This is a genomic window from Pseudomonas sp. PB101 (assembly GCF_009764265.1).
GTDB lineage: Bacteria > Pseudomonadota > Gammaproteobacteria > Pseudomonadales > Pseudomonadaceae > Aquipseudomonas.
On sequence record NZ_RWIR01000002.1, the window covers coordinates 1 to 50,625 of the forward strand.

At 61.8% G+C, this 50,625-nt stretch carries 45 protein-coding genes and 2 pseudogenes; 17 read left to right on the plus strand and 30 right to left on the minus strand.

Going from position 1 to position 50,625, the window contains the following annotated elements; genetic code table 11:
• Window positions 1–705: 705 nt before the first annotated feature.
• The 11 genes and pseudogenes from EI969_RS00045 to EI969_RS00090 form a co-directional block, all read right to left on the minus strand.
• A complete protein-coding gene (locus EI969_RS00045) occupies window positions 706–2,184 on the minus strand; it encodes an aldehyde dehydrogenase family protein (RefSeq protein ID WP_256678075.1) in 1,479 nt (492 codons plus the stop codon).
• A gap of 306 nt (window positions 2,185–2,490) precedes the next feature.
• Window positions 2,491–2,958: pseudogene (locus tag EI969_RS30370) on the minus strand (NTP transferase domain-containing protein); the annotation flags it as partial.
• A 27-nt stretch (window positions 2,959–2,985) separates the two neighbouring features.
• A complete protein-coding gene (locus EI969_RS00050) occupies window positions 2,986–4,494 on the minus strand; it encodes an aldehyde dehydrogenase (RefSeq protein WP_160385379.1) in 1,509 nt (502 codons plus the stop codon).
• Window positions 4,475–5,548 carry an aminoglycoside phosphotransferase family protein gene (locus tag EI969_RS00055; RefSeq protein WP_160385380.1) on the minus strand — a complete coding sequence of 358 codons (1,074 nt, stop codon included), beginning with the start codon at window positions 5,546–5,548 and terminating at the stop codon, window positions 4,475–4,477. Before EI969_RS00055 ends, EI969_RS00050 begins: the two co-directional genes overlap by 20 nt.
• Before the next feature lie 5 nt (window positions 5,549–5,553).
• Window positions 5,554–5,898 (minus strand): cupin domain-containing protein, encoded by a 345-nt coding sequence (locus EI969_RS00060; RefSeq protein WP_110661547.1) that lies wholly within the window; start codon window positions 5,896–5,898, stop codon window positions 5,554–5,556.
• A gap of 127 nt (window positions 5,899–6,025) precedes the next feature.
• The gene (locus tag EI969_RS00065; protein ID WP_160385381.1) at window positions 6,026–6,394 is read right to left on the minus strand and encodes a cupin domain-containing protein; all 369 of its coding nucleotides are present in this window, start codon (window positions 6,392–6,394) and stop codon (window positions 6,026–6,028) included.
• Window positions 6,387–7,670 carry a glycosyltransferase gene (locus EI969_RS00070; protein ID WP_160385382.1) on the minus strand — a complete coding sequence of 428 codons (1,284 nt, stop codon included), beginning with the start codon at window positions 7,668–7,670 and terminating at the stop codon, window positions 6,387–6,389. Before EI969_RS00070 ends, EI969_RS00065 begins: the two co-directional genes overlap by 8 nt.
• A gap of 32 nt (window positions 7,671–7,702) precedes the next feature.
• Complete coding sequence (locus EI969_RS00075) at window positions 7,703–8,782, minus strand: ABC transporter ATP-binding protein (RefSeq protein WP_160385383.1); 1,080 nt, start codon at window positions 8,780–8,782, stop codon at window positions 7,703–7,705.
• The gene (locus EI969_RS00080; RefSeq protein ID WP_110661264.1) at window positions 8,775–9,581 is read right to left on the minus strand and encodes an ABC transporter permease; all 807 of its coding nucleotides are present in this window, start codon (window positions 9,579–9,581) and stop codon (window positions 8,775–8,777) included. Before EI969_RS00080 ends, EI969_RS00075 begins: the two co-directional genes overlap by 8 nt.
• The gene (locus tag EI969_RS00085) at window positions 9,578–10,438 is read right to left on the minus strand and encodes an ABC transporter permease (RefSeq protein WP_160385384.1); all 861 of its coding nucleotides are present in this window, start codon (window positions 10,436–10,438) and stop codon (window positions 9,578–9,580) included. Before EI969_RS00085 ends, EI969_RS00080 begins: the two co-directional genes overlap by 4 nt.
• Window positions 10,439–10,520: 82 nt before the next feature.
• Window positions 10,521–11,576, minus strand: coding sequence for a spermidine/putrescine ABC transporter substrate-binding protein (locus tag EI969_RS00090; protein ID WP_160385385.1), 1,056 nt, complete (start codon window positions 11,574–11,576; stop codon window positions 10,521–10,523).
• A gap of 199 nt (window positions 11,577–11,775) precedes the next feature.
• Here EI969_RS00090 and EI969_RS00095 point away from each other — a divergent pair, with 199 nt between their 5' ends.
• From EI969_RS00095 to EI969_RS00110, 4 genes are all read left to right on the plus strand, one after another.
• Window positions 11,776–12,708, plus strand: a complete 933-nt coding sequence (locus tag EI969_RS00095; protein WP_103397385.1) for a GntR family transcriptional regulator — start codon at window positions 11,776–11,778, stop codon at window positions 12,706–12,708.
• A 100-nt stretch (window positions 12,709–12,808) separates the two neighbouring features.
• Window positions 12,809–14,083: a glycosyltransferase gene (locus EI969_RS00100; RefSeq protein WP_160385386.1), complete on the plus strand. Its 1,275-nt coding sequence runs from the start codon at window positions 12,809–12,811 to the stop codon at window positions 14,081–14,083.
• Window positions 14,084–14,151: 68 nt separating this feature from the next.
• Window positions 14,152–15,549 (plus strand): FAD-binding oxidoreductase, encoded by a 1,398-nt coding sequence (locus EI969_RS00105; RefSeq protein WP_160385387.1) that lies wholly within the window; start codon window positions 14,152–14,154, stop codon window positions 15,547–15,549.
• A 13-nt stretch (window positions 15,550–15,562) separates the two neighbouring features.
• A complete protein-coding gene (locus EI969_RS00110) occupies window positions 15,563–15,922 on the plus strand; it encodes a cupin domain-containing protein (protein WP_160385388.1) in 360 nt (119 codons plus the stop codon).
• Here EI969_RS00110 and EI969_RS00115 read toward each other — a convergent pair.
• From EI969_RS00115 to EI969_RS00145, 7 genes are all read right to left on the minus strand, one after another.
• Complete coding sequence (locus EI969_RS00115) at window positions 15,919–16,986, minus strand: GGDEF domain-containing protein (protein ID WP_256678055.1); 1,068 nt, start codon at window positions 16,984–16,986, stop codon at window positions 15,919–15,921. The genes EI969_RS00110 and EI969_RS00115 overlap by 4 nt on opposite strands.
• Before the next feature lie 123 nt (window positions 16,987–17,109).
• The gene (locus EI969_RS00120) at window positions 17,110–18,525 is read right to left on the minus strand and encodes a cytosine permease (protein ID WP_160385390.1); all 1,416 of its coding nucleotides are present in this window, start codon (window positions 18,523–18,525) and stop codon (window positions 17,110–17,112) included.
• Window positions 18,526–19,687: 1,162 nt separating this feature from the next.
• Complete coding sequence (locus tag EI969_RS00125) at window positions 19,688–20,728, minus strand: ABC transporter substrate-binding protein (protein ID WP_160385391.1); 1,041 nt, start codon at window positions 20,726–20,728, stop codon at window positions 19,688–19,690.
• A 34-nt stretch (window positions 20,729–20,762) separates the two neighbouring features.
• Window positions 20,763–21,932, minus strand: a complete 1,170-nt coding sequence (gene argE, locus EI969_RS00130) for an acetylornithine deacetylase (protein WP_160385392.1) — start codon at window positions 21,930–21,932, stop codon at window positions 20,763–20,765.
• The gene (locus tag EI969_RS00135) at window positions 21,925–22,599 is read right to left on the minus strand and encodes a DUF1028 domain-containing protein (protein ID WP_160385393.1); all 675 of its coding nucleotides are present in this window, start codon (window positions 22,597–22,599) and stop codon (window positions 21,925–21,927) included. The genes argE and EI969_RS00135 overlap by 8 nt, the downstream gene beginning before the upstream one ends.
• A 10-nt stretch (window positions 22,600–22,609) precedes the next feature.
• Window positions 22,610–23,020: a RidA family protein gene (locus EI969_RS00140; protein WP_046042476.1), complete on the minus strand. Its 411-nt coding sequence runs from the start codon at window positions 23,018–23,020 to the stop codon at window positions 22,610–22,612.
• Window positions 23,020–24,381: an NAD(P)/FAD-dependent oxidoreductase gene (locus EI969_RS00145; RefSeq protein WP_178120484.1), complete on the minus strand. Its 1,362-nt coding sequence runs from the start codon at window positions 24,379–24,381 to the stop codon at window positions 23,020–23,022. Before EI969_RS00145 ends, EI969_RS00140 begins: the two co-directional genes overlap by 1 nt.
• A 276-nt stretch (window positions 24,382–24,657) precedes the next feature.
• On the opposite strand from EI969_RS00145, the gene EI969_RS00150 reads away from it, so the two are divergent.
• The 8 genes from EI969_RS00150 to EI969_RS00185 all read left to right on the plus strand — a co-directional run bounded on the left by EI969_RS00150 (window position 24,658) and on the right by EI969_RS00185 (window position 33,418).
• A complete protein-coding gene (locus tag EI969_RS00150) occupies window positions 24,658–26,034 on the plus strand; it encodes a pyridoxal-phosphate dependent enzyme (RefSeq protein WP_160385395.1) in 1,377 nt (458 codons plus the stop codon).
• Complete coding sequence (locus EI969_RS00155; RefSeq protein ID WP_160385396.1) at window positions 26,031–27,209, plus strand: PLP-dependent aspartate aminotransferase family protein; 1,179 nt, start codon at window positions 26,031–26,033, stop codon at window positions 27,207–27,209. Before EI969_RS00150 ends, EI969_RS00155 begins: the two co-directional genes overlap by 4 nt.
• An 852-nt stretch (window positions 27,210–28,061) precedes the next feature.
• Window positions 28,062–28,913, plus strand: coding sequence for a putative selenate ABC transporter substrate-binding protein (locus EI969_RS00160; protein WP_160385397.1), 852 nt, complete (start codon window positions 28,062–28,064; stop codon window positions 28,911–28,913).
• Complete coding sequence (locus EI969_RS00165; protein ID WP_160385398.1) at window positions 28,910–29,707, plus strand: phosphonate ABC transporter ATP-binding protein; 798 nt, start codon at window positions 28,910–28,912, stop codon at window positions 29,705–29,707. Before EI969_RS00160 ends, EI969_RS00165 begins: the two co-directional genes overlap by 4 nt.
• Window positions 29,701–30,528 (plus strand): ABC transporter permease, encoded by an 828-nt coding sequence (locus EI969_RS00170; protein WP_160385399.1) that lies wholly within the window; start codon window positions 29,701–29,703, stop codon window positions 30,526–30,528. Before EI969_RS00165 ends, EI969_RS00170 begins: the two co-directional genes overlap by 7 nt.
• Window positions 30,525–31,292 carry a phosphonate ABC transporter, permease protein PhnE gene (gene phnE / locus EI969_RS00175; protein ID WP_160385400.1) on the plus strand — a complete coding sequence of 256 codons (768 nt, stop codon included), beginning with the start codon at window positions 30,525–30,527 and terminating at the stop codon, window positions 31,290–31,292. Before EI969_RS00170 ends, phnE begins: the two co-directional genes overlap by 4 nt.
• Before the next feature lie 124 nt (window positions 31,293–31,416).
• Window positions 31,417–31,896, plus strand: a complete 480-nt coding sequence (locus EI969_RS00180; RefSeq protein ID WP_160385401.1) for a DUF6882 domain-containing protein — start codon at window positions 31,417–31,419, stop codon at window positions 31,894–31,896.
• A gap of 520 nt (window positions 31,897–32,416) precedes the next feature.
• Complete coding sequence (locus EI969_RS00185; RefSeq protein WP_160385402.1) at window positions 32,417–33,418, plus strand: SMEK domain-containing protein; 1,002 nt, start codon at window positions 32,417–32,419, stop codon at window positions 33,416–33,418.
• 307 nt (window positions 33,419–33,725) lie between these two features.
• Here the strand turns inward: EI969_RS00185 and EI969_RS00190 are convergent, their stop codons facing one another.
• From EI969_RS00190 to EI969_RS00200, 3 genes are all read right to left on the minus strand, one after another.
• A complete protein-coding gene (locus tag EI969_RS00190) occupies window positions 33,726–34,232 on the minus strand; it encodes an RES family NAD+ phosphorylase (protein ID WP_256678060.1) in 507 nt (168 codons plus the stop codon).
• A complete protein-coding gene (locus tag EI969_RS00195; protein WP_160385403.1) occupies window positions 34,233–34,829 on the minus strand; it encodes an antitoxin Xre/MbcA/ParS toxin-binding domain-containing protein in 597 nt (198 codons plus the stop codon). It lies immediately after the preceding gene.
• Window positions 34,830–35,393: 564 nt separating this feature from the next.
• Window positions 35,394–35,912 carry a hypothetical protein gene (locus EI969_RS00200; protein ID WP_160385404.1) on the minus strand — a complete coding sequence of 173 codons (519 nt, stop codon included), beginning with the start codon at window positions 35,910–35,912 and terminating at the stop codon, window positions 35,394–35,396.
• A gap of 584 nt (window positions 35,913–36,496) precedes the next feature.
• On the opposite strand from EI969_RS00200, the gene EI969_RS00205 reads away from it, so the two are divergent.
• Entirely contained in the window at window positions 36,497–36,850 is a 354-nt protein-coding gene (locus EI969_RS00205; RefSeq protein ID WP_160385405.1) for a DUF6124 family protein, read from the plus strand.
• A gap of 200 nt (window positions 36,851–37,050) precedes the next feature.
• On the opposite strand, the gene EI969_RS00210 is transcribed toward EI969_RS00205, so the two are convergent.
• Entirely contained in the window at window positions 37,051–38,067 is a 1,017-nt protein-coding gene (locus EI969_RS00210) for a succinylglutamate desuccinylase/aspartoacylase family protein (RefSeq protein ID WP_160385406.1), read from the minus strand.
• 171 nt (window positions 38,068–38,238) lie between these two features.
• On the opposite strand from EI969_RS00210, the pseudogene EI969_RS00215 reads away from it, so the two are divergent.
• Window positions 38,239–38,724, plus strand: a pseudogene (locus EI969_RS00215) (TetR family transcriptional regulator C-terminal domain-containing protein); the annotation flags it as partial.
• Here the strand turns inward: EI969_RS00215 and EI969_RS30375 are convergent.
• The 6 genes from EI969_RS30375 to EI969_RS00245 form a co-directional block, all read right to left on the minus strand.
• Window positions 38,680–39,684: a DMT family transporter gene (locus EI969_RS30375; protein ID WP_160385407.1), complete on the minus strand. Its 1,005-nt coding sequence runs from the start codon at window positions 39,682–39,684 to the stop codon at window positions 38,680–38,682. The pseudogene EI969_RS00215 and the gene EI969_RS30375 overlap by 45 nt on opposite strands.
• The gene (locus tag EI969_RS00225) at window positions 39,684–40,382 is read right to left on the minus strand and encodes an ABC transporter permease (RefSeq protein ID WP_110658704.1); all 699 of its coding nucleotides are present in this window, start codon (window positions 40,380–40,382) and stop codon (window positions 39,684–39,686) included. The genes EI969_RS30375 and EI969_RS00225 overlap by 1 nt, the downstream gene beginning before the upstream one ends.
• Window positions 40,383–40,400: 18 nt before the next feature.
• Entirely contained in the window at window positions 40,401–41,114 is a 714-nt protein-coding gene (locus EI969_RS00230) for an ABC transporter permease (protein ID WP_160385408.1), read from the minus strand.
• Between the two features lie 141 nt (window positions 41,115–41,255).
• Window positions 41,256–42,038: a transporter substrate-binding domain-containing protein gene (locus EI969_RS00235; RefSeq protein WP_160385409.1), complete on the minus strand. Its 783-nt coding sequence runs from the start codon at window positions 42,036–42,038 to the stop codon at window positions 41,256–41,258.
• A 27-nt stretch (window positions 42,039–42,065) separates the two neighbouring features.
• A complete protein-coding gene (locus tag EI969_RS30745; RefSeq protein WP_160385410.1) occupies window positions 42,066–44,069 on the minus strand; it encodes an aminotransferase class I/II-fold pyridoxal phosphate-dependent enzyme in 2,004 nt (667 codons plus the stop codon).
• Between the two features lie 157 nt (window positions 44,070–44,226).
• Window positions 44,227–45,624, minus strand: a complete 1,398-nt coding sequence (locus tag EI969_RS00245) for an MFS transporter (protein WP_160385411.1) — start codon at window positions 45,622–45,624, stop codon at window positions 44,227–44,229.
• A 217-nt stretch (window positions 45,625–45,841) separates the two neighbouring features.
• Here EI969_RS00245 and EI969_RS00250 point away from each other — a divergent pair, with 217 nt between their 5' ends.
• Window positions 45,842–46,729, plus strand: a complete 888-nt coding sequence (locus tag EI969_RS00250) for a LysR family transcriptional regulator (protein ID WP_160385412.1) — start codon at window positions 45,842–45,844, stop codon at window positions 46,727–46,729.
• An 11-nt stretch (window positions 46,730–46,740) separates the two neighbouring features.
• Here EI969_RS00250 and EI969_RS00255 read toward each other — a convergent pair whose 3' ends face one another.
• Together EI969_RS00255 and EI969_RS00260 are read right to left on the minus strand one after the other, a co-directional pair.
• Window positions 46,741–47,193: a cupin domain-containing protein gene (locus EI969_RS00255; protein WP_160385413.1), complete on the minus strand. Its 453-nt coding sequence runs from the start codon at window positions 47,191–47,193 to the stop codon at window positions 46,741–46,743.
• Between the two features lie 175 nt (window positions 47,194–47,368).
• Entirely contained in the window at window positions 47,369–47,863 is a 495-nt protein-coding gene (locus tag EI969_RS00260) for a helix-turn-helix domain-containing protein (protein WP_160385414.1), read from the minus strand.
• A 99-nt stretch (window positions 47,864–47,962) separates the two neighbouring features.
• Between EI969_RS00260 and EI969_RS00265 the strand changes: the two genes are divergently transcribed.
• Both EI969_RS00265 and EI969_RS00270 read left to right on the plus strand, forming a co-directional pair.
• Window positions 47,963–48,595: an isochorismatase family cysteine hydrolase gene (locus EI969_RS00265; protein ID WP_110662714.1), complete on the plus strand. Its 633-nt coding sequence runs from the start codon at window positions 47,963–47,965 to the stop codon at window positions 48,593–48,595.
• Window positions 48,595–50,160 (plus strand): aldehyde dehydrogenase (NADP(+)), encoded by a 1,566-nt coding sequence (locus EI969_RS00270; RefSeq protein WP_160385415.1) that lies wholly within the window; start codon window positions 48,595–48,597, stop codon window positions 50,158–50,160. Before EI969_RS00265 ends, EI969_RS00270 begins: the two co-directional genes overlap by 1 nt.
• Window positions 50,161–50,625 lie beyond the last annotated feature (465 nt).

Below are 50,625 nucleotides of genomic sequence, written 5' to 3' on the forward strand. Positions count from 1 at the left end.
ACACGCAATACCTGTAGGAGCCGGCTTGCCGGCGATGGATTCAAGTGCGCCGCGTTTATCCGGTTTACCCGCGTAATCGTTGACGACCATCGCTGGCAAGCCAGCTCCTACAAGAGACCGCGTCCGGTTTGAAACACGCAATACCTGTAGGAGCCGGCTTGCTGGCGATGGATTCAAATGCGCCGCGTTTATCCGGTTTACCCGCGTTATCGTTAACGACCATCGCTGCGATGCGGCGACCCGACAAGCCCGCTCCTACAAGGGATCGCGTAGTGTTTACGTTCGAATTAAATTTTTCGGAGTTCAGAGGATGTGGCTCAAACAGAGGACAGCACCTTCGCGGTGCAAGCTGTAGCGGGCAGCTGCAGGGGGAATTATCGAGTGAGGCATCGAGGGGTTTTGCGGGGCTAGAGAATCCAGTTCAGCAGCAGGTGCGAGGCAATCCACGGAGACGCCTGGGCCACCGCCCATGCCAGCAGCGCGCACACCAACAGGTAGCCCGCAACGAACTTGTACATCGCTCCCGTTTCCATGCAACCCTCCCGGCGTTTCAGCCAACCGGGCGTTCAATGCAAGCTCGCGTTACGACGCCCGCTTTCGCCCGTACAGGGTTCGAGTGCAACAAGGGTTTTCAGTTCCATGAGTGTACAAATCGGTAAAAATGATCTGCCCCGGGGCCTAGGGCAGATCGGATTTGTGCTCACCTCACTGCAAATACCAGCCCCAGGGCTCGCCGTTATAGCGGGTGATCTGCTTGGTTTCCAGGTAGTTGTTGTAGCCCCACTCACCCAGTTCGCGACCGATGCCGCTCTGCTTGTAGCCGCCCCACGGCGCCTCGACGAAGGTCGGTTGCGAGCAGTTGACCCAGACGATGCCGGCGCGAAAGCCACGGGCGACCCGTTCGCAGCGCGGGATGTCCCGGGACATCACCGCTGCCGCCAGGCCGAACGGCGAATCATTGGCCAAACGGATCGCTTCGGCCTCCGTGTCGAAGGCGCGCAGGCACACCACTGGTCCGAAAATCTCCTCGCACCACAAAGCGCTGTCGTCGGGCACATCGGCAAAAATCGCCGGCGTCAGGTAATACCCCTTCTGCAGATGACCCGGCCGCACCCCGCCCGACACCAGGCGGGCGCCCTCGCGCTGGCCGGCTGTGATGGCTGCCAGCACCTTGTCCAGTTGCCCCTGGCTGACCAGCGGTCCGAGTTTCACCCCCTCTTCGAAACCCTGGCCAATGCGGATCTGCTCGGTCGCGGCAATCAGGCGTTCCAGCAATGCCGGGTACAACCCGCGTTCCACCAGCACCCGCGAAGTGGCTGAGCAGACCTGGCCCTGGTTCCAGAAGATGCCGAACAGAATCCATTCCACCGCCGCCTCGAGATCACTGTCGGCGAAGATCACAAAGGGTGATTTGCCGCCCAGTTCCAGGCTGATGTTTTTGATCTCGCTGGCGGCCGCCTGCATGATCTTGCGCCCGGTCGGCACGCTGCCGGTGAAGGCGATCTTGTCGACCTGCGGGTGTTCGGCCAGCGGCGCTCCGGCCTCGCGACCCAGGCCGGTGACCACATTCAACACCCCGGCCGGCAACCCGGCCCTATCGGCGATGCCGGCCAGTTCAAGCGCCGTCAGCGGCGTCAGTTCGGAGGGCTTGAGCACCACGGTGCAACCGGCCGCCAGCGCCGGGGCGACTTTCCACGAGGCCATCAGCATCGGGAAATTCCACGGGATGATCGCGGCGACCACACCCACCGGTTCCTTGATCACCGATGAGGTGAAACGCGCGTCCGGTACCTCGATCGACCGTTCACTGTGTTGATCCGACTGCTCGGCCAGCCCGGCATAGAAGTCGAAGCAGCCGGCGGTGTCGGCGATGTCCCATAACGCTTCCGGCAGCGGCTTGCCGTTGTCGCGCACTTCGATGGCGGCGAGTTCGTCCTGACGGACACGAATGCCCTCGGCGATCTTCCTCAGCACCTGCGCCCGTCGCGCGCCGGACCAACGGGGCCAGTCACCCTCGTCAAACGCCCTGCGCGCCGCGGCCACGGCCAGTTCGATATCCTCTGCGGTCGCCGAGGCAACCCGCGCCAGCACCGTCTCGTCACTCGGATCGAGCGTGTCGAAAACACCGCGTTGAACCGGGCTGAGCCACTCCCCGCCGATGTACAACCGTTGATAGTCACCCATGGGGCACTCCTTGATCCTGCGCTGCCGACGCTGTTGGTACAGCTGTTCGGCGACCTGCAATTGTTCGCGGTCATTGACCCCGAGCACGTCGGTTTCCTCCACTTCCACGGCAGCCACCGCAAGCCCCGCCTCGTTGGCCACCGCCACCGCGTCGGTGAGGTAGTACTCGCCCTGGGCGTTGCGGTTGCCGATGCGATCGAGCAACCACAGGCAGGTGTCGGCGCGCAGGCCCATGACCCCGCCGTTGCAGAAGTTGATGTCCAGCTCCTGCGGGCTTGCATCCTTGGCTTCGCGGATGGCCAGCAAACGCCCCCGCTCCACCAGCAGGCGCCCGTAAGGCCCCGGCTGCTGCGTGTGGAATCCCGCCACCGCCACCGCCGCGCCGTCGATCAGTGCCCGACGCAAACGGTTCAAGGTCTGCGGGGTAATCAGAGGTGAATCACCAAACAACACCAGCACACAACCCTGCTCGTGAGCCTGCAATGCCGGCCGCGCGGCGAGCACCGCGTGGGCCGTGCCCAGTTGTCCGTGCTGGGTAAACACCTGCGCTGCCGGCGCGGCCTGTTGCAGGTACTCGGCCACCTGTGCGCCGCCCGCGCCCACCACCACCGCCCGTTGCTCGATACCCGCCGCCTCCACCGCCGCCAGCACATGGCCGAGCAACGGCCGGTTGCCCACCGGGTGCAAGACCTTGGGCAGCGGCGAACGCATGCGCGTGCCCTGCCCGGCCGCGAGAATCACCGCCAGCGTCGGCCAGTCAATGTTGTCGCTCATCGCGATCCTCCTGTGTGCATCCGGGCTTCAGGCCGGATCGCGATAGAACACGTCGTCGGCATACGGATACCACCAGTCCTGAATCTTCGGCTGGTGGTCGATGATGACCATCTTCGAGCGGCGGAACGCTTCCAGCCCCTGACGCCCGAGCTCGCGCCCAAGGCCGGACATCTTCCAGCCACCGAACGGCAGCGCATCGTTGTCGATCAGCGGATTATTGACCCAGACCATCCCCGCTTCCAGACGCTCGGCAGCCTCCATGGCTTCGGCCAGGTCCGTGGAAAACAGCGAGGCACCGAGGCCGAACGGCGAGTCATTGGCCAACCGCACCGCCTCGTCAAAATCGCTGACACGGCAGATCGCCGCCACCGGGCCGAAGCACTCTTCCTGCAGAATCGCCATGTCGCCGGTCACGCCGGTGAGGATGGTCGGCTCATAGAACCAGCCGACGTTGTGCCCGGGTGGAATCCGCCCGCCACAGACCACTTTCGCGCCCTTGGCCACGGCGTCATCGACCAGGCGCATGACCTTGCTGCGCGCCGCCTCGCTGACCATCGGCCCGATCTCCGAGCGCTCCAGGCCATGACCGATGCGCAAGGCACGGGTGCGCTCGGCGAACCTGGCGACAAATTCGTCATGGACCTCGTCGACGACATAGAAGCGCTCGGCCGACGTGCAGATCTGCCCGCTGAGGTGGAACGCAGCCGTCACCGCACCCGCCGCCGCGACATCCAGCGGCGCATGTCGGGAGATGATCAACGGATCGCTGCCACCGGCCTCGATCACGCAAGGTTTCATCCGCTCGGCACAGGCCACGGCCACGGCTTTACCCGCCGCGACACTGCCGGTGAAGGCCACCGCGTGAGTCTGGTCCGACTGCACCAGCAACTGCGCGGTCGCGGCATCGCCCGGCACACAGGCCACCAGCCCGGGCAGCAGCGCGGTGAAATGCTCCATGAACTTGAGGGTGCACAGGGTCGTGGCTTCCGCCGGCTTGATGATGCAGGCATTGCCCGCCGCCAGCGACGCGGCGACGGTCCAGCACATCAGCAGGATCGGAAAATTGAACGGCATGATGTGCACGCTGACGCCATAGGGCTCATAGCGCACATGCTGGAAGGAACCGATCTGCGTGGTGCCGGCGACCTTGCCGGCATCGTCCCGGGCCATTTCCGCGTAGTAGCGAAAGATCGGCGCGCAGTTGGCCAGCTCGCCCATGGCCTCGGGAAACGGCTTGCCCATTTCCAGGGTCATGAGGCGCGCCACTTCACGATTGCAGGCAAGGTTCTGCTCGATGGCATTGGCCAGTTGATGCAGGCGCGCGGCGCGGCTTTTCGCATCGACCAGGCGCCATTGTTTTTGCGCAGCGGTGGCGGCGTCGATGGCGGCTTGCACATCGACTTCGCCACACACGCCGACTTGCCCGACCGGTTGCAGGGTCGCCGGGTCGAGCACTTCGCGCACTCGGCCATCGCTCAGCGGCAGGAACTCGGAATTGATGAAGCGCAATGCGGTGTCAGTGTTGAACGTGGCCATGGGATGATCCTTGAACCAATCGATAAGGGGTTTCACGCAGTGTCGCCAGGGTCTCGGCGGGCAGCTCCGCACGCCAGCCCGGCACGTGTCGGTCAAGCCACTGGCGCAGCGGCGCAAGGGCCTCGACGTCCAGGGCGCGGACAAACAGACCGAGGGTGCGCGGCAGGTGCGCCAGGTAACCGTGCTTGCCGTCACGGCCGGCCAGGCGCACGAAAATCCCCAGCACCTTGGCGTGACGCTGGGCGGCCAGGCGCCGGTAGTCGTCGAGAAAACGCAGCGCATCGAGCTCCGGGCGCTGCAACAGGTAATGACTGATCAACTCCACCCGCAACGCCTCGGACACATCGCGCCGAGCGTCTTCGAGCAGCGACATCAGGTCATAGGCCGCCGCCCCGGCCAGCGCGTCCTGGAAGTCCAGCAAGCCACAGGCCGCGACACCTTCACGGCCTTGCAGCAGCATCAGGTTGTCGACATGAAAGTCGCGCAGCACCAGGGCTTCGCGGCGCTGTGCGACGTCGCGGCAGGCGTCGGCGAACATCCCCAGATACTCGTCGCGCAGGGCCAGTGCCGCCGCTTTGCCGATCAGCAACGGCACGTACCAATCGATGAACAGCGCGTACTCGTCCGCCAGTCGCTGCTCGTCGTAAGGCGCCAGTTCCGCGGCGGGCGCTGCGCGATGCAACGCCACCAGCGTATCGACCGCCAGGTGATACAGCGCCGACTCCGAATGCCCGGCCAGCAGCAGCCGGGTGTAGGTGTCGTGACCGAAATCCTCGATCAGCGCCAGCCCCGCCGCTTCGTCCACTTCCAGCAAGGCCGGCGCGGAAAGGCCCAGCCCCTGCAACTGGCGGGCGATGCGCACGAACGGGCCGATGGGTTCGCTGTGTGGCGGCGAATCCATCAGCAACAGGCCGGCGCCGTCCAGGCGGAAATAACGCCGGGTCGAAGCATCCGCCGGCAAGGCGACCAGCAAGGCCCCGGCGTAACCGGCGCGCTCCAGGAAGGCGGCGCGCTGGTCCTCACGGGTTGGCAATGACGCCAGTGCATCTGTCATGGCAGTCACCGGATCATGTAGACCTTTTTCACGGTCTCGTGGACGGTACACACGCCTTTCCAGTCCTTGCGGAAGAAGGCGGCGGTGTCTGGCTTGATCTCGATCACTTCGCCGGACTCGTGGACGTAAGTGCAGCGGCCTTCGAGGAAGTGGCAGAACTCGTCGCTGGTGACATGGCAGAACCACTTGCCGGGGGTGCAGATCCAGATGCCGCATTCGGACTGGCCTTCGGGGCCTTTGTGCAGCACCACGCCGGAAACACGGGATTCACCTTCAAGCATGGTCGGGATCACGCCCCAATCCTTGACGTCGGTGATGCTCAGCGGGTCGTACAGAAACGGGGTAGTCATTTATTTTCTCCAGTAAAAGGTCATTCTCGGACCTGTAGGAGCCGGCTTGCTGGCGATTGCGCCGGGACAGTCGACACAGATGTCGCCCGACGTACCGCCATCGCCAGCAAGCCGGCTCCTACAAAATTCAAGCAAGCATGTAAACGTTGCGCAGGGTTTCCCGGACGTGGCACTCACCCGTCCATCCGGCCGGGAACAGCACCAGGGTGTTGGGACGAACCTCGATCACTTCGCCGTTGTCATGGCGGTAGGTCGCGTGCCCGGCGATGAAATGGCACAGCTCGTCCCGGGGAATCGACAGCCGCCAGCGCCCCGGCGTGCACACCCACAACCCGGTTTCCGGGCTGTTATTCGGCCCCTTGAACAGCAAGCGGCCGCTGGAATGCGAGACGCCTTCGACGGCGTCGCTCTGCACGCCCCAGTCCACCAGGTCGGTGCGGCTGCTGACGGCTTCGAGGTACGGCGTGATACCCGCCGTGGTGGATGAATCAGGCATCGTTGAGCACCTTGTCGAGAATCGCGGCCGCGTCTTGCGGCCCCTTGCGGGATTGCATCTGCGCGCTGGTGCGCTGCAGGCGTTGGCGCATCGCCTCGTCGTTGAGGCACGCGTGAAGTTTTTGGGCGAGCTGTTCTTCGCTCCATTCGTAGCGATCGAGCTTGAAGCCGTGGCCGCTTTCTTCAGCGCGCATGGCGTTGTCGTGACCGTCCCAGACGTAGGACATGACGATCGCCGGTTTGCCGAAGAACAGGCACTCGGTGAAGCTGTTGTTGCCGCCGTGGTGGATCACCGCGTCGACCTGGGCGATCACCGACGGCTGCGGGAACCAGTTGGAAATCTGCACGTTGTCCGGCAGGTCCGGGTACTCATCAAGGTGTTCGCCGACGTTGAACAGCGCCCGGTACGGCAGCTTGCCCACCGCCTCGATCAGGCGCTTGAGCAGCTCGACATCGCCGGAACCGAGGCTGCCGAAACTGGCGTACAGCAGCGGCTTGTCGTTGTTCGCGCGGAACTGCGGAATCTCGTACGGGGTGTCGTGGCGCACGCAACCCTGCAGGTAATGGAAACGCTCGGCCGGCAGCGGATGGCGGCGGTCGAACTTGACCGCATCCGGGTACAGCAGCAGGTTCATGAACGGCGAGGCTTCAAAGAACGTGCCCAGCGGATACGGCTGCTCGCCATGGGCCTGGAGGAACCGGTTGAAGTCTTCGTGGATCGGCCCGACCACTTCTTCGAAGCGCTGGCGGAATTGCGCGTGGCCGGCCTTGTCGTCGATGCTCATGCCCGACAGGTGCGGCGGGATATCCGGGTCTTCGATCTCGTTCTCCGAGCAGGAAATGATCCGCACCCACGGCTTGCCGTACTGCTTGATCGCCGGAAACAGGATCACGTTGTCGACGCAGATCAGGTCCGGCTTGACCTTGTCCAGCACCGCCGGCAGATCCTTTTGTGCCCACTTTGCGGTTTCGACAATGGCCGCCCAGCATTCCTTGACGTAGTTGTCGATCTGGTCGAGCGGCGACTTGCGGAAGTTCGGGATGTGGCCGTTGATGAAATCCACCCAGTAGCGGGCCATTTCCTCGGCCGGCATCGGCGCCGACATGTTGACCATGTGCTCTTCGAAACCATAACCGGCGTACACACCGCTCATGCCCGGGTCGGTGAGGAACACCGCCTTGTGGCCCAGGGCTTCACACGCCTGGGCGATACCCACTGAGTTAAGCGCCGGGCCGTAGGCGGCTTCCGGAAAGAATGCGATCACTTTCTGTTTCATCGAGTGCTGCTCCTGCCTGGTCTTTTTATTGTTCAGCGTGTCAATACGCGGGCATGCCGGGCCTGCCAGCCCAGCCGGATGGTCGTGTCGATTGCAAAATGGGCGAATTCGAACTGCGAGGACGGCACGCGCACGATCAACGGTTTGTCGCTGAGCGCTGTCTGCACGTGCAGGTTGGTGTCGAGGCCGTGGTAGGCGATTTCGACGATCTTGCCGCTGACCTGATTGGCGCAATCGCCGCCCTGCTCCGTCAGCACTTGCAGGCGCTCGGGGCGCACCACCACGGCAACGGCCTGGCCGCTCACCAGCGGCGCGTCGGTGTCCACGCTCAGTTCCTGGCCGTTGACCCGCACCGAGTGTTGACCGGTGCGCACACCTTCGAGCAGGTTGCTGACGCCGATGAAGTTGGCGACAAAACGGCTGTTGGGGTTTTCGTAGAGTTCGGTCGGGCTGCCGCACTGGCACACCTTGCCGCCGTCGAGCACGGCCATGCGGTCGGACATGACCAGGGCTTCTTCCTGATCGTGGGTGACGATGATGAAGGTGATGCCGCTCTCGTGTTGCAGGCGCTTGAGTTCCAGCTGCATCTTCTCCCGCAGCTTCTTGTCGAGGGCGCCCAAGGGTTCGTCGAGCAGCAACACCCGTGGTCGCTTGACCAGTGCCCGGGCCAGCGCCACCCGCTGACGCTGGCCGCCGGAAAGTTGATCGGGCTTGCGTTCGGCCAGCTCACCCAGCTGCGCGGTGCTCAGCACTTCATCGACCCGCCGGCGGATTTCGCTTTCCGGCAGGCGCTCCATCTCCAGGCCGTAGGCAATGTTCTTGCGCACGGTCATGTTGGGGAACAGCGCGTAGGACTGGAACATCAGGTTCAGCGGCCGCTTGTTCGCCGGCAGCGGCGAGATGTCGTTGCCGTCCAGGTAGATGCAGCCACCACTGGGGGTCTCGAAACCGGCGAGCATGCGCAACAGCGTGGTCTTGCCGCAGCCGGACGGCCCGAGCAGCGCGAAGAACTCGTTCTCGCGGATGCTCAGCGACACCTCGTTGACCGCCAGGCCGTTGCCATAAGACTTGCTGACCTTATCCAGGATCAGTACCGCAGATGAGTTATTCATGGGTGCGAGGAGCCTTGTTGAGACGCTGCGAAGCCAGCAGCGCGGTGATGCTGACCAGCATCACCAGCGTCGCCAGAGCATTGATTTCCGGGGTGACGCCGAAGCGGATCATGGCGTAGATCTGCATGGGCAACGTGGTCGAGGCCTGGCCGGAGCCGGAGTTGAAAAAGGCGATGATGAATTCGTCCACCGACAGGGTGAACGAGAGCAAACCGCCGGCCAGCACGCCGGGGAAAATCACCGGCAGCAGCACCCGGCGCAAGGTGGTGAACCAGCCCGCGCCGAGGTCGATCGAGGCTTCGAGAATCGAATAGTCGAAGTGCTTGAGCCGCGTGCGTACCACCGCGCAGACGAAGGCGATGTTGAACACGGCGTGGCTGATGATGATCGAGTGCAGCCCGAGGCCGACCTTGAGCAGGTTGAAAAAGCTCAGCAGCGCGATCGCCAGCACGATGTCGGGAATGATCATCGGCGCCATCAGCAAGGTGTCGACCACCTGGCCCTTGTGGTTGTCCTTGCGGCGCAACTCGATGCCCAGCGCCAGGAAGGTGCCGAGCACGCAGGCAATGAAGGTCGCCGACAAGGCAACGATCAGGGTGTTGAGCGCCGCCGACAGGATCGCCGTGTTGTGCGCCAGCGCCGCGTACCACTTCAGCGATACGCCGCCCCAGGCGGTGGGCAATCCGGACTTGTTGAACGACAGCAGGATCAACACCAGGATCGGTATATAAAGGAAGGCGTACACCAGCCCCAGGTGCGAACCGAGCACGGTGGCGCTGACAGAACGTGGCTGACTCATGAACGCGCCCCTTCTGCACGACGGGCCACCAGGGCCTGGATGAACAACAGGATCAGCATGATCGCGATCAGGAAGAAGCTCAGCGCCGCGCCGAACGGCCAGTCCCGCGCCGTGAGGAATTGCGAATAGATCAGGTTGCCGACCATCTGCACCTGCTTGCCGCCCAACAGGTCGGCGGTGATGAAGTTGCCGATGCTCAGCACGAAGACAAACACCGCGCCCGCTGCGATACCCGGTACGCTCAGCGGCAGGATGATCCGGCGAAAGGTCATCCAGCCCGAGGCGCCGAGGTCTTTCGAGGCGTCCCAGAGTTCGTTGTTGATCCGCGACAGCGACGAGAAAATCGCCAGGATCACGAAGGGGATGTAGTTGTAGACCAGCCCCAGGACTACGGACGACTCGGTGTACAGCAGGCTGATGGGTTCACCGCTGTAGCCGAACACTTGCAGCAGGCGGTTGATCAGGCCTTCACGGTTGAGCAGGACGATCCAGGCGTAGGTGCGGATCAGGTAGTTGCTCCAGAACGGCAGCATCACCAAAAACAGATACACCGCCTGACGCCGCCGTGGCGCACGGGCAATCGCATAGGCCGCCGGGTAGCCGATCAACACCGCGAACAGCGTGGCCAGCCCGGCGATCTTCGCCGACTTGAGCAGGATGCCCAGGTACAGCGGATCGAACGCGCGCTGGTAGTTTTCCCAGGTGAACAACCAGTCGATGCCGCCGTAGGCACCGCGTTCGACGAAGCTGTAGACCAGCACCAGCAGGCACGGAACCACCAGGAACATCAGCAGCCAGCCAAAGCCGGGCGCAAGAAGCCAGGCCGACAGACGCCTGTCAGCATGCAAAGCACTCATTAACCCTATCCTCCCGCCTCGGGACAGAGGCGGCTTGCGAGCGTGGCGAGGCATGCCGGGCATGCCTCGAATCGATGCGGCGTTAGTTCTGCGCCGCCATGATTTCGGTGACGGCGCGGGTGTAGGCCTTTTGCGTGGTGCCGCCCAGGTCGCGCAGTTGCTCCATCTTCACCAGCTCGCTCGGGGCGATGGTCAGGTTGGGGTATTGCTTGAGCAGGTCTGCGGACAACCCGGCCATGGCCGCCTGGTTGGGGATTTTGTAGAGGATGTTTTCAGCGACCCAGACGTGGTTTTCCTTGGCCAGCATGAAGTTGACGAACTTGAAGGCTTCGTCCTGGTGCTTCGAGCTCTTGAGCACCACCATGGTGTCGACCCACAGGTCGGACCCTTCCTTGGGCACCACGAACTTGATCGCCGCGTTGGCTTGCGTGCCGTAGTTGCACCAGCCGTCCCAGGCGTGGGCCATCAGCGATTCGCCGGAGGCCAGCTTGGAGTAGAAGGTGGTGTCGTCGAAGGCCAGAATGCGTTTTTTGGTGGCGATCAGTTGATCGCGAACCGCAGCGATTTGCGCCGGGTCACTGTCGTTGACCGACCAGCCCTTGGCGAGGAAACCGGCGCCGAGCATCCAGCGGTCGGTGGCGAGCATCGTCACCTTGCCCTTGAGCGCATCGCTCGGATTGAGCAGCTCGTTCCAGCTCTGCGGCGCCGGCGTCACCTTGTCGGAGCGGTAGCAGATGCCGGTGGTGCCCCAGGTGTAAGGCACGGAGAACCGGTTGCCCTGGTCATATTCCAGGTGCGTGGCTTCGGGGTAGAGGTTTTTCAGGTTGGGGACCTTGACCGGATCGATGTCCGCCAGCAGCCCCTGCTTGTGCAGGACTTCGGCGAACGGCGAGGAGACGAACACCACGTCGTACCCTTCACCACCGGAGGCCATCAGCTTGCCCATGATTTCTTCGTTGGTGGCGTGCAGCGCCTTGTCGACGTCCACACCGCTGGCAGCCTTGAACTTCTCCAGCGCATCCGGGGCCATGTAGCCGTCCCAGATGGAAATCACCATGTCCTTTGCACTTGCAGCCTGTGAGGCGATCGCCAGGGAAACGGCCAATCCCGCGCACAGAAGATCATTCAGCTTGCTCATAAATACTCACCCGACGATTGTTTATTGTTGTGTTCGAAGGCAGTACGGCAAAACGAGAAACGATTGCTTGTGTTTTTTTTTAGAAATTAGGACCAGCATCAAAAGATGTCAACGCATTTTTTCCGGCCTGACGTCCAACCGGCGCATGACATAAGATGAGCAACTGAGTCCCACAGCGGATCACAACGAGAAAAGACGCTTGAGCACGACAGCCGAAAAAAAACCGCGCACCAATCACCTCGAACTGGCCCGGCGCATCCTCGAGCACACCCAGGAAAGCGGCCTGGTGGCCGGCGACCCGGTGGCCGAACAGGCCCTGGCCCGCACGTTCCAGGTCTCGCGCACGCTGATTCGCGGTGCACTGAAAGTGCTGCTGGAAGAGAATCTGCTGAGCCATGAGGCCGGCAAGGGTTACACCCTGTTGGCATCCCCGGCTGGCTCGGCATTCAACGCCGCCCTGCCGCAAGCCGAGGAAGAAGAACTGGCTGCCTCGGTTCTGCGTGACCGCATGGCCGGGCGTCTGGGTGACAGCATCAGCATCAGCGAACTGATGCGCCGCTACGACATCGGCCGGCCGGCGGCGCAAAAAGCCTTGCAGCAATTGAGCGAAAGCCAGGCCATCGAGCGCGGCCCCGGCCAGTCCTGGCTGTTTCGCCCGTCGCTGAACAGCCTCGCCGCCCTCGAAGAAAGCCTGAAATTCCGCCTGATCCTCGAGCCCGAAGCCCTGCTCAGCCCAAGCTTCAATGCCGACCCGCAACGCCTGGCGCTGTTGCGCAGCGCCATGCAAACCCTGCTCGCCCGCCCCGTGGAAGACTTCGATCTGCAGCAGTTTCGCGAGCTGGACATCAGCTTCCACGAACTGCTGGCCCAGAGCTGCGGCAACCGCTTCATCAGCGACGCCCTGCTCCAGCACCAGGGCTTGCGCCGCCTGCCGAACCTGCTGCCGTCGGTGAGCGTGCACCGCCTGCAGGAAGCCCTGCGCGAGCACCTGCAGATCATTGCGCAGATCGAGCGTGGGCAGATGGAGATCGCCGCCGACCTGCTGCGCCTGCACCTGCGCCTGAGCGCCGCGCAACGCCCGCAAACCGCCAACCGCGGCATCCCGCAAAGCCATCTGTTCGGGCGTCGCTAACCACCTTGTAAAAACATGATGATTTTTTTTTGAAAATAAGACAGCATCAAAAACACCTTCAGGAGCGGCGGGTTTGACCCGCCATGGACAGTCCCTCGCCATGCACAAACAAAAACTGATCGCCCTGTTCCCGGAAGCCAGTTTCGGCGCGGCCTTGAACTGCATTGGTATCGCTCAGTCGTTGCGTGAGCTGGGCGCCAAACCGGTGTTCATCTGCCATGAGCATTTCCAGGGGCTGTTCGCCGAATACGGTTTCGACGAATACCCGATTCCGCAAGTGAGCCCATTGTCGGCGGCGGAACACCAGCACTACTGGGAGCGTTTCATCGAACGCAGCATCCCGTACTTCGACCAGACCCCGCTGGCACAGATCGACAGCTACGTGGCGCCGGCCTGGGAAGCGATCATCGACACCGCCATCGAGTCGGAAAAGCCGCTGCAGCAATTGCTCAGCCGCTTGAAGCCGGACGTGATCGTGCTCGACAACGTGGTGATGTTCCCCGCCATCGCCAACGCCGGCTGCCCGTGGGTGCGAGTGGTGTCCTGCGCCGAGACCGAACTGCCGGATGCCGCCGTGCCGCCGTACCTGTCCGGGTGCCTGGCCAGTGACCGCCAGGCCTGCGAGGGTTACACCGAGCAGTACCTCAAGGCTGTCGCACCGGCCCATGAACGCTTTTCGCAGTTTCTCCTGAGTAACAGCACCGCGCCGTGTCCACCCGGACAATTCCTCACCGATTCGCCATGGCTGAACCTGCTGCTGTCGCCGACACCGGTGCGCTATGAACGCCGGCAACCGCTGGATCCGCAGCGCTACGTGTACCTCGACGGCTGCGTGCGCCGCGAAGCGCCGTACATCGTCCCGGACTTTCCACGGCACAACGACGCGCCGCTGATCTACCTCAGCTTTGGCAGCCTCGGCGCCGCCGACACCGGCATGATGAAGCGCCTGATCAGCACGATCGAAACCCTGCCTTATCGCTTCCTGGTCAACGTCGGCGCCTACCGCGACATGTACACCACCGTGCCGGACAACGTGTACCTCGACAGCTGGTTTGCCCAGCCGGCGGTACTCAAGGAGTGCGATGTGTTCATCCACCACGGCGGCAACAACAGCTTCTGCGAAGCGCTGTACTTCGGCCTGCCGTCGCTGATCATTCCCTATTGCTGGGACGGTCACGACAACGCCGCCCGCGCCGAGGAAACCGGCGTCGGCCGCTACCTGCCGCGCTTTGCCGATCCCGTGACCGCCCTGCCCGCCGCCCTTGAACAGCTGCTGGCCGACCAGGCGATGAAACAACGCCTCCAATCGTTCAGCCAGCGCATGCAGGCGACCCGCGGCACGGACATTGCCGCCCGCGCGATTCTCGACCTCTAGCCAAAACAACAAAAACCTCGGGCAAGCGAACGCCATCGTCGCTGCCCGACACACGCCGGAGTTTCAGCATGAATGCCCCATCGCATCTCGATGCGCTTGACCATGTCCTGCCCCATCCCTTCTGGCAGGACACCGTCACCCCACCACCTGCCGCACCGTCCGTTACCGGCACGGTGCAATGCGACCTGGCGGTGGTCGGCGGTGGCTTTACCGGATTGTGGACGGCGCTGCTGGCACGCCAGCGCAACCCCGGGCTGAGCATCGCGATCGTCGAGGCCCGCCGCTGTGGCGGTGAGGCCAGCGGGCGCAACGGCGGTTTTTGCGCACCGAGCATCTCCCATGGGGTATCGAACGCACTCAAGCGCTGGCCGGATGAAGCGCAGCAATTGATCCGCCTGGGCCGGCAGAACCTCGATGAGCTGGCCGCCGACCTCGATCGTTTCGGCATGCTGGTCGAGTTCGAACGCCAGGGCAAACTCAACGTCGCGGCCCGGCCGTGGCAGGTCGACGGCTTGCGCTCGATGCAGCGCAACTATGCGCGATTCGGTATCGACTGCCAGTGGCTGGAAGGCAAGGAACTGGCAGAGAAACTCGACTCCCCGACCTATGCGGCCGGCTTGTTCGAACCCAACTACGCCTTGCTCAACCCGGCAAAAATGGCTGCCGAACTGCGCCGTGTCTGCCTGGAACAAGGGATTCAACTGTTCGAAAACAGCCCTGTTTTGCAACTGGATGCGGACAAGGACAACGTGCGCCTGCGCACAGCCAATGGCGAAATCATCGCCGGGCAGATCGCCCTCGCCACCAACATCGCCCCGCCGCTGCTCGGCCATCTGGCATCGAGCGTGATCCCGGTCTACGACTACAGCCTGGTCAGCGAGCCCTTGAGCGATGCGCAGTTGCAGGCCATCGGCTGGACCGGCCGCTACGGCATCGCCGACGCCGGCAACCAGTTCCACTACCTGCGCAAGACCGCCGACAACCGCATCCTCTGGGCCGGTTATGACGCCATCTACCATTTTGGCGGGCGCCGCGACGAAGCCCTGACCCAGCGCCCGCAAAGCTTCCAGCGCCTGGCCGAGCAGTTTCAGCAGACCTTCCCGGCCCTGCGCGATGTGCGTTTCAGCCATGCCTGGGGCGGCATCATCGACACCTCCGCACGCACCACGATGTTCACCGGTTGCGAGCACCAGGGCCGCGTCGCCTATGCCCTGGGCTTCACCGGGCAGGGCGTGTCCGCCAGCCGCTTCGCCGCGCTGAACATGCTCGACCTGTTGGCCGGCGAGCGCACCGAGCGTACCGAACTGCTGATGACCTCAAAGGCGCCGTTCCGCTTTCCGCCCGAACCCTTGCGCTATGTCGGGGTGAAACTGGCCCAGCGCTCACTGGCGCGCGAAGACCGCGACGGTCACCGCGACCTGCTGCTCAAGACCTTCGATGCCTTTGGCATCGGCTTCGATTCCTGATCCGGAGACCACCATGTCCACAGCCCTGCCCCGGCACGTCATCGACTTCGCCAGTGACCTTGTCCCCCGTGAAACCGAAATCAACGACCCGGCCGTGGTCGACGCGCCTTATCGCAGCAAGAGTTGGCGGCACTTTGTGCAACCTGGGAAAAACGCCGTGGCCGGCATCTGGGAGGCAGGGCCGCACCGCGAGCGTTGCCAGTGCGATTACGATGAGCTGTGTCACATTCTCGAAGGCACGGTGCGCCTGACCGATGCCGAGGGCGTCGCGCGCACCTTCGGCCCTGGCGACTCCTTCGTGGTCGCCAGCGGATTTAACGGCACCTGGGAAAACCTCACGACGGTGCGCAAGGTCTACTTCATCCTCGGCTAAATGGCCGCGACCGCTACGTCCGGATGCTGGCGTACCTGGTTGCGGCCGTTGCGCTTGGCCTGGTACAGCGCGTCGTCGGCGCGGGTCAGCAGGCTTTCCGGTGTGTCGCCGGCTTGCGCATGGGCCACGCCGAACGAGGCGGTGATGGTGTCCAGCACCGTGTCGGTGCCCCGGGCCTTGACCCGCAGCGACTGGATTTTCAGGCGCAGGCGCTCGGCAAAAGCCCCGGCAGCCGCCAGGTCCGGGCAATCCTTGAGCACCACGCAAAACTCTTCGCCGCCATAACGCGCCGCGAACGCTTCGCCGGGCAGCGAGTCGCGCAACACCTGGGCGACATGCTGAAGCACGCGGTCGCCCAGGGGATGGCCGTACTGGTCGTTGAATTGCTTGAAGTGGTCGATATCCAGCATCACCAGCGCCACGCCTGCTGGCGCGCTGCTCATCGCCTGCTCGAGCTTGCGGTTGAAGGTGCTGCGGTTGAGCAATTCGGTCAGGCCATCGAGGGTCGCCGCCAACTGGGCGCGCTCCAGCTTGTCGCGCAGGCTCTTGATTTCATGCTGCGCAGACTGCAACTGGGAGAGGAAGTGCTCCTGCTGACTCTGCATCAGCTGGGTGCTCTGTTGCAGCTGGGTCAGGATGCTCGGCAAGCGCTCGGTGGCCGGTTCTTCGAGCATTTGCAGGTATTGGCCGAGGCTGGCCTGGAAGTTCTGGTTGCCCTTCACGCTGCGCGAAACATCACGCTCCATGTCGTCGACCAGGTTGATCGCGTCCTGCTGTCCGGAACGGGCGTTCGCCAGTTCATCGCGGATGATGTACTCGCGAAACAGCTTGGTGGCCGACTCCGGCGGGAAATAGTCGAAGTCGTTGACCACCCGGTCCAGGTGCCGATTGAGTTCCGGCTCCTGGCCTTTGCTGTAGGTGTACCAGAGCGCGTAGTGCACCGGGTTGGGCGGAATGTTGTGACGAACCATCAGCGGCACTGCCTGCTTGAGCAATGCCGCTGCCTCGCGGGAGTCTTCTGGATACAGCGCTAGAACAGTCGCACGCGTGTCTGATTGGCTCATGGCTTCACTGTGGTTGTTTATCATTGGCGTTTGGCAAACTCGCTGAGCATAGCCATACGCCTGAAAAACAGCTATCGCCAATTACACAATCCTTTCAACGCGGTACGCCTGTTCCAACCGTCATTACATGTTGCCCGACATCACACCTGCCATGTTCTGCCGGCGGCGGTAAGCCGTGTCACGGTTCGCCAGCCAGTAGTACAGCGGCGTGGTCACGATCAAGCCGACCAGCCACGACAGATCCGCACCGTCGATATGCACCGCCACGGGACCGGTGTAGATCGGCGTGTTCATGAACGGGATCTGCACCACGATGCCGATCGCGTAGGCCAGCAGTGCCTGCGGGTTGAAGCGGCCGTAGATGCCGCCGTCGACGCGGAAGATCGAGGCGATGTCGTAGTCACCCTTGTGGATCGCGTAGAAGTCGATGAGGTTGATCGCGGTCCACGGCACCAGCACCACCAGCAACGCCAGCACCAGGTCGACGAAGTGCCCGATGAAATCCGCCGAGGCACCGATGGCCGCCACGCAGCAACCGGCGAGGATGATCAGCGACAGCACCGCCCGGCTACGCGCCGTCGGAATCCAGCGGTGGGCGAAGGTTTGCAGCAGGGTGATCACCGAGAGCACGGAGCCATACAGGTTCAACGCGTTGTGGCTGATCACGCTGAGCAGGAACAGCACCAGCATCAACGGGCCGATGGCACCGGTGGCGAGCTTCACGGCGTCCATGGTGTCCATGCCCACCGGCGTTGCCAACACGGCAACAGCGCCGAACACGAAGGACAGGATCGAGCCCAGCGACGAACCGAGGTAGGTCGCCCAGAAGGTCGAGCTGACCTTGACGTCCTTGGGCAGGTAACGCGAGTAGTCGGAGACGTAGGGCGCGAACGCGATCTGCCACAGCGCTGCCAGCGACACCGTGGCCAGCCAGCCGGAGATGTTGAAACTGCCACGGGTGAGGAAGTCGTCGGTCTGCACATGGGTCAGGATGTAGCCGAAGCCCAGCACGATGCCCAGCCCCAGCACCCAGGTGCCGATGCGGTTGAGCACGTGGATGAAGCGGTAGCCGATGATGCCGATGATCCCCGAGCCGAGGCCGCCGAGGACGATGCCCACCGACACCGGCACGCTCTCGACCACGCCGTGCAGCGACTTGCCGGCCAGGACGATGTTGGAAGCGAAGAAGCCGATGTACATCACGCCGGCAATCACCACCACCAGCAACGCACCCAGCGAACCGAACTGTGCGCGACTCTGGATCATCTGCGGAATGCCCATCTGCGGGCCCTGCGCCGAGTGCAGCGCCATCAGCACTCCGCCGACCAGGTGGCCGACGATGATCGCGACAATGCCCCAGACCAGATTCAGGTGAAACAGCTGCACGCCGAGCGCGCCGGTGACGATGGGCAACGGCGCGATATTGCCGCCGAACCACAGGGTGAACAGATCTTTGACCTTTCCGTGGCGATCCTCAGGAGGGACGTACCCGATCGTGTGTTTCTCGATGAGCGGGGCGGATGAAGCGGTGGTGGACATGACGAACTCCAAGGCAAGGATGAGTACGTGTTCGTACTTCGGTGTGCGCGGACGGAACGGCGCATTTCTTGTTGGGAGTGATCATGGACAAAGAGTGCGGGAAGGAAAATTAGTTAATTTGTGCCTTTAAACCTTAAAAAAGATTGCGTAGTAATGGCTATTCATCAGCAGAAAAATCCAATTTCCACAGAAAACAAAGCACAGCACGAACGACAAAACCCCTGTGGGAGCGAGCTTGCTCGCGATGGCGGTAGGTCAGGCAACATTGATGTCGCCTGTACCGGCCTCATCGCGGGCAAGCCCGCTCCCACAGGGGTCAAGGGTTGACTGCAAAACTTGCGGCCGACCGGGATTTTTGTGGGAGCGGGCTTGCCCGCGATGGCGGTGGGTCAGGCAACGAATGTGTTGGATCTGATGGCCTCATCGTCGGAACGCCGCCCGGGGCAAGCCCGCTCCCACAGGGGTAAAGCGGTTGGCTGCAAAACTTGCGGCCGACCGGGATTTTTGTGGGAGCGGGCTTGCCCGCGATGGCGGTGTATCAGCCAACGAAGATGTTGGATCTGATGGCCTCATCGCGGGCAAGCCCGCTCCCACAGGGTAAAGGGTTGACTGCAAAACTTGCGGCCGACCGGGATTTTTGTGGGAGCGGGCTTGCCCGCGATGGCGGTGTATCAGCCAACGAAGATGTTGGATCTGATGGCCTCATCGCGGGCAAGCCTGCTCCCACAGGGTAAAGGGTTGACTGCAAAATTTGCGGCCGACCGGGATTTTTGTGGGGGCGGGCTTGCCCGCGATGGCGGTGGGTCAGCCAACGAAGATGTTGGATCTGATGGCCTCATCGCGGGCAAGCCCGCTCCCACAAGGGTAAAGCGGTTGACTGCAAAATTTGCGGCCGACCGGGATTTTTGTGGGAGCGGGCTTGCCCGCGATGGCGGTGGGTCAGCCAACGAAGATGTTGGATCTGATGGCCTCATCGCGGGCAAGCCCGCTCCCACAGGGTAAAGGGTTGACTGCAAAACTTGCGGCCGACCGGGATTTTTGTGGGAGCGGGCTTGCCCGCGATGGTGGTGGGTCAGGCAACATTGATGTCGCCTGTACCGGCCTCATCGTCGGAACGCCGCCCGGGGCAAGCCCGCTCCCACAGGGTTATGTGTTGGCTGAACTACCGCGCAGCCCAGGCATTGAAGCGCTGTTCGAGCTCTTCGCCGTGGTCTACCCAGAACTCGGCGTCTACCGCTCGGGCGCCGGCCAGGTTGGCTTCGGCGGTCGGCAGTTGCTCCTGCACGGCTTTGGGCAGCAATGGCAGGGTCTGGCGATGCACCGGGCCGTAAGGGATGTTTTCCGAGAAGACTTTTTGCGTCTGCGGCTGGCTGGCAAACGCGATGAAGTTTTCCGCCAGCGCCTTGTTCGGCGTGCCCTTGACCACCGCCCAGTATTCCGGGTCGTAGAGGCTCTGCGGCCAGACGATGCTCAGCTTCATGCCTTCCTTCTGCGCCGAGGCGATCCGCCCGTTGTAGGCCGCGCTCATCACCACATCCCCGGCCACCAGCCATTGCGCCGGCTGGGCGCCCGCCTCCCACCACTGGATGTTCGGCTTGATCTGGTCGAGCTTGGCAAAGGCCCGCGTCACGCCTTGCGGGGTATTGAGGACCTTGTAGATGTCATCGGCCTTGACGCCGTCGGCGAGCAAGGCGATTTCCAGGGTGTACTTGGCGCTCTTGCGCAGGCCGCGCTTGCCCGGGAAGTCGGCGACGTTCCAGAAGTCCGCCCAGGATTGCGGCGCCTTGGCCTGCTTGCTCTGGTCAAAGGCCATGACCATCGACCAGACGTAAGTGGCCACCCCGCATTCGGTCAGCGCACCCGGCACGAAGTTCGCCGAATCACCAAAGCGTCCCGCATCGAGCTTCTCGAACAGGCCCTCCTCGCAGCCACGCAACAGCTCGGGGCTTTCGACTTCCACCACGTCCCAGCTGGTGTGACCGGCGGAGACCATGGCCTTGATCTTCGACAGCTCGCCGTTGTACTCACCGGCGATGATGTTGCCCGCGCCGCTGGCGTTGAAGGGCTGGAAATAGGCCTTATCCTGGGCCTGTTTGGTCGCGCCACCGAACGAAATCACGGTGAGGTCCTGGGGGGCCGCCCACACACTGGCACTCAACAACGCCAGGGCAAACGGAACACTGCAACGCAAGGATCTGGACATGGATCGCTTCCTCGGGCCTTGTGGCCCGTTGTTGTCATGGGTGTTCGGATTCACTCAAGTACGCCGCCAGGCGATCCATCAGGCGGTCACAGGCCGCCATCTGATCGACGCTGACAAATTCATCGGGCTTGTGCCCCTGGTCCATGCTGCCGGGACCGCAGACCACCGAAGGAATGCCGGCCTGGTCGAACAGCCCGCCCTCGGTGCCAAAGGCCACGGTGCTGAACTCGTCGCTGCCGCACAGTTGGGCAATCAGTCGGGCGGCGGCGCTGTCGGCCGGTGTCGCCAGGCCGGGATAGGCCGAGATTTTTTCAAAGCGGATGCCGGTATCGCTGTCCACGGCCTGCATGGCCGGCAGCAAGGTCTGCTCGGCGTAGTCCTGCAACTCGTCGACGACCACTTGCGGGGCGAAGTCCGGCAAGGCGCGGATCTCGAAATCGAAACGGCAATCGGCGGGCACGATGTTCAGCGCCGTACCGCCCTGGATCACCCCGACCTGCACGGTGGAGAACGCCGGATCGAAGCGCTTGTCGTGCAACTGCGGGCGCGCCAGGGTGGTGCCGATATCGCCCAGCCGACCGATCAGGCGCGCGGCCTGCTCGATGGCATTGACCCCATAAGGCGCGTAGGCCGAATGACAGGCCGCGCCGCGCACGTGGCAACGCATCGCCAGCTTGCCCTTGTGGCCGAGCACCGGCTTGAGTTCGGTCGGCTCGCCGATCAGGCACAAGGCCGGTGCCGGGATGCGTTGCGGCAGCACTTCGAGCAAGCCGCGCACACCGAGGCAACCGACTTCTTCGTCATAGGAAAACGCCAAATGCACCGGGCGCTTCAATGGGCTGGCGAGAAACATCGGCACCGCCGCCAGCACCGAGGCCAGATAGCCCTTCATGTCCGCCGTACCACGGCCGTACAGCTTGCCGCCCGCCTCGCTCAGGCTGAACGGCTCGACCGTCCACGCCTGACCGTCCACCGGCACCACGTCGGTATGACCGGACAGCACGATGCCGCCGGCCACGCTCGGGCCGACCGTGGCCAACAGATTGGCCTTGGTCCGCTCGGCGTTGTAGATCAGTTCGCAATCCACGCCGAGGTCGCGCAGGTAGTCACGCACGAACTCGATCAGCGCAAGGTTAGAATCGCGGCTGACCGTGGCGAACCCGATCAACCGCGCGAGCATGGCGCGGCTGCGCAACTCACTCATCGCCGGGCACGCCATACGCGGGAGCCAGGGTTGGATTGAGAGCGCGGGTCAGGTAGTCCTGAAGTTGCGGCTCGTAGGCCGTCCACAGTTTGCCCAGTTCGCCAATCGGGTTTTCATCGGCCCAATCCACCCGCAGGTCGACGATCGGCCAGGTCAGGTCACCGACCACCGACAGCGCCGCCGAGTGCACCACGCCGGCCTCACCGCCGGCGTCCTGCCCGGCCTGCAAGGCGTTCATCAGTCGGGTGGCGAGGCAGCCTTCGCTGTTTTCGAACGCCGCGACCATCGCCTCGATCACCCCGCTGTTGGCCAGCAGGTTGCCGGCCGCCACGCATTGGTCACCGGCCACGGCGTTGTTGATGCCCAGGGCATGGTTGCCGCTGAACACCGCCGTGCGCCCATGGGCATCCACCACCGCCACCTGGCGGTATTGGCTGTAGCCGTTGCGGGTCAACGAGTGGTCCAGCGCCTGGGGCGGCGCCGAGCCGTTGGCCAGTTCATCGAGGATCTGCGGGCCGAGGGCCGGCAGCGTGATGTTCTGGCTCGACACCGCACCGACTCCGGCGCGCAGCCAGGGGCAACGCGCGCCGACGGCAATGCTCGAAGAGCTGATGGCAATGCCCAACTGGCCGGTCTCGGCGCAGCGACCAACGATGGAAAAGGTCATGGTGAATTCCTTATTCGGGGATAACGGCAATCACGTCGATTTCCATCAGCCACTGCGGCTGGCCGAGGGCGCTGACCACCAGGCCGGTGGAAATCGGGAACACACCCTTGAGCCATTTGCCGACTTCCTGGTACACCGGCTCGCGGTAGCGCGGGTCGATCAGGTAAGTGGTGGTCTTGACGATATGGCTCATGTCGCTGCCCGCCTCTTCCAGCAGCTGCTTGACGTTGCGCATGGCCTGTTCGGCCTGGGCGCGCGGATCACCGAGGCCCACCAGTTGACCGTTGAAATCGGTACCGACCTGACCACGCACATACACGGTGTTGCCGGCGCGCACGGCCTGGCACAGGTCGTTGTCGAGCGTCTGGTTCGGGTAGGTGTCTTTGGTGTTGAACATGCGGATGCGGGTATGAGTAGGCATCAACGAACTCCCATGAGGCTGGCTTTCTGAAGAGGTGCGCGGGCGGCGTCGGCTTGACGCTGGGTCGCATCCCGATAGTTGAAATAGGTGTGCTGTTTAACGATGTGATCGGCGATGTGCTTGGCGTCGTGCCAAACGCCCCAGATGAACGCGGAGCCACGACGGGACTGCCACGGCAACCCGACGAAATACACGCCCGGCTCGGCCGACACGCCGCGCTGGTGCTGCGGCTTGCCGTTGTCCTTGAAGGCGTCGACCTTCAGCCAGCTGTAGTCGGTGGTGTAACCGGTAGCCCAGATGATCGTGGTCACGCCGGCCTTGACCAGGTCCAGCTCAAGGACTGGATTCGTCACGCAGTCCGGATCGGCCAGCATGGCGCGCGCTTCCGGTTCCAGCGGTAGGTCGAGGCCGTTGCGTTCGATATAGGCGTCGGCCTTGTCGAGCAGTGCCAGGTAGTTTTCATCGCCACGGCGGATGTTGTCGGCGAGGTTGTTTTCGAAACTCACCACGGCGCCATTGAACGCTTGGGTCAGGCCGACCAGGGTCATGCCTTGATGGGCCAGGCGGCGGAAGTCCACGGTGTGGCCGCCGCGGGCACCGCTCACAGCAATGGTCACGTGCTCCTTGCCCGGTTGCATGGCCTCGGCATCCCACTCGCCAAGCACCCCCAGCCACCAGCAGAAATCACGGTTGCGATAGGCACGCGGCGGACGGTCGTGGGCACCCACCGACAGGTAGACCTGCTTGCCGGAGCGCTGCAGTTCATCGGCGATCTGCACGCCCGAGGAACCGGCGCCCACCACCAGCACGGCGCCTTCGGCCAGTTGCTGCGGGTTGAAGTATTGAGCGGAGTGAATCTGGCTGATGCCGGCGATGTCCGGGGCAATCGGCGGGATGGCCGGACGCTGGAACGGGCCGGTGGCGACCACCACGTGGCGAGCCTCGATCACACCCTCGGAGGTTTCAACGGTGAACCCCGGACGGTCGGCATTGCGTTCGACTTTCTTCACGTCCACGCCGGTGCGGATCGGCGCATTGAATTTGCGGGCATAGGCTTCGAAGTACGCAGCCACCTGTTCTTTGCCGGCGAAGGCATCCGGGTCCAGGCCGTCGAATTCCAGTCCCGGGAAGCGGTCGTGCCAGGCAGGACCGTTGGCCACCAGCGAATCCCAGCGACCAGTGCGCCAGGCTTCGGCGATACGGTTGCGCTCCAGTACGAGGTGCGGCACTCCGAGTTTGCTCAGGTGTTCACTCATGGCCACGCCGGCCTGGCCGGCGCCAACAACAAGCGTATCAATTTCGGTTTTATCAACTGTCATGGCTGTGCACTTCTGAAAGGTGGTTTGATTCAGGTCGGTCATGGCTGCCGCCTCGATTCTGATCACTGTTGTTGTTCTGCTTTGGCTATCGGTGTCAGGGTGTTGGTCGCATTCTGTTCGGAGCCGGGGATTAGCGAAATTATGTTTTTTGTGGTTGCTGGCGAGGAAAAAGCGTCGAGCCGACCGGTCGGCTGTGGGAGGTTGCGGCAGGCCGGATCCCGGCCTATGGTCCTAGCGATGCAATGCCTGTGATTGACCCCTGATGGCACATTGCAGGCCGATGTCCACCCAGTGCGAATAGCGCAAGGAAGTGACGACATGCTTGATAATTCCCGCCCTGCCGTGCTCGAACTGATCGGCAATACACCTCTGGTACGCGTCAGCCGCTTCGATACCGGCCCGTGCACACTGTTTCTCAAACTCGAATCACAGAACCCCGGCGGTTCGATCAAGGACCGTATCGGCCTGGCGATGATCGATGCCGCCGAACGCGATGGCCGCCTCAAGCCCGGCGGCACCATCGTCGAAGCCACCGCCGGCAACACCGGCCTGGGCCTGGCCCTGGTCGGTCGCGCCAAGGGCTACCGCGTGGTGCTGGTGGTGCCGGACAAGATGTCCACCGAGAAGGTCTTGCACCTCAAGGCCATGGGCGCCGAAGTGCACATCACCCGCTCCGATGTCGGCAAGGGCCATCCCGAGTACTACCAGGACGTCGCCGCGCGGCTGGCGGCGGAGATTCCCGATGCATTCTTCGCCGACCAGTTCAACAACCCGGCCAACCCGCTGGCCCACGAATGCAGCACCGCGCCGGAGATCTGGGCGCAAACCCAGCACGATGTGGACGCGATCGTCGTCGGTGTCGGTTCGGCCGGCACCCTCACCGGCCTGACCCGCTTCTTCAAACGCGTGCAGCCGGACCTGGAAATGGTCCTGGCCGACCCGGTCGGCTCGGTGATGGCCGAGTACAGCCGCAGTGGCACCCTCCCCACTCCGGGCTCCTGGGCGGTGGAAGGCATCGGCGAAGACTTCATCCCGTCGATCTCCGACCTGTCCAGCGTGCGCCACGCCTATTCGATCAGCGACGAAGAAAGCTTCGACCATGCCCGCCAGTTGCTGCGCGCCGAAGGCATTCTCGGCGGTTCGTCGACCGGTACTTTATTGGCCGCCGCCCTGCGTTACTGCCGCGAACAGACCCAGCCGAAACGCGTGGTCAGCTTCGTCTGCGACACCGGTACGCGTTACCTGTCGAAGGTCTACAACGACCAGTGGATGAACGATCAGGGCCTGCTGCAACGCAAGCACTACGGCGACCTGCGCGACCTGATCGCGCGGCGCTTCGAAGATGGCCGGGTGATCAGCGTCGGCCCCGACGACACCCTGCTCACCGCGTTCCAGCGCATGCGCCTGGCGGACGTCTCGCAACTGCCGGTGCTGGTGAAGGGTCAGCAACTGGTCGGCGTGATCGACGAATCCGACATCCTGCTGGGCGTGCACGAAGACGTTGCGCACTTCCGCAAGACCGTGGCCAGCGCCATGACCGACAAACTGCAAACCCTGTCCCCCGCCGCCACGCTGGCGGAACTGGAGGCAGAGCTGGGCCGTGGCCTGGTGGCGATCATCCAGGATGCCTCGGGCTTCCACGGCCTGATTACCCGAACCGACATGCTCAACCATTTGCGGAGATCCCTGCCATGAGTCAACAGGACAAAAACGCCCCGCCACAGGGCTTCGCCACCCGGGTGATCCATGCCGGGCAAGCGCCGGACCCGACCACCGGGGCGCTGATGCCGCCGATCTACGCCAACTCCACCTACCTGCAACAAAGCCCCGGCGTGCACAAGGGCTTCGACTACGGGCGCTCGCACAACCCGACGCGCTTTGCCCTGGAGCGCTGCGTGGCCGACCTCGAAGGCGGCACCCGGGGCTTTGCCTTCGCCTCGGGACTGGCGACCATTTCCACGGTGCTCGAACTGCTCGACGCCGGCTCGCACATCGTCTCCGGCAACGACCTGTACGGCGGCACCTTCCGCCTGTTCGACAAGGTGCGCCAGCGCAGCGCCGGACACCGCTTCAGCTTCGTCGACCTGACCGACCTGGCGGCGTTCGAAGCGTCCCTGCAGGACGACACCCGCATGGTCATGGTCGAGACCCCGAGCAATCCGCTGCTGCGCCTCACCGACCTCGCCGCCATCGCCCGCACCTGCCGCGCGCGCGGCATCATCTGCGTGGCCGACAACACCTTCGCCAGCCCGTGGATCCAGCGCCCGCTGGAACTGGGTTTCGACATCGTGCTGCACTCGACCACCAAATACCTCAACGGCCACTCCGACGTGATCGGCGGCATCGCCGTGGTCGGCGACAACGCTGAACTGGCCGAGCGCCTGGGCTTTTTGCAAAACGCCGTCGGCGCCATCGCCGGCCCCTTCGACGCCTTCCTCACCCTGCGCGGCGTGAAGACCCTGGCCCTGCGCATGGAACGCCATTGCAGCAACGCACTGGACCTGGCGCAGTGGCTGGAACGCCAGCCACAAGTCTCGCGCGTCTACTACCCCGGCCTGCCCTCGCACCCGCAACACGAACTGGCGCAACGGCAAATGCGCGGCTTCGGCGGCATGATCGCCCTCGACCTCAACAGCGACCTGGCCGGCGCCAGGCGCTTCCTCGAGAACGTACAGATCTTCGCCCTGGCCGAAAGCCTGGGCGGCGTTGAAAGCCTGATCGAACACCCGGCGATCATGACCCACGCCACCATCCCGCCGGATACCCGCGCGGAACTGGGGATCGGCGACGGGTTGGTGCGGTTGTCGGTGGGGGTTGAGGATGTGGAGGATTTGCGTGCGGATCTGGCGCAGGCGTTGGCAAGGATGTAAGTCACCTGGGGATGCGGAACACCACAGTCCCCAGTGTGGGAGCTAGCCCTGCTAGCGATAGCGGCGGATCAGTTGGCTAAGATCTTGACTGACACACCGCCATCGCGAGCAAGCTCGCTCCCACACTTGAATTTCTGTCGTACAAAACTGGCTGTTCACCAAAGATCCCCTGTGGGAGCAAGCTTGCTCGCGATGGCGTCGGATCAGTCAATATTGATGCTGTCTGACACTCCGCAATCGTCGGAACGCCGCCCGGAGCAAGCTCGCTCCCACACTTGAATTTCTGTCGTACAAAACTGGCTGCTCACCAGAAATCCCCTGTGGGAGCGAGCCTTCTCGCGATAGCGGTGAATCAGTCGATACTGATGCTGACTGACACTCCGCAATCGTCGGAACGCCGCCCAGAGCAAGCTCACTCCCACACTTGAATTTCTGTCGTACAAAACTGGCTGCTCACCAAAGATCCCCTGTGGGAGCGAGCTTGCTCGCGATGGCGTCGGATCAGTCAATATTGATGCTGTCTGACACTCCGCAATCGTCGGAACGCCGCCCGGAGCAAACTCGCTCCCACACTTGAATTTCTGTCGTACAAAACTGGCTGCTCACCAAAGATCCCCTGTGGGAGCGAGCTTGCTCGCGATGGCGTCGGATCAGTCAATATTGATGCCGTCTGACACTCCGCAATCGTCGGAACGCCGCCCGGAGCAAGCTCGCTCCTACAGGTTTTGCTGGTCTGGCACGCAACAGTCCCTATAATCCCGACGTTTTCGTCTACCCTCACGAAGCGTCGTGCAGCAATCAGCGTGTGCGGGGCGCATCGACATTTTTCCGCTATTGAACCGGAGAACTTCCATGCTCAAACGTACCCTGGCCCTGGCCGTCGGCCTGACCCTATCCGTTACCGCCCTGCTGGCACAGGCTGCCGACACCCTCAAGGTCAGCGCCATTCCCGACGAAGCCCCCACCGAATTGCTGCGCAAATTCAAGCCGCTGGGCGAGTACCTGGAGAAGCAACTGGGCATGAAGGTCGAGTTCGTGCCGGTGTCCGACTACCCGGCGGTGGTCGAGGCGCTGGCCACCGACCGCATCGACATGGCCTGGCTGGGCGGCTTCACCTTCGTGCAGGCGCGCCTGAAAACCGGCAATGCCATTCCACTGGTACAGCGTGAGCAGGATGCGCAGTTCACCAGCAAATTCATCACCGCCGACCCGAACGTCAAGTCGCTGGCCGACCTCAAGGGCAAGTCGTTTGCCTTCGGTTCGGTGTCGTCGACGTCCGGCAGCTTGATGCCGCGCTATTTCATGCTGCAGGACGGCATCAAGCCGGAAACCTACTTCAGCCGCGTCGGCTACTCCGGTGCCCACGACGCCACCGTCGCCTGGGTCCAGGCCGGCAAAGTCGACGCCGGCGTGCTCAATGCCAGCGTCTGGGAAAAACTGGTCAAGGCCGGCAAGGTCGACACCGACAAGGTCAAGGTCTTCGCCACCACGCCGGCCTACTTCGACTACAACTGGACCGTGCGCGGCACCCTCGACCCGGCCCTGGCCGAGAAGATCAAGGCGGCCTTCCTCGCGCTCGACCCGGCAAAACCCGAAGACAAGGCCATCCTGGACCTGCAAGCCGCCAGCCGTTTCATCGAGACCAAGCCTGAGAACTACAAGGGCATCGAGGAAGCCGCGCGCGCTGCCGACCTGCTGAAATGACATTGCATCTGAACCGCGTCAGCCTCACCCACGACACGGGCGTGCTGGCGCTAAATGAGATCGACCTGCACATCACCGCCGGTGAGCAGGTCGCAATCATCGGCCCGTCCGGTGCCGGCAAGTCGAGCCTGCTCAACCTGCTCGCCACCGCCCTGCGCCCCGGCAGCGGCACGGTCGAGGTGCTCGGCGAGCAAGCCTGGCACCTCTCCGCACGCCGACGTCAGCAACTGCGCGCACGCATCGGCCTGGTGCATCAGGCGCCGCCACTGCCACCGCGCCAGCGCGTGGTCACCGCGGTGCTCGCCGGCAAACTGGGGCAATGGGGTTTTGCCAAGAGCCTGCTGAGCCTGCTGCATCCGCTGGATGTGCCGGGCGCGCGGGCGGCCCTGCTCAAACTCGATCTTGGCGACAAGCTGTTCGCCCAGTGCCAGCAGTTGTCCGGCGGCCAGTTGCAGCGCGTGGGCATTGCCCGGGTGCTGTACCAGGCCCCCGAAGTGCTGCTGGCCGATGAACCGGTGTCGGCGATGGACCCGGTGCTGGCCGGGCACACCCTGTCGATCCTCTGCCGCCACGCCCGGGAACACAAGGTGACCCTGGTCGCCAGCCTGCATGCCGTGGAGCTGGCCCTGACGCACTTCTCGCGCATCATCGGCCTGCGTGACGGCCAGGTCCTGTTCGACCTTCCCGCCAGCGAGGTCGACCACGATTTGCTCGACAGGCTGTACGCCAACGAGCAACTGCAATCGCCGCCCGCTCCGGTGGCGCCCTTGAGCCTGCAGATTCCCCGATGCTGACGCGCGATACGCGGGACCCGGCCACCCTTCCTCGCCTGTTGCTCACCCTGTTGGCGCTTGCCCTGCTGTGGCCCGGCATCCATTTCAGCGAGCTGGACCTGGGCGTGCTGTTCAAGGCCGACAGCCAGAGCGAGATGGGCCGTTTCGTCTCGGCCTTCTGGCCCCCCGCCCATGACCAAGAGTTCCTCGAGTTACTCTGGCAAGCCACGTTGCAGACCCTGGCCATCGCCACCGCCGGCATGGCCCTGGCCCTGATGTTGGCCGTGCCCGCCGGCTTGCTCGCCAGCCGCGCGCTGTCGCTGTCGGCGGCTTCGCGCGGCGGTCGCCCCAGCGCCCTGGGCCGGCTGCTGCGCTGGCCGGTGCGCGGCTTGCTGATCTTCCTGCGCAGCGTGCCGGAAATCGTCTGGGCCCTGCTGTTCGTGCGCGCCGTCGGCCTCGGCCCGACCGCCGGGGTGCTGGCGATCGCCATCACCTACAGCGGCATGCTCGGCAAGGTCTACGCGGAAATCTTCGAGTCGGTCGACCAGCGCCCCGCCCACGCCCTGCTGCAAGCCGGCAGCGGTCGATTGACCGCGTTCTGCTACGGCATCCTGCCCAATGTCGCGGCGGAATTGCTGTCGTACACCGTGTATCGCTGGGAATGCGCGATCCGCGCCTCCGTGGTGATGGGCTTCGTCGGCGCCGGCGGGCTGGGCCAGCAGATCGACCTGTCACTGCGCATGTTCGCCGGCGGTGAAGTGGCGAGCATGCTGCTGACCTTTTTCGTCCTGGTGCTGTTCGCCGACCAGATCAGCCGCCTGCTGCGCTGGAGGTTCGCATGAATCGCCTGATCAACCTGCTGCTGATCCTGGGTATCGGAGCAGCAGTCATCGCCTCGTTCCGCTACCTGGGCATCGACCTCGGCGAACTGACCGGCAGCGGCAACCTGCAACAGATGGGCACCTACGTGCTGCGTTTTCTCAGCCCGGACCTGAGCGCCGGCCATCTGCAAGCCATCGGCCGAGGCGCCGTGGAAACCCTGGCCATGTCAGCCCTGGGCACCCTGCTCGCCGCCGTGTTCGGCCTGCTCCTGGCACTGCCGGCGGCCGGGCGATTCGGCTGGCCGTTGCAGAGCGCATCGCGGCTTGTGCTTAACGCCCTGCGCGCCATCCCCGAACTGGTGTGGGCTGCCCTGATGGTGCTGGCCGCCGGGCTTGGCCCGAACGCCGGCACCCTGGCACTGGCCATGCACACCACCGGGGTGCTCGGCCGACTGTTCGCCGAAGCACTGGAAAACACCCCGCCGCAACCGGCTGAAGCCATTCGTTTGCAGGGCGGCAATGTGGTCTGGGCGTTCTGTTACGGCACCTTGCCCAACCTGTTTCCGCAGTTGCTGGCGTACATTTTGTACCGCTGGGAGAACAATATTCGCATGGCCAGTGTGCTGGGTTTTGTTGGGGCTGGGGGGTTGGGGCAGATGCTTTATGTCAGCCTCAGCCTGTTTCAGGAGGCTCAGGCTAGTACGGTGATTTTGGCGATGTTGGTGTTGGTGTTTGCGGTTGATGGGTTGAGTAGTTGGAGTCGGCAGCGGTGGGTTAAGGCTTGATGCTGCCGGTCACCAAGGGCAGAAAGCGGCCAATAGCGGACGCCAACGGATGTCCTCTACCAGAGGCAATTCAGTATGTGATGAAATCTGGTACACACTCGGAAAAATTCACCTGAGGGAATCTATGACAGACGATGAATTTGAAACACTTCTGATGATGGTGACGGATGAACTGTCTCTGAAACAAGCGGAGCTAACCCGGATTTATGCGCTTGGAGAGTGGGCGCGCTGGGGGTTTGAGCAAAGCACTGGCACACTCCAATTCTTCAATAATAGTGACAGGCTGGTAGTCGAGGCAGAGGTCGTGAGGATAGGAAGCTTTTCGATCAAAACGTGTAGTTGGAAATGGGCATGGAGCAATCCCTCGATTGAACCTGCACTACGCCAAGCAGCGCTCCCACTGAAGCAACTCCAAGCCATTACGGGGATTGATCTATTTGGGAACGAACAGGTATTTTCAATTCAAGACGAAACGATGGCATGGGAGTTGGCAGCCTTGGCGGTTCATTACTTAAAGGCCGAAGGGTGCTACTTGGCACCAGCTTCATCCGAGGGCCCCAACCACTATCTGGCAATCACGTCTATAAAGGTTCTTGGCGACTGAAGTGTTTGGTTAGCCACCAATCGCCAGGGACTGCTATGGGTCGTTTGCTGTCGGTCGTTAATACAAAGTGTGCTGGTCAAATCGACGAAAGCCTGTCGATTGGGAAATGACGCGTAGTGCGACAGATCTTACATTTCGTGCTTCCCGAGACCTACGTTTGCGAAATGGGGTGCCTGAATTGAAGCAGGGATGTTATCGCAATGATCAGATCATCCAGCGGTGGGGCCTTTTAATAATTGTGTACTGGAACTTCGGAGCATTAATTTCTCTGGGGGATTTTGACGTAAAACTTTCTCCGAGTTTAAGTTTACTGGTTATAAAATTTGGGTTTCATCAGGAGGCTTTAATGCGGAAGTATTGCACAGCTTCAATAGGGTATATTGGTGGCGACAAGGTAAATAAAAATCTTCACTGAAATTAGATTGTCAGTATTTATAATGAGGCTTTGTGTGCGTGCTGATAGCGTTGTGCCACCGGTACTGGTCGGTGTATCCTTGGGAAAAGCAGCTAGGGGGTGGGGATGACTACTGAGACACAAAAAATGCTGGACCAGATTCAGCGTAAAATTATTGAAATTGTGACACATGTAAAATTTGAGAACGAGAAGGGGCGCACTGATATCAATGATGATATGGAGCGCTTCTTTAAACAGGTATTGAATGCCCATTATGGGTGCGACCTAAAAAGCACTAACATAAAAATAAGTAATTATCCCGCTATTGACCTTCGCGACGATGATTACCGCATCTGCTATCAAATCACTTCAACTAATACAGCCCAGAAAATTAAAAGCACAATCGAAACCTTCAAAGATAAAAAAATGTACAAGGATTTTGATGAGCTGAGATTCTTGATTTTGACTGACCAGAAGCCGTGCAAAGTGGAAGATCCTTCGCCTGAAGTTCCAATGAGTACTAGCTTGTCTATCATGACGCTGAGTCAGCTAAATAAGGAAGTTAGCAATATTCATAGTGAAGGAAAAATCAGAAAAATTCATAGGCTGATGATGCAGGAATACAAACCTGCGATTGATCCAAGCGGATACCAAATAAAAGGTCCTGCTCGGTATAACTTTGAATCCATGCAACGCCTTTTTGATCAAGCACAAATGGATTCTAAGAGAGCCGCAAAAGATATTAAAGTCTATGAGAAAGATTTTGAGGCGTTCATTAATAAGCTGGCTTGGCTGGAAATCGATCAAAGATTGGTGCTGCAAAGACTTGTATTGAAGTCCGAATTAGTTCCTTACAAGCATGATTGGCTTTACATTTCTTCGTCACGGGTTACAGTGGAGTTCAGGGGCGAACAAGAAATTGTCGATTCGCTAAAGCATCAGGGTTTTTTTACTATTTGGCACGAATTTTCCGTAGATAACGAAACTACATTTACGGCAATTTGCTTGAGCAGCCACACAAAACTAGACCTGAATATTTTTGCTGAACTGAAACAGTTTTCTGAAAACAATGATGACTTATTACGTGAAATGATCGTAAGCCTCGATTTCAAATGTCTTGAATATTGATGATTTGTATCCTAAAAAGCCTCATGAAATGGGAGGCTTCCTAATTTGTAATCGCTCCATGATTCACACATTCAAAGTGTCTTACTGATCCCGGATGGTGGGCTCTCGATTCATTCGGAAGCCAGTTCTTCGTAACGCGATCCGACGCCGAAGTCGCAAATATGTGTCTATACCTCAAACCGTCGATTTCCGACAATCCATTGATGGTTTCCCAAAAGAGCCTATTGGGGCTGGCCGAGACGAGTCAGTCTTAGACTTGGGCGGAGTTCGAATCGGTAACCAGGCGGAGGGGCAAATTAGATTCAGCTTAACTGTTAGGAAGGTTTAGGCGACCATCTAGGGCGAATGGTTCTTGCAGAACAACCTCTATCATTCCCTTCGCTAGTTCCGGGTTGATAATGAGGTTCATGCTATGACGAGACACAGTGGACGGTAGTATTACGAACGGATGTTGTTCAAGTAAGCTTGTGCCGTACTGCTGCTGTCCCCAGCTTACATGACCAGGAATCAGCCAGTTTGGATTTGGTATATCAGACGGGACCACTCTGTAGATCGGAGCGATATCCAGCCGCAGCCGCGCCGCTGTAAGCGTATGCGGTTCACAATCGAGTGCACGAAAACCCTTGTGTACAGCAACCTCTAAAATAGCAGTAGATGAGTCGAGAGACGTGTAAACGGCACGCATTCCCTTAATGTTCCAGCGACCGCCTCCAAGCTCCGCCCCAATTCCGCTCATCCAATTGTCTGCATGTTTAGTAGCATCGAGCCGCCAAACTACAATTTCGCTTTCGTGGGACTTATTGTGCGTAGGCAATTAGTAGACCCCATACTCAAGACGGGTAAGGAAATCACTCACTATTTCATGTCCTACGGAGTTGGAAAGTAAATCAATTGGAGAGTCGCCATCCAAGCCAAGGGCAGGTTTAGTCATCCATTCTTCCGCAAGTTCTCTTGAGCCAAACACGCCAATAGCTTTTTCCAACACTTCAGCATAATGGAGGGCACGAGCACTTTGTTCAGGAGTCAGAGCCTCATCCGGGTTTTTCATTCTCCTGGCCACGGTACGAGCCGATAAACCGATGATTCTTGTAAGAACATCGTAATCCCGGAACGCTTGAACTGATTCGACCATTTCAATGACTGATCCCAGGCGAAATCCTGCCTGCGTGGCCCTGAATACCTCGATCCGGTCGTCGTAAATTTGCAGACCAGGCATGAGCATCGACGTGATCTTTGTGAGGTTCACATCGAAAGAGTGTTTAACCTCTATTGCTAGCCTTTTCTTTCGTGTTCCATGTTTATCAACTTCTACCACAACAAGGTCAGACGAAATCGACTGATTACTTTTCTGAGTGGCCTTTGCGCCCTTGTGACGCGATTTGGCGCTTGGATGATCAGCGGCGGTAGCCATAGCAGCCTCTCGCTTAAAATGACAATTGGCAAATATCATACTGCCATTTGACAGAAGAAAACAAAATAGAGTTTTTTAGAACCGTTGGCCACACCTGTCGTCCGGTTTGATCCTTGCGCCCGGATACGCGTGGTCTGGGGGGGTTCTTAAGGTGCTGCGGCGATCTCCGTCTTCGGGGCAGTTAAATGGCGTAGGCAGAAGGTAGTGCAGTTTCTTGTGCTTACGTTCGTGGGCTGATAAGGAGGTTGAGTATCATGACGCTGGGTAACGACTGCTTTTGGCCGATTCTGTTGAAAAAGTCGATCCGCCCAAACTGCCCGCATATTGATCCGTGAAATCGCATTTTTTGCACGACGCTACGTGAAATCTGAGTCCGGAAGCATCTGCCCAAAGTAAAGATTTCAATCTCAGACGCGTACTTTTCTGTCGTGGATACGATCACCGACTTTTTCAACAGAATCGGCCGTTCTCTGCCGGTCATGGTTACAAAGCCTGCTGGTCAAAACCGATGAAAAAAACCCTTCCTGCGCATCACCGCAGGAAGGGTTTTTTGTTTGCAGCCGATTAATCTTTAGCCTGGCTCAACTTGGTAAACAGCTCGGTCGGTACTTTCTTGCCGTTGGAGGTGAACTGGTTGGTGCGGAACTTGTACACCTCACCTTCCGACAGGAAGCCGTCGCCGTTGGTGTCCATCGCCTTGAATTCCTCTGCGCCCTTGGGTGCCACGGCCAGCAGTTCCTTGAGCGAAACGCGGCCGTCGTGGTCGGCGTCGGTGCGTGCGAAAGACGCATCGCCGCATTTGCCTTCTCCGCACTTGCCTTCGGCCTGGGTCTTCTGGGCGCTGGCTTCGGCGCCGCATTTGCCTTCGCCACACTTGCCTTCGGCCTGGGTCTTCTTGGCGCTGGCTTCGGCGCCGCACTTGCCTTCGCCACATTTGCCTTCGCTGGTCTTTTCCGCGGCGGCCAGTTGGTAGCCCTGGGGCAAGGCTTCGGCGGAGAACGCGGTGGATGCGAAGTTGATACCGCCGACCAGTGCAACTGCGAGCAGGCCAATACGGGTTTTGTTCGACTGGATACGAGACATGTTGATACTCCGGATCAATGGCGTGGCTGGACCACTATGGGTCGTACCACAAGGGGTGATGAACCTGGTGGCGAGGTGCGTTGTGCATCTCGCTTTGACAGGTCTATTTGGCCCCAGTGGTGTATCCGGGCTGTATCCGTGAAGAGCGGGTTTTGTATGGCTGTATGCGGATGCAGCGCCCTGATACACGGCGATACACGAAAGGCGTTACTCGGTTGTTGATGTGCGAAAGAGCGCTTGTTTAAAAAGGTTGTAGGGTATTTCCGGGGGGCTACAAGACCTTGCGTCGTTGCCTACGGTTACGCCAGAATCCGCCGGCTTGTGCGCCCAGGGGCCTGGTTTTATCGTTTCCGCGTCGTTGCCAATTCAGCGACCAGGCTTGGAACCCTGATGAATAAACGGCGCATGACGCCCTTCATAACCCATGCTGCACACCTTTGAGTGTGTGCTTCGTTATGGCGGCTGTGCGTGGGAGACCTTAGGGTCTGCCGGGTTTCCGTTTCCCGGGTTCCAACCTGCGTACAGCTGCCACCCTTCGCTTGGAACCGAATGGTGCAGCTCTAGCTCATAGACGGAGAGTTGCCATGTTCAAGGTCACCCCCAACCCGCCGGACACCGATCCGGCATCCCCGAACGAACCCGATTCAAAACAGCTCGGCGAGGCCGCCGAGCCCGCCCTCGACTTCCCTTCGGCCGCCGACATCAAAGCCACACCGCGCACGCCAGGTTCGCTGTTTACCGTGGATCCCAAGGTCGATACCGAAACCCTGATGGTGTACCTGGTCGAGACGCTGGCCTCGGTCGATGTGATGGTGCATCAGTTGGTGGATCATCTGGACGGTGGTTCGCGCAATGCGCTGCTGGGGATTTCCAACAGTGTGATGTTGGCGGAGATCACGGCGAATCGGGTGTTGGATCAGATTGATCCGCGTGAATAAGCACGGTCAATTGTAGGAGCTGGGTTGTCGGGTCGCCGCATCGCAGCGATGGCGGTGGTGCATTCACCATCGCATCGCCAGCAAGCCGGCTCCTACAGGTTCGTGTTCACAACGCGCCATGGTGGGAGCTGGCTTGTCGGGTCGCCGCATCGCCGGCAAGCCGGCTCCTACAGGGTTGTGTGTTTGATGTTGGGGGATTGCTAGTTCGGGTCGAGCAACCCGCCGCTCCAGTTACGCGACACCCGGCTGCCGGTGAATTTCGCCACGCCCATGCCCTGGGGAATCAGGCGATCGCGATAGCGCGTCACCAGGCGCCCCGCTTGCTCGGCATGCAGGATCACTTCGGAGGATGGATCGCCCGGGGTCCTGAGGATTCGTGCAAAGCGCTGGCCCTCTTCGACGAAATCCCCCAACTCTTTTTCGAAAATCAGCACGCCGGGTTGCGGGGCGATGATGGTTTCCATGTGGCCCATTTCCACCACCTCGACGGGCCAGTCTGCGGGCGTCACTGACTCATTGATGACGCCGCAGCTGCATAGCCAGTTGTAGAGTCCATCGGCATCCGACTCGGCGAAACGGTCGCTGACATCGCCCTGCCCGCGCAGCTCCAGGGTTGCCGCCATACGGTGCTCGGTGACGCCTTCGCGCAGCCACGGGGCGATGATGGTTTCCTCGAAGGAGCCGTCGCCGCCGTCGTCCCAGATGATCGCCACGTCCATCTTCATCGCCGCCGCCAGTTCGCGGCCGCGGGTCTGGAAACTGCGGTGCACGTAGAGGTACGGCAAGGCTTCGTCATCGGTGTGCAGGTCGAGCATCACGTCGGCCGGGGCGGCCAGTTGCACCAGTTGCTTTTGCCATTGCTGGACGCAGGTCGAAGGTCGCTCCATGGCTGCCGACTGGTCGAACGCGCGGTTGAAGTTGTGCCCCGTGGCGTCGTGGTAACGCCCGAGAATCCGCCCCTGGCGAAACTGCCCGATGCCCAGCGGATTCGCCTGCGGCACCACGGTGATGTTGCCCTTGAGCCGGCCCTGGGCTTCGGCGGTTTGCAGCCTTTGCATCAGCAGGTGCAGGACCAGCATCCCGGCGATTTCATCGGCATGCACGCCGGCCTGCAGGTGCACGTTGGGTCCGCTGCCGTCGCCGCCATAGCGCCAGGCACCGACTCGCACGGCGTCACCGTTGTTGTTGCGAACACTGAACGAAATATCCTGCGGCATTGGCTTTCCCTCCCGTCATGACCGTTGAAAAACGCTGTATCGCTGCTGTCGAGGCTGGTGATTGAACAGACGTTCAACTAAGCTCGACTGCGTGAAACCTCACCCAAGGACAGCCTTGTGCCAACCGTTGCCCCGAAGAACCGTCGCGCCGAACCCGAAGACCGCCGCGAAATGCTGGTGGCCGCCACGCTGCGCTGCCTGGGCCGCGACGGTCACGCCGGGATTTCCGTGCGACGCATCGCTACCGAAGCCGGGGTGTCCGTGGGGTTGCTCAACCATCACTTCGGCAGCATCGAGGCTCTGATCGCCGACACCTACCAGCGGCTCGCGAGCGAACTGACCACGGCCCTGCTCCTGGAAATCGAGCAGGCCGGGACACCCGCGCAGAAGATCGACGCCTTCCTGGTCGGCTCGTTCTCGCCCAGGGTCATGGACCCGAAACTGCTCGGCGTGTGGGTGGTGTTCTGGAGCCTGATCCGTCACTCCGAACACGTCAGCCAGTCCCATGAAAAAAGCTACCGCGCCTACCTCGATCTGATCCGCCAGTTGCTCGACGGCCTGGCCGCCAGCGAAGGCTTCGTGATTCACGACACGCGCCTGGCGGCCATCGGCCTATCGGCGATGCTCGACGGTCTCTGGCTCGAGTGGTGCCTGAACCCCGAGACCTTCAGCGCCGCCAACGGATTGCATATCTGCCGTTGCTGGATAAAGGGGCTGCGTCACGGAGCATTCAGCACCGACGACGTCCTGTGATGCGTGCCGGCCGAAGATCATCGCCAGCGTGCCGCTGACCGCGATCAGCCCGGCGCCGATCATCAGCGAGGTGTCCATCAGCGTGCCCCAGACCAGGCTCGACAGCGCGAACGCCCAGATCAGCCCGGTGTACTCGAACGGCGCGAGCAAGGTCGCGGTGGCGCGGCGGAAACTGGCGAACAACAGGAACTGACCGATACCGCCCACCAGCCCGGCGCCGAGCATGCCCAGCCAGGCGGGTGTCGGCGAAGGCGTGTGAGTCCACGGCAGGGCCACCGCCATGCAAATCACGAACACCACGTTGGTGATCAGCATCTGCTCCAGCACCGAGGTCTGCTCGTCCACCTGCCGCAGCTGGATGTAGGTGAACGCCCAGCACATCGCCGCCAGCAGGGTCAGGACGATCGGCAAGGGATCGGTCATGTGGTCGGGGCGACAGGCAATGACCACCCCGATAAAACCGATGATCAGGCTGAACCACTGCCAGCCGCTGGCGCGTTCCTTGAGGATCACCGCCGCCAGCACCGTGACCATGATCGGCGCGGAAAAATATAGGGTGGTCATCTCGGCCAGGGTCAGGTCGCGGGCCGCCGTGTAGTACAGCACCCAGGCGACGATCGACAGCAGACCGCGCACCACCAGCAGGCGCCGGCTGGGTGAATGCCAGGCCCGGCGGATGACGCGCAGACGGCCTGCCAGCAGCACCGCCACGACCACCACGGCGGCGCGCCAGAACAGAATGGTGACCACCGAATAGTCGGCCACCAGCCATTTGATCAGCGCATCCTGAAACGACAGGAACGCATAGCCCAGGACGCACAGGCCAATGCCTTGCAGCGAGCGGTCAACCCTTGACGAACTCATCAGGCCGACCTGCGCACCGGCGTGCCGCGCCGTTCGGCGAAGGCAAACAGCGCCTCGATCAGGAAGGTCAGGCAGACGTAGACACCGGCCACCAGCAACAGCGGTTCATACACTTGCAGGGTTTGTGCGCGGACCACGTTGGCGGCGCCGAGCAGATCGATCACGGCGATGGTCGAGGCCAGCGCCGTGGACTTGAGCAGCATCACGGTTTCCCCGGCCAGGGTCGGCAGCAACAGGCGCATCGCCCGGGGCAAGCGTACCCGCAGCAAGGACTGGCGCTTGGTCATGCCGAAGGCCGAAGCCGCTTCCATCTCGCCCTTGGGCACCGCCAGCAGGCCGCCGCGAATCACTTCGCCGACATAGGCGCCGACCGACACCACCAGGGCGAACACGATGTACCAGTAACCGTCGCGCAGGTACGGCCAGAGGAAGCTGCCGCGAATCAGCGGAAACTGGGCAAACAGGCTGCCCAGGCCGTAGTAGAAGATGTAGATCTGGATCAGCAACGGCGTGCCACGGGTGACGCTGGTGTAGAACAGGCTGACCTTGGCGATCACCTTGTTTTTCGAGATCCGCGCCAGGGCCACCAGGACCGCCAGGGCAAACCCGAACACACTGGCGATCAAAAGAATCGTGAGGGTGGTTTGCAAGCCCCGGCCCAACAGTGCCGCGTATTCAATTATCCACGCTGGAATCATTTCATTTACTCAGCCGGTTCAGTCAACAAGAGGCATCCAGCGACGAATACGTCGCTCCAGCCGACCCGATAGATAGTTCGACACCAGTGTCACCGCGTAGTACAGCGCGGCAGCCGTGAGGTAGAACAACAGATAGTGGCGCGTCGAACCCGCGCCTTGCTTGGCGGTGTACAGCAGCTCGTTGGTGCCGACCACGCTGATCAGCGCACTGTCCTTGATCAGGTTGATCCACAGGTTGGCCATCCCGGCCATGGCGTACGGCGCCATGATCGGCAGCGTGACCCGGCGGAACAGCCCGAAACCGCTCAGGCCGAACGCCTTGGCCGCTTCGATCTGGCCGAAGGGAATCGCCTGGATCGCCGCGCGGAAAATCTCCGAGGCGTAGGCGCCCTGCACCAGCCCCAGCACCACGATGGCCGCCAGCGGACCGCTGACATTGACCACGCCGTAGCCCAGGTGGGTCATCAGCGAATTGAGGAGCATGGAACCGACGTAGTACAGCAACAGAATCAGCAGCAGTTCCGGCACCGCGCGGAACAAGGTGGTGTAGCCGCGCATCAGTGCGGCAATCGGTTTTGGTGCGCCCAGCTTGAGGCACGCCACCACCAGCCCGATCGCCAGCCCGAGCACGAAGGCCCCGGCGGAAATCTGCAGGGTCATCCAGAGCCCCTTCAACAGCGCACTGCCCCATCCCTGCTCGGTGAAATTGATCAGATCGAACATTGCCGGCATTTCAGTCTCCCCTGATCCTGTGGGAGCGAGCTTGCTCGCGATGAGGACATGCCAGTCAATATCAATGGTGACTGAACCACCGCTATCGCGAGCAAGCTCGCTCCCACAGGTTTCGCATTTGCCACAGGATCTGTGTTCAGGTCAGAACGCAGGCTTCACGCTGGTGCCGAAGTAGCTCTGGGACAGGTCGTCGTAGTCCTTGCTCGCCAGCAACTGCTGGATGGCCTTGTCCAGTTTGGCCTTGAGTTCGGTGTCGTCCTTGCGCATGCCGGCGCCTACGCCTTTGCCGAAAATCGGGTCGTAGGGCACGGTGCTGAGGTAGGCCAGGTCCTTGGCGTCCGGGGTCTTGATGAACGAAGCCATGGCGGTGCCGTCGGCCATCATCAGGTCGATGCGCCCGGCGATCAGGTCGGCGTTGGCCGAGTCCTGGGTGTCGTAGTACTTAACGTCGGCGATTTTTTCGTAGTAGGTCTTCAGGTAGCTGGCGCTCACGGTCGAGTTCTGCACGCCGATGATCTTGCCCTTGAGGTCATCCGGGTACTTCTTCACCGACGCTTCTTTCGGGCCGACGACGGCAATCGCCGAGTCGTAGTAGGCCTTGCTGAAGGCGATCTGTTTTTCCCGTTCTTCGGTCACCGACATCGAGGAAAAGATCACGTCGATCTTCTTCGCCAGCAGCGACGGAATGATGCCGTCCCACGCCACTTCCTTGATCTCGCAATCGGCTTTCATTTCGCTGCACAGCTTGTGGATCAGGTCGACTTCGAAGCCCTTCCACTCACCGTTGGCCTGCTTTTCGGTGTACGGCGGATAGGGTTCGGCAGCCACCGCGAACCTGATCGGCTGTGCCTGGGCCGTACTCATGCCGGCCAGCAATACGCAGGCGGCACCGGTCAACCAGTTTGCAAAACGTCGATTTCCCATGTTGTTTTCCCGTCTTTTTATGATGAGTTAGCGAGTCTGATGAGCGTTGACGAATTGCCGGCAACGCTCGCTGCGTGGGTGTACGAACACTTCGTCCGGCGAACCGGTTTCCTCGATCAGCCCTTGATGCAAAAAGGCGACTTTGGAAGAGACATCGCGTGCGAAGGCCATTTCATGAGTCACCAGGATCATGGTCCGGCCTTCTTCGGCGAGGGAGCGGATCACCCGCAGCACTTCCCCGACCAGTTCCGGGTCGAGTGCCGAGGTGGGTTCATCGAACAGCATGACCTTGGGCCGCATGGCCAGGGCCCGGGCGATGGCCACCCGTTGTTGCTGTCCCCCGGAAAGAAACGCCGGGTACTCGTTGCGCTTGGCCGCAAGGCCGACGCGTTCGAGCAGGGCTTCGGCCCGTTCAGTGGCCTCCGCACGGCTTTCACGCAGGACCTGGGTCGGCGCTTCGATGAGGTTTTCCAGCACGGTGCGATGGGGCCAGAGGTTGAAGTTCTGGAACACCATGCCCAGGCTGGAACGGATGCGCACCAGCTGTTTGGCGTCCGACACCAGCGGTGCGCCGGGACGGTTCTGGTTGAGGTGAATGCTTTCACCGTCGACCAGGATGCGGCCCTGGTCCGGCACTTCGAGCATGTTGATGCAGCGCAGCAAGGTACTCTTGCCCGAGCCGCTGGCCCCGATCAGCGAGATCACTTCGCCCTCGCGGGCGGTCAGGGAAACGCCCTTGAGCACCTCGATATTGCCGAAGCGCTTGTGCAGGCGATCGACCTCGATCATGGTCTTGGCCGCGACCGGTTCGACCGTTGCGGTGCTGGTCACCGTGCCGAGCATCGGCCTCGGCGCCTCACCATTGAGCACCTGGACAAAACCGCGAATACGCTGGCAGGCCTGGGCCAGGCGCTCTTCGCCAAGGGTAAACGACAGCCGCACAAACCCTTGGGCCGGCTCGCCAAACGCGGCGGCATCGAGCACTGAGACGCCCGCCTCGCGCAGCAGGCGCCAGGCGAATTCCAGCGAGGTCAGGCCGGTACCGCGTACGTCCACCAGCACGAACATGCCGGCGTCGGGGTTGAGCACGCTGATGCCCGGGCAATCGGCCAGGCCGGACACCACCAGGTCGCGGCGCCGACGATAGATCTCGCGCATGCCGTGGGTGACTTCGTCATGGGACTGCACGGCCTTGAGCGCCGCTTCCATGACGAAACCGGGCAAGCCGTAGAGCATGCTCAGCACCAGGGTTTCGACATGATTGACCAAAGCTTCATTGGCCACGACCCAGCCGATGCGCCAACCGGTCATGGCATGGGATTTCGACAGGCTGCCGATCACCACGCAACGCTCGGCCATGCCCGGCAACGCTGCCAGGCTCAGGTGTTCTCGCTCGTAGGCGAGGCTCTCGTAGACCTCGTCCACCACCACCCACAGGTCATGGGCGATGGCGAGGTCGGCGATGGCTTGCAGCTCTTCGCGACCCAGCACCACGCCGGTGGGGTTGTTCGGATTGGAGAAGAAAATCGCCCGGGTGCGCGGGGTGATGGCCTTGGCCAGCACGGCGGCATCGAGGCGGAAACCCGAGTCCGCCGCGCAGGGCACCCGCACCAGCGTAGCGCCAGACGCCTTGAGCGTGGCTTCGTAAGTCACGTACATCGGATCGAAGGCGATCACTTCATCACCGGCGCCGAGCAGGCACATCGAGGTGGCGAACAGGGCGTTCTGCGCACCTGCCGTGAGAATGATGTTCGAGGCCTGCACTTCGCGGCCGATCGACTGGCTGTAGCGGCCGGCGATGGCTTCGCGCAAGGCCTGGCGACCGGCGATTTCGGTGTAGTGGGTATCCCCTTCGCGCAGGGCGTGGATGGCGGCATCGGTGATGAAATCGGGAGTGGGGAAATCCGGGTCGCCGACGCTGAGGATGATCACGTCCTCGCCGTTGCGTTGTGCTGCATTGGCCGCGTAGTGAATATCCCAGGCGGCAACGCCTTGGCCACTGATCCGTTCAACAAAGGGTGAAAACCGCATGCCAGTGCCTCGTTCGAATTGAAGAAACGCAAGCCCGCAACCAGCCGGGGGAAGGTGGCCCCCAACATAGTCCAGACTGAACACTCGTTCAACAGAAAACTCACAAGGCTTCGCGTTCAGCGCAAACAGGTCGTTTTCACGACAGTCGCGCCGTTTTTCAGCACGGCGCGATCAAGCGACGTGAAACGATTTTGCTGACTGCTCCCAGCATCAGCGCCAAAAGAATCAGCCCCGCAGCCACCGCAAACGTCAACCGCATCCCCTGCGCGATAGCCTCGGGTTGCGCCTGCAAGATATCCTCGCTGGCCGTGCCGAAGGCGAACACGGCGCCCATGACCGAGGCGCCCGTGATCAAGCCGAGATTGCGCGACAACCCGAGCAGGCCGGAAACCACACCACGTTGTTGCGCCTCGATTTGCAGCATGACGGCGGTATTGTTCGCCGCCTGGAACAGCGCATAGCCGGCCGTGAGGACCACCAGAGGCGCGAGGTAACCGGGTACACCGACGCTCATCGGCATCAGCGCAAGGATGCAGGCGCCGGTCAACATGGTAATCAGCCCGAGTGCCCCCGAACGCTGCGCGCCCAGCCGGTCGACCAGGCGTCCGGCGGGCATGCCGGCCAGTGCCGCCACCAGCGGGCCGGCCGACATCACCAGCCCGACACTCGCCGCCTTCAACCCCAGCGCTCCCGACAAATAGAACGGGCCGACCACCAGGGTGGCCATGACCACCGTGGTCACCAGGGTGCTCATGGCGAACCCGGCGCTCAGCAGCGGATTGCCCAACATCCTCAGGTTGATCAGCGGCGACGCAGCCGTTTGCTCGACGAACACGAACAGGATCAGGCCGATCACCGCGACCAGCAGCGCGGTATTGAGCGGGCCGAAGCTGTCGCGCCCGAGGGTCATGGCCAGTGTGTAAGCCAACAGGGTCAGGACCAGTACCAGCGTGCCGAGTGCGTCGAAGTCCGGGCGGCTGGAGGTGATTTCGTGGCGATCCATCGGCAAAAAGCGCCAGGCCAGTCCGAACGCCAACACACCCTGGGGTACGCTGAGCAGAAAGATCCCCTGCCAGCCCACCTGGGCAATCAACACGCCGCCCAGCGTCGGCCCCAGGCAAGTGCCTATCGCCGACATCGTGCCGAGCACGCCCATCGCGCTGCCGGTTTTTTCCTTGGGCACCGCCCCGCTCACCAACGCCATGGATAGCGCCATCATGATGGCCGCGCCGACGCCCTGAAGGGCGCGGGCCGCAATCAGCAACCACAGGCCCGGCGCCAGGGCGCAGAGGAGCGAGGCGACGGTAAACAGTGCAATGCCGATCAACAGCAAGCGCCGCCGCCCCATGAGGTCGCCGAGCCGGCCGACACTGACGATCAGCGCGGTGATGCTCAGCAGGTAAGCGAGCACCACCCACTGCACGGCCTGGAACGACGCAGAAAACGCCTCGGCCAATGCCGGCAGCCCAACGTTGGCAATGCTGGTGCCCAGGGATGCCAGCAACATGGATAACGACAGGCTGGCCAAGGCGCCTCGAATCGGTAGGGAATTCATTTTCTCGTGACTCCGCAAACAGGTTGTACCGAGCCTAAGCCCGGCCATACCATGGCGGAAGACGCAGCGGTTGCACTTAATACGTGCATATAACGCCACACATCCACAAACCAGTGTGGGAGCGAGCCTGCTCGCGAAGAGGCCATCAGCTTCAACATCAACGTTGGCTGACATACCGCTTTCGCGAGCAGGCTCGCTCCCACAGGACCCCATTCCAATGCCCGATCTGAATTTGCTGATCACGCTCAACGTGTTGCTCGAAGAATGCAGCGTCGCGCGAGCGGCACAGCGTTTACGCCTAAGCCCATCCGCCATGAGCCGGGCCTTGGCGCGATTGCGCGAAACCACGGGCGATCCGCTGTTGGTGCGGGCCGGACGCGGACTGGTGCCCACCCCTCGGGCGCTGGAGTTGCGTGAACGCGTCGGTGTGCTCGTGCAGGACGCCGAAGCCGTCCTGCGTCCCGCCGAGGTACTCGATCTCAAGCAACTGACCCGCACCTTCACCCTGCGCACCAGCGACGGCTTCGTGGAGAATTTCGGACCGCCACTGATCGCCCGCCTCAACGCAGCAGCGCCCGGTGTCCGCTTGAATTTCGTGCAGAAGCTCAACAAGGACAGCACCTTGCTGCGCGACGGCTCGGTGGACCTGGAAACCGGCGTGATCGACGAGTCCACCAGCCCCGAAGTGCGCACCCGGATGCTGTTTCGCGACCGCTTCATTGGCGTTGTGCGCAAGGGCCATCCACTGGCTTGCGGCGAGATGACAGCGGTTCGTTATGCCGCCGCCCGGCACATCCTGGTCTCGCGCCGGGGCCACGAAAAAGGCGTCATGGACGACGCCTTGAATGAGCTGGGATTGCAACGGGAGATCATCACCATCGTCGCCGGGTTCTCGTCTGCGATTGCATTGGCGCGGGCTTCAGACCTGGTAGCCAGCGTGCCGCAGCGGCATGTCGGCAACCTGTGCCAGGGGATGCATTGTTTTGCCCTGCCCTTCCCCACGCCAGCGATCACGGTTTCGATGCTGTGGCATCCGCGCATGGACGCCGACCCGGCGCATCGCTGGCTGCGCGGTTGTGTGTGGGAGGTTTGCAGTGCGCAATGATCCGGTGTCGCCTACTGCTTGAGAATCAGCAGCGGCTCGCCTTTCTTGACGATGTAGGTGGCCAGTTCCGATGCCTTGTCCTGGCCCACGTTCTTCGCCACATGCGCGACGCCTTCAGGGATGTACAACGAATCGCCGGCCTTGAGCGTCACCGGTGCCCGCCCTTCCAGTTGATACTCGAAGGTGCCGCTGATCACGTGCGCTACCTCTACGCCCGGGTGAGAGTGCCTTGGCGCGACCACACCCGGATCGAAATCCACGAGCACCTGAATGACTTCGCGATCGGCGGCGCCCAGGTCGTCACGCAACAGGTCCGTGCGATGCAGCCCTTGTTGCCAGCTTTTGACGGCTGGAGCCGGCTGTACTTCCTGGGCTTGCGAGAGGCTCGCGAAGGTCGCCAGCCCCGCTGCTACCAGGGCGATGCCCAGCTTGCCGATGGTGTGACGAGTGTTGATACGCAACATAGCCTTGCCTCCAGTTGAATCATGCTCGGCCGCGTCGAAAGTGGCGCGGTGCCGGTGATTGCATTTGAAGGCCGCCGTGTATCGCCAGGGTGTCGGGAAACACAGGTTTTGTATGCCCGGGTAACGGCGGGCGCTGCGGATACCTGCGGATACAAACCCGCCGCTGCGGGCGCCGCTAGCCCTTGAACGCTTCGCGCCGGGCGCTGCGTTCGGCGACATAGGCTGCACTCGGTTCACTGATCAGGTCGGCGCGGTGCAAGGGTTGCCCGCAATGCGCGCACAGCGGCCCCAGGCCCGCCGGCTCGCCGCAGCTGCGGTGGGTATACACCACCGCCAGGCCTTCGCCGGGGGATTTGCACCAGGTTTCACCCCAGGCCCGCAGCGCCAGGACCACCGAGTAGAACGCGTCGCCCTTTTCCGTGAGGTGATATTCGTAGCGTTTTGGCCGTTCGCTGTAAGCGCGTCGCTCGACAAGTCCGTCGGCCTCCATGCTCTTCAAGCGCGCCGCGACCATTTGCGGCGTACCGGCGGTCTGCGCCTGGATTTCATCGAAGCGATGGCTGCCCATGAACAATTCGCGCAGCACCAGCACCGTCCATCGGTCACCCACGACGGATTCGGCCCGGGAAATCGGACACAGGGTTTCAGAAACGGTTGTTTTCACCGACATGCGGTATTGCCTCTTTCCTAGTTACTATGATTATCATATCTACGTAAATTTTGAGCAACTACACTTCACCATCCACGGATTTTTTTGCGGAGAACCGTCATGTCCAACGCCATCTACCCTCTTGACCGGACTGCCTATCTGCTGGTCGACCCCTACAACGACTTTCTCTCGGAGGGCGGAAAGATCTATCCGTTGATCGAGCCCATTGCCAAGCAAGTCGGCCTGCACGACAACCTGCGCACCCTTGATCGCACCATCCGCGCCCTCGACATTCCGGTGGTCATCGTACCGCACCACCGCTGGGAAAAAGGCGACTACGAAAACTGGGATCACCCAAGCCCCACCCAGTGCAAGATCATGCACATGCATCACTTCGCACGGGGCGAATGGGGCGGCGAATGGCACCCTGATTTTGCGCCGAAGGACGGCGATATCGTCGTGCAGGAGCATTGGGGGTCGAGCGGTTTTGCCAACACCGACCTCGATTTTCGCCTCAAACAGAAAGGCATCACCCACGTGATCATCGTCGGCCTGTTGGCCAATACCTGCATCGAGGCGACTGCCCGTTACGCTCAGGAACTCGGCTATCACGTCACCCTGGTACGCGATGCAACCGCCGCCTTCAAGCCGGAGATGATGCACGCCGCCCATGAACTGAACGGCCCGACCTTCGCTCACGCCATCGTGACCACCGATGAACTGGTTGCCGCACTGGCACAGGCAGGTGCGTGATGCAGTTGACCGGTAAGCTGCTGATCGGCGCCAGCGATGTCGCCGCCAGCGAAGGCACCCTGAAGGCGCTCAATCCCGCGACGAACCAACCGATCGAACCGGCGTTTGCGCTAGGTAGCGTGGCCGATGTCGACCGCGCCGCGACCCTGGCCGATGACGCATTCGATGTCTACAGCCATACCTCGCTCGCCGAGCGTGCGGCGTTTCTCGAACGCATCGCCGACAATCTCGACAGCGTTCGCGAAGCGCTGGCGGCACGGGCGGCCCTGGAAACCGGACTGCCCGAGGCGCAGCTGCAAGGCGAGGCAATCAAGGCGGCCACCCAGTTCCGCCAATTCGCCGATGTCGTGCGCGGGGGGCGTTTCCTGCAACTGGCTATTGATCCTGCACAACCGGAGCGCCAGCCGCGCCCGCGCATGGACCATCGCCTGCAGAAAATCGCCATCGGCCCGGTGGCGATTTTCGGCGCGAGCAACTTCCCCATCGCCTATTCGGTGGCCGGCGGCGATACCGCGTCGGCACTGGCGGCGGGTTCGACGGTCATTCTCAAGGCGCACAACGCGCATCCCGGCGCCTCGGAAATCCAGGCCCGTGCCATCCGCCAAGCGGTGCAAGACAGCGGACTGCCCGAAGGCGTGTTCTCGATGGTGCGTGGCAGCGGCAATGCCATCGGCGAAGCACTGGTCGATCATCCGCTGATCAAGGCCGTGACCTTCACCGGTTCCGAACAAGGTGGCATGGCGCTGTACCGGCGCGCACAACAACGCCCCGAGCCGATTCCGGTCTTCGCCGAAATGACCAGCGTCAACCCGACCTTCATCCTGCCCCGGGCACTTGCCGAACGGGGTGCGCCGATTGGCGATGGCTTTGTTGAGCGCATGCTGGTCAATGTCGGGCAAGCCTGTCTCAAACCGGCGATTCTGGTTACCGTCGAAGGTCCTGGTTTTGCCGCGCTGCGCCACGCCATGAGCAAACGCGTGAGCGAAGCGCCGGCCCGCACGATGCTGACACCGGGTATCCACGGGGCGTACCTGAAGGGTCTGTGCAACATGGAAAGCGCCGGTGCCAGTCTTGTCGCCGTGGGCGCAACCGCGACCGCTGAAGTGGATGGCCGCTCGGCGCTGTTCGAAGTCGAGGGTGAGCGTTTTCTCGCTGAGCCGTTGCTTGCACAGGAAGTGTTCGGCCCGTCCGCGTTGCTGGTGAAGGTCCGGGATGAAGAAGAACTGTTGCGGGTAGCGCGCTCATTCAAGGGGCAACTCAGCGCGACCCTGCATCTGGAACAGGACGATTTGCCACTGGCCCGTCGCTTGCTCCCGCCCCTGGAGCGACGCACCGGGCGCATCGTGGTCAACGCCTTCGCCCATCCGCAGGAAGTGTGTTTTGCCACCGTGCATGGCGGGCCGTTTCCGGCGACCACCGACAGCCGATTTACCTCAGTGGGCATGACGTCCATCGAGCGCTTCCTGCGTCCGGTGGCTTATCAGGGCTTTCCGGATGCGTTGCTGCCGGAGCCCTTGCGCGAGGGCAATCCGTTGGGGCTGCCACGCCTTGTGGACGGGCAATAAAAAAGGTTATTCAAGCAATCCCGTAAAACTGTAGGAGCCGGCTTGCCGGCGATGGGCTCAGGTGCGCCGCGTTTATCCGGATCATGCGCGTTATCGTTAACGACCATCGCTGGCAAGCCAGCTCCTACACGAGACCGCGTCCTGGTCGAAAATCATGCCATCCCGGAAAATACCGATAACGCAATCCCTGTAGGAGCCGGCTTGTCGGCGATGGACCCAAGTGCGCCGCGTTCAGTCAGGATGCACGCGTTATCGTTGACGACCATCGCTGGCAAGCTGTAGTGGTTCAGTTTTTTTGAACCGCTCTGTAGGAGCATTAAGCCGCTTGCTGCTCAAATAGCGCAGGCGGCAGGTGGTTTGAAGCGGAATGGCAACGGCGATGGTTGTAATGTGAGATGAAGCCCATCACATCCTTCTCCGCTTCGAAATGATTTTGGTAGCCGTTTTCTGGCATCCAATCGTGCT

Coding starts and splice junctions, on each gene's coding strand:
- EI969_RS00155 (WP_160385396.1), top strand. CDS start 26,031: ATGAGTCAACAGGACAAAAACGCCCCGCCACAGGGCTTCGCCACCCGG.
- EI969_RS00270 (WP_160385415.1), top strand. CDS start 48,595: ATGCAGTTGACCGGTAAGCTGCTGATCGGCGCCAGCGATGTCGCCGCC.
- EI969_RS00200 (WP_160385404.1), bottom strand. CDS start 35,912: ATGTCTCGTATCCAGTCGAACAAAACCCGTATTGGCCTGCTCGCAGTT.
- EI969_RS00105 (WP_160385387.1), top strand. CDS start 14,152: ATGAATGCCCCATCGCATCTCGATGCGCTTGACCATGTCCTGCCCCAT.
- EI969_RS00205 (WP_160385405.1), top strand. CDS start 36,497: ATGTTCAAGGTCACCCCCAACCCGCCGGACACCGATCCGGCATCCCCG.
- argE (WP_160385392.1), bottom strand. CDS start 21,932: ATGAGTGAGTTGCGCAGCCGCGCCATGCTCGCGCGGTTGATCGGGTTC.
- EI969_RS00070 (WP_160385382.1), bottom strand. CDS start 7,670: ATGAAACAGAAAGTGATCGCATTCTTTCCGGAAGCCGCCTACGGCCCG.
- EI969_RS00065 (WP_160385381.1), bottom strand. CDS start 6,394: ATGCCTGATTCATCCACCACGGCGGGTATCACGCCGTACCTCGAAGCC.
- EI969_RS00180 (WP_160385401.1), top strand. CDS start 31,417: ATGACAGACGATGAATTTGAAACACTTCTGATGATGGTGACGGATGAA.
- EI969_RS00210 (WP_160385406.1), bottom strand. CDS start 38,067: ATGCCGCAGGATATTTCGTTCAGTGTTCGCAACAACAACGGTGACGCC.
- EI969_RS00080 (WP_110661264.1), bottom strand. CDS start 9,581: ATGAGTCAGCCACGTTCTGTCAGCGCCACCGTGCTCGGTTCGCACCTG.
- EI969_RS00050 (WP_160385379.1), bottom strand. CDS start 4,494: ATGGCCACGTTCAACACTGACACCGCATTGCGCTTCATCAATTCCGAG.
- EI969_RS00225 (WP_110658704.1), bottom strand. CDS start 40,382: ATGATTCCAGCGTGGATAATTGAATACGCGGCACTGTTGGGCCGGGGC.
- EI969_RS00045 (WP_256678075.1), bottom strand. CDS start 2,184: ATGGGTGACTATCAACGGTTGTACATCGGCGGGGAGTGGCTCAGCCCG.
- EI969_RS00160 (WP_160385397.1), top strand. CDS start 28,062: ATGCTCAAACGTACCCTGGCCCTGGCCGTCGGCCTGACCCTATCCGTT.
- EI969_RS00115 (WP_256678055.1), bottom strand. CDS start 16,986: ATGAGCCAATCAGACACGCGTGCGACTGTTCTAGCGCTGTATCCAGAA.
- EI969_RS00140 (WP_046042476.1), bottom strand. CDS start 23,020: ATGCCTACTCATACCCGCATCCGCATGTTCAACACCAAAGACACCTAC.
- EI969_RS00090 (WP_160385385.1), bottom strand. CDS start 11,576: ATGAGCAAGCTGAATGATCTTCTGTGCGCGGGATTGGCCGTTTCCCTG.
- EI969_RS00165 (WP_160385398.1), top strand. CDS start 28,910: ATGACATTGCATCTGAACCGCGTCAGCCTCACCCACGACACGGGCGTG.
- EI969_RS00055 (WP_160385380.1), bottom strand. CDS start 5,548: ATGACAGATGCACTGGCGTCATTGCCAACCCGTGAGGACCAGCGCGCC.
- phnE (WP_160385400.1), top strand. CDS start 30,525: ATGAATCGCCTGATCAACCTGCTGCTGATCCTGGGTATCGGAGCAGCA.
- EI969_RS00265 (WP_110662714.1), top strand. CDS start 47,963: ATGTCCAACGCCATCTACCCTCTTGACCGGACTGCCTATCTGCTGGTC.
- EI969_RS00245 (WP_160385411.1), bottom strand. CDS start 45,624: ATGAATTCCCTACCGATTCGAGGCGCCTTGGCCAGCCTGTCGTTATCC.
- EI969_RS00075 (WP_160385383.1), bottom strand. CDS start 8,782: ATGAATAACTCATCTGCGGTACTGATCCTGGATAAGGTCAGCAAGTCT.
- EI969_RS00135 (WP_160385393.1), bottom strand. CDS start 22,599: ATGACCTTTTCCATCGTTGGTCGCTGCGCCGAGACCGGCCAGTTGGGC.
- EI969_RS00255 (WP_160385413.1), bottom strand. CDS start 47,193: ATGTTGCGTATCAACACTCGTCACACCATCGGCAAGCTGGGCATCGCC.
- EI969_RS00150 (WP_160385395.1), top strand. CDS start 24,658: ATGCTTGATAATTCCCGCCCTGCCGTGCTCGAACTGATCGGCAATACA.
- EI969_RS00170 (WP_160385399.1), top strand. CDS start 29,701: ATGCTGACGCGCGATACGCGGGACCCGGCCACCCTTCCTCGCCTGTTG.
- EI969_RS00195 (WP_160385403.1), bottom strand. CDS start 34,829: ATGGCTACCGCCGCTGATCATCCAAGCGCCAAATCGCGTCACAAGGGC.
- EI969_RS00250 (WP_160385412.1), top strand. CDS start 45,842: ATGCCCGATCTGAATTTGCTGATCACGCTCAACGTGTTGCTCGAAGAA.
- EI969_RS00260 (WP_160385414.1), bottom strand. CDS start 47,863: ATGTCGGTGAAAACAACCGTTTCTGAAACCCTGTGTCCGATTTCCCGG.
- EI969_RS30745 (WP_160385410.1), bottom strand. CDS start 44,069: ATGCGGTTTTCACCCTTTGTTGAACGGATCAGTGGCCAAGGCGTTGCC.
- EI969_RS00185 (WP_160385402.1), top strand. CDS start 32,417: ATGACTACTGAGACACAAAAAATGCTGGACCAGATTCAGCGTAAAATT.
- EI969_RS00085 (WP_160385384.1), bottom strand. CDS start 10,438: ATGAGTGCTTTGCATGCTGACAGGCGTCTGTCGGCCTGGCTTCTTGCG.
- EI969_RS00110 (WP_160385388.1), top strand. CDS start 15,563: ATGTCCACAGCCCTGCCCCGGCACGTCATCGACTTCGCCAGTGACCTT.
- EI969_RS00120 (WP_160385390.1), bottom strand. CDS start 18,525: ATGTCCACCACCGCTTCATCCGCCCCGCTCATCGAGAAACACACGATC.
- EI969_RS00100 (WP_160385386.1), top strand. CDS start 12,809: ATGCACAAACAAAAACTGATCGCCCTGTTCCCGGAAGCCAGTTTCGGC.
- EI969_RS00125 (WP_160385391.1), bottom strand. CDS start 20,728: ATGTCCAGATCCTTGCGTTGCAGTGTTCCGTTTGCCCTGGCGTTGTTG.
- EI969_RS00145 (WP_178120484.1), bottom strand. CDS start 24,381: ATGACCGACCTGAATCAAACCACCTTTCAGAAGTGCACAGCCATGACA.
- EI969_RS00060 (WP_110661547.1), bottom strand. CDS start 5,898: ATGACTACCCCGTTTCTGTACGACCCGCTGAGCATCACCGACGTCAAG.
- EI969_RS30375 (WP_160385407.1), bottom strand. CDS start 39,684: ATGAGTTCGTCAAGGGTTGACCGCTCGCTGCAAGGCATTGGCCTGTGC.
- EI969_RS00235 (WP_160385409.1), bottom strand. CDS start 42,038: ATGGGAAATCGACGTTTTGCAAACTGGTTGACCGGTGCCGCCTGCGTA.
- EI969_RS00230 (WP_160385408.1), bottom strand. CDS start 41,114: ATGCCGGCAATGTTCGATCTGATCAATTTCACCGAGCAGGGATGGGGC.